A 56,182-nucleotide genomic window follows, 5' to 3' on the forward strand; every position below is an offset into this window, starting at 1 on the left:
TGCCAACAACCATCCCGCCGTTCATGATCTTGATCTTTGCCATTTGATTCTCCTTGGCCGCGTTTCTTCCTGCGGCCTTTGCCTACTTATTCGCCGCGAAGACCACCGCTCTTGCAAAAAGGAGCATCGGATCAGCAAAAAAAATGAAAAAAAAGGAAGGAAATGGCCGCCACCCTTCATTTTTGATGCGGAAACCGGCGGGGGAAACAATGCGGCAAAGCCACATTTAATCAAAATTGACCGAAATCATCGTTTCGATCGCAAAACGCGGAAACGATCCAAAAACGCAAAAACGGTCGAATTTTGCAAAATTCGGCCATTTTCACTCCATGCGGATCCAAGGATCTTTTAAAAGATTTGTCAGATATGGGCCCAATAAAGGAAATTAAAGAGTTGTCATCAACCCCTCACGCAACCCCCGAAAAAAGCGGCCGCGGATAAACCATAAACCCACGGCCGACTTGATCAGTGACAACTCTGTTCCCCGCGGACAATCTCTATCCCCGCCGCCTCCAACTCCTCTGCGCTGTAGTATTCGGCTGCCGCCTCGAGATCTTCTTCCGTGACGACCTGGCGCACAGCCCTGACGCCGCCGCCCTCGTCAACAGCCGACCGTCGAATATCGCCGCGGACAGGATACGGGCAGTCGCGGAGCATATCGTACCGCCAGAGGTTGTCCTCCACCGTATCGAGCATCTGCGTGATCAGCCGGTTAGCGTATTGTCTAGAACACCGCCTCCAATACACGACGTAATCGACCGCCCCAGGCCGCCGTCCGCCGTCCTCGTCTTCGGGATATGTCCGGACGCACTCGCAATCAAGATACACGTCGAGTATCTTGCGCATCATCCGGTCCATGCCATCATCCATGATCATCTCCAGGTCGCGTCGCGTGTGGATCCGGTCTTCCGCCGACGGCCCGAACACGTCCCCGTCCGGAGTAAGCCCGAGTTCCCCGTCTGCAACACATCTCCCAGTCACTGACCCGACGGTCCCCGCCGTGTCACGCGCCGCAATAAGCCATTTCAGCGCATCCTCTGCCGATCGGAATTTCTTATCGTGTGTCATACCCACTTATTCGCCTTATCCACCGCCACTCTTGCAAAAATCGCCTCCACACCCCCGGAAAAACCGTCCCGGCCGCCACGCAACTAAAAGATGAAAAAAGAATAAAAAAGAATGGTTATAGCACAAGAAAGTGGAGAAATCTCTGGGCTCCTGCGCTGAATCGAGCGATATGGAAGGCGGAGAGGCAAAAGAAAAAAGGGGAACGAAATGGGAATCGTGATTGCGATTGTCGGTGCGGTGGTGCTGTTCGGTGCTCTTGTCAGCAACGGCGGCGACGGCGGGACTGCGAGTTGGTCGGCCGGAGAGGATGGGGACGGGGACGGGTGGCAGTCGATGTTCGGCGATGATGGGATCGGGATCAGGTCTTCGGACGATATGTTCAATGATGATGACGCTGATTTGCTCTACAATGACGACATTTACTACTCGCCTATCTACAGTCACCTTCCCTGCAATATCCACTATGATTCGTCGTCTGATTTTTTGTCGTCCGATGACGATTTTATGTCGTCGTCATCGGCGTTCGACGACGACTGGCCGAGTTCCTCTATCGACGATGATTTTTGCGGCACGTCGTCTATTGGGATTGATGATGACATTTGTGGGTGCGGGTGTTCGTCGTTTGATGATGATTTTGGCTGCGGGTGTGGAATCGGGTGCGGGTTGGACGATTGATGGCCGATGAAAAGGGAAGGAAATGAAGAAAGAAGAAGCCCCCTGGCGGGGGCTTTCTTGTGGTCTGTGGTCGGTGGTAGGCGAGGTGGGGATTGGTGGTGCGGTTAGCCCTGGGTTGCGGCGACCCACTCCATGAGGCGGTCGTAGTCTAGGCCGTCCTGTTCGCAGTACCCCCTGATCGCCTCGTCGCCGTCGTTGCAGAAGAACTTCCACAGCCTAGAGAAGGTAGATATTTCATCAGCTGTGAATCCGTCCGCCACGCCCGAAGCCTTTGCTTCTTTACGCAACTCTTTCGCAAACAAACAGATATCCTTGTTCTTTGCAATTCCGTTAAGGAACTGCGGGAATCCTTTCCTATTGCGCTTGCGCACGTAGTTGATGACGGCGATTGCGTCGTCGACAGACAGGCCGGACAGGTGGGAAGCTACCCCGCGGTCCTGGCGGACGGACTCCGGGAGGGCTTCGATGACCGATGGGTCAAGCGATCCGTTGCGCTTCTGTGTCGCCTTCGGAGCCTTGGGCTTCGGAGTATCAACGGCGGTCTTGTTAGATCCTTCTCCTTTTGCAACGTCGAATGCGTTCGGCACCGCGGCTGTATCGAAAACGTACATGGCTTTGTCTGCTCTGCCGACCTTTGTTGCCGTTATTTCCCACCCTGTCTTTTCCTTGATCTCCGCAAGGCGAGGTTTGACGTATGCCGAAAATGCACGGCTGACAGGTATTTCGTTTCCCCGTTCCTCGCCGAGCCACATCCGGCAGAACGTGCGTGACCGTATCTTAAGTTGCCCGTGAAAGAGGAACGACTGCATCAGCGCATACAGCGACGTTGCAAGGCCTCCGAGCGGAAGGATATGGCGAAGAGCGAGGTAGTGCGTCTTTGTTGTGTCGTTTTCGATCTCGTCGATATAATCTTGGGAGAAGTCGAGGCGGTACGAAGCCTTGCCTACCGGGCTGTATCCAAACAGCCGGAACTCCGTTTCCTCTGCTTGGCCCGGGCGCAAAATGCCTATGTTGAGACGGCCGTACCTTCGGATTGCCGCTCGGACTCCCTCGTAGCTGCTCTTCGCCCTTGTCAACCCTATACCGTCAACTATGTCCCTGACGTTCACGACTACGATCCTGGTTGACGGGTCGTCCATACGAGCCTTCTGCAATACACCGAGTACGTAATAGTAAACAGGGGCATCTGTCGGGAGCGGAAGCTTGTCGTCGACTGTCCGGTGTGTATACCGAGTGTCGTCGCGAAAAAACGTCTGGAGTTCGAGGTCGCCGGATGACATGGCGTTGTTGCTATTTGGGTGCAGCTCGGCGAGATACCGAAGCTCTTTTACGACGACCTTTGCTGGGTCGATCTGGAGGCTGGTTGATGTGGATTCTTCATTCTTCATCTTTGATACTCCGTTTGTTTTTCTGTGTGCCTCCTGCTTCACTTCTATCACCGCAAAATGAACAGAGTCAAGGGGCAGTTTGACATCGTGACCACATTTTTTCAATATTTTATGTGGTTCAATGCAAAAAACCAGGTATTTTATGTGGTTCAATGCAAAATTTATGTGGTTCAATGCAAAATAACCCAAGTTTTTATGTGGTTCAATGCAAAACTTTGGCTGAAACCCCTTGGGGCGCAACGGTTTCCGCACCCCTTACAAACTCTTAATTTACAACCAATTTACACAACGACGAGAAGCGGTCGTCGTTGTGGTTTGCATTGCTAATGAAAGGAAGAAGTGGCGATGCGCAACTCTGAATAGTTCATCAACGCCGTCAAATCGTCCAAAAAACAGGCCGCCACGGACATTTGGCGGTTCATCGTGAACACGTCCCCATAAAAACAACAAAGAACCCGTCAGAATGGAAACCATGCCCAATTCTCGAAAAAACCGAAGCGCCCACATTCCTTTTTCATCAGCCACCCAAAAAAATCTAAGTCAGCCTCGAAATCGTCAATCCAGTTCCCCCTTCGGGGGAACCACTGTTTTAGAGTGGGGGCGGCGCGGCGGCGGCCCCGGCGGCGCGATTTCGTCCATTTTAGCCGTAATATCTCGATATTTCTCGCATTTCACGGCCAAAAAAGTTGCAATCCGATTTTCCGGCGTCGTAGACTCCGAGTGTGGGCGGCAAACAAAAAGGACGCAGGAGTTGATATGGCTGACAAGATCGGAGTGGAACTTGATTGGGGATTGCTCGAGCCGACGATTGCCGTCGCTGTCAGGAGGACAAGGGCGACGATGCTTGAAAAATGCGGATCAGCGCAGGACGGAGACGAGATCGCCGCAGATTTTATGGAATTCCTCTGGCTTAACCGCCACAAATACGATGCGAAAATTGCCGCGCAGAATACCTGGGCGGATGCCTTTCTTCGCAACCGGTCCATGCAACTCGTCGATGAATACCGCCGCGACGCAAACCGCTACGTGTCGCTCGACTCGATGTCCGCCGGCGGGGGCGATACGGAATACGAGGTTCCGGACGATACCGCAGATACCCACGCCGCCGCCATGGCCTCCGCAGAGATCGAGGCCGCATTGGGCGACATGGTGCGCCGGCTAAACGGTGATCCCGTCGCCCAGCTTGTCCTCGTCGAACTCGCCGCCCCGTCGCCGGAGGTACGTGCTGCAACATCAGCATACGAGGCGCAACACAGCATCAGCGTGTCGATGACACCATGCGACGTGATCTGCGCTGTTTACAACCTGCGCCCCTTGATCGTGTCGATCGCCATGGCTCGTGTCCGCGCTGTCTTGTCCGGCCAGTCACCTGCTTCCGCCAAGTCTTCTTCCTCCGCCAATCTCCGCACCGCCCCGATCACCGTCACCAACCACATGGAGGTCTGCCGTGCCGCATAGCTACAATCACAATCACAACAACAACCGCCCCGGCTGTTTCGCCTCGGCGATCTGCAACGCCAACAACGCAATCTGCGCACGATGCGCCCATCTCAAGCCGTGCCGCCGGTCGATGCCGACACCGAAATCGGCTGTCGACGGGTTCGAGGAGCTGGTCATCCCGCTTGGCGGTATCAAGACCGGTCCTGCCGAATATGAGCGGATTGCGAAAGCCGACAAGACCGCTTCCGGCCGACGTGGCCAAGAAATCTCGAGTCCGCGCCAGGCTTCGCTTTTCTGACCGCCGCCGAATTCCTTGGCGGCAAAAGGCAAAGGAACACCGCCCATTTGGGGGCGGCGAAAGGATATAAAAAAATAAAGGAAATCAAATGAAAAGGAAATAAAAGGGAAAATAAAAAAGCTTGCATACGCAGGAAATGCCGGGGGCTTGTCGCCCCCGGAAAGGCAAAGGAACATGCGAATTAACTCCAGGAGGCACTGGAAAAGTGATAGTTGAAACAAGTAGAAGAAGGGCATGTTTTGGCCCTGGACGTGGCTCTGAAAAATCTCGGATGGTGCGTGTTCGACGGTGACGAGATCGTTGCTTGTGGGACCGTGCAAACCAAGCCGCCGAAGGGCGCTGCAAAGTACATCTCCCTGGAGGCAGCCGCCCGTGAGTTGTCGTCCGAACTCCTTTCCCTCATCAGCAGATTTTCTCCGACGGAGGTAGTCGCCGAGATGCCATTGGAAGGGTCAAAAAGCATGAACGCCGTCCAGGCTATGAGATTGGCTGCCGGGGCCGTGATCGGGACATGTGCCGGGGCGGGGCTGACGCTACACACGACCAGGCCGAGGGACGGCAAAATCGCATTTCTCGGTGCGGGAAAAGGCGAAAAAGACGAGATGATGGATGCGGCGAGGAAGCGGTGGCCAAGCGCACCGTGGCCGAATGCAAAATGTAGGATGGAACACGCCGCAGATGCCGCCGCCGCATATCTTGCTTGGGCCTCTAGCTCGTCTGCGATTTGCAAGAAGTGATTGATTTAAGTGTGTTGAATATTTGATTGACATCATGTCCTTGACGTGAGCATACCTGTCAAAAGACAAAATCTGGAGATGTGATGGCAAACGGAGTTGCTGTTGATATTGATGGTGGGCAATCCGCAAAACCCATCTTGAAGTGGGCTGGTGGGAAGTCGCAGATGCTGGACATCCTCGTCCCGCTTGTTCCCCCTGCATATGGAAAATACATCGAGCCTTTTTTCGGTGGTGGTGCCTTGTTCTTTTCAATGGCCCCGGCCAACGCTGTGATAGCCGACTCCAATCCCGAGTTGGTCAACCTGTATCGTGTTGTTGCCGATCAGGTTGACGAGCTGATCTTGGCCCTGAGGCCGTTCAAGAACAGCAAGACTCTGTTTTACGAAACAAGGGCGCAGGACTGGCGGTTGCTCACCCCAGTCCAGGCGGCGGCAAGAACGGTTTTCTTGAACCGCACCTGCTACAACGGCCTTTACAGGGTCAACAAGAAAGGCGGGTTCAACGTCCCATTTGGCAACTACGCCAATCCGAACATTTGCGACGTGGCCAGTCTTCGCCAAGCCTCCATTGTTCTTCGTGGGAAGACGATCGTGTGTGGAGACTACAAGGATGTTTTGCGGGAGAATGCGAAGAGGGGAGACTTTGTTTTTCTGGATCCCCCTTATCTGCCCATTTCCGAATATAGCGATTTCAAGCGCTACACGAAAGAACAGTTTTACGAAGAGGACCATCGGGAATTGGCCGAGGAGGTTGGCCGTCTCCGTGACTTGGGGTGCCATGTCGTGCTGACCAACTCCAACCACCCGCTGGTCCACGACCTTTATGGGAAATATAAAGTCGACGTGTTTCAAACAAGACGAAATATCAGTAGCAAAGGAAGGAAGAGAACCGGGGAAGACGTGGTTGTGACGGTGAAGCCACGGAGGAGGTTCTCCCTGCATTCGGTCCCGAAGCCGGTCTCCGGCCAAGCGGAGATGTATCCGACAACAAGATATATGGGGTCGAAGACGAAACTCCTGCCCCATATCCGGGATATCATCAGACAGTTTGACTGCAAGACAGTCCTCGACCTGTTTTCGGGATCCGGGGTTGTCAGCTACATGATGAAGGCTGAAGGGAAGCAGGTCGTTAGCAACGACTATATGGCGTTGTGCTCTACCTACACAAAGGCCTTGGTCGAGAACAACTCGGTGACGTTGCCCGAAGACGTGGCCATTTCGCTTCTTGTTCCAAACGGTAAAAGCGACAGCTTCGTCCAGGACACATTCCATGGGCTGTATTTCACGGACAAAGAAAACGAGCTGATCGACAACATCAGGGCAAATATCAAGGGGGTGAGAAACCCCTATCAACGCTCCATCGCCACCGCCGCACTTTGCCGTGCGTGTTTCAAGAAGAGGCCAAGGGGGATTTTCACGTATGTCGGATACCGGCATGACGACGGCAGGAAAGACCTCCGAATGAGTTTTGAGGACCAGTTTCTTGAGGCTGTCCAGGCCTATAATGATGCAGTCTTCGACAACGGCCAGGAAAACAGGGCTGTCCGTGGCGATGCAATGATGGTTCGCAACAAGCCAGACCTTGTTTACATGGATCCACCATATTTCAGCCAGCATTCCGACAACGAATACGTCCGGCGCTACCATTTTGCAGAAGGCATTGCCTGTGATTGGCAAGACGTTGAAATGCAGTGGCATACAAAAACGAAGAAGTTCAAAAGCTACCCGACCCCATTTTCTACAAGGAATGGGGCATATGATGCCTTTGATAAGCTTTTCAAGAAGTTCAGGGACAGCATCCAAGTTGTTTCGTATTCGTCAAACTCGCTTCCAACACTGGACGAGATGGTCGAGCTTATGTCCAAGTATAAGCGTCATGTCGAAGTGATAGCTGTTGACTACAAGTATTCTTTTGGGACACAGGGACACAAGGTCGGAGACAACAACAACACGGTTAAAGAGTATATTTTCGTTGGGTACTAGCTATGGGACTTTGGCATTTCGGAAACACCAGCGTTCGGAGTCCGTTTCGTCTTCGTGATGGGTTGATCGCATTGGCCTCATCGCCGTTGCAGGGAAACCTATACGGAAAAGAACAGGAGATCGCATTCAGGGATCTCCTTGGCGAATGCGGCGTTGTTCGGCTTGGGAAGGACGAGACATATAGCGCAAGTAGGAAGTGGAGAAGCGCCCTTGACAAGCTTGGGTTCATCTATCCGAAGTTGAAGGGTGACGAGGAAGTCCTCCAAGACCAGCTTGGTACTCCCGGGATGATCACGGAGAACGGAAGACGCTTGGTCGAAACCGAAAGCGTTGCCGGTTGGCAGGAATGCTACCTGCGTTCCCTGGCGGCCATGTACATTGCCGATGGCGATAGGCTTTTTTCCCCTCTCCGCCACACCGTGGCTATTATGGCCGAACTTGACAAGGCTGTTGGAGACAGTTCCCTGAGCTTCATCGAAGTTGCCTTGTTCATTCAGCTCCTCCCTGGCGGTAAAACGCCATCAGAAATCGCCAGCGAGATCATCGAGTTCAGAAAGAAGCGGGATGCGGCAGAAAGAAAAAAGGATTTTTACAGGGAGCAAACCGAAGCTCTGTCGAAGCGGTTTGGCAAGAAATATGGCACGTTCGCCGATTATGCCGACACCAACATCCGCTACCTGAAGGCGACTGGACTGGTCAATCGGAAGGGGCGTGGAATAGTTCTCGTCCCTGATAAGCGGGTCTTGGTTGATAGGCTTATCCAGTATACAGCCATTCCCGAAAGTCCGCTTGATCGGTACAAGACTCTTTGCGCCGGCGCACCGCTTCCGATCGACGAGAAAGACAGCGCCTTGGCAGTGCTCTACGATCTCGTGGAAAGGCTGAAGGAGAAGGGTGTCGCTTTCGACCTTGCGGCCAAATCCCTTGATACACCACAGGACATTGCCGTCGTCAGGCACGAGATCGAAGACGCTTTGGCAAGGATACGGGAAGAGGAATACGCTGCCGCCCAAGCGATCATGGGCGAGGAGATTTCCGAGTACATAGGGCTTTTGGTCGGCAAGAAGAAGACGAAGACGCTGAGCAGTGGCGACACGATCTCTATTCCGAACGGTGAAGCTCCGGCATATTTCGAGTGGATAATCTGGCGTGTCTTCCTTGCAATCGACTCCTTGGTCAACAAACCATGGGATGCCCGTCGGTTCAAGATTGACCAAGATTTTCTCCCTGTCGGCACTGCTCCTGGAAACGGGCCGGATATCGTCTTCGAGTTTGACGACATGGTTGTCGTGGTCGAGGTCACCCTTACGTCTTCTTCCAGGCAAGAGGCCGCCGAGGGAGAACCTGTCAGAAGGCATGTGGCAAAATATGCGGAAGACTTTGACGGATCCAAACTTGTCTTCGGTTTGTTCCTCGCCGTCAACATTGACACCAACACTGCCAACTCTTTCCGGCTTGGTGAGTGGTATTTGAAGGACGACAGGAAAATCGGGCTACAGATCGTGCCGATGACCCTCGACGATTTCAAGGCTATATGGGATGCGGCTTCCGACAGGCCGTCTGTCATCCTGCCAAAGCTTAAAGACCTGATGCGAGACTGCCGAATGTACAGCAACGACTCTGCTCCGCAATGGAAGAAAAAGGTGTCGGACCTGGCCTCGAAGACGGCCTTATCCCTCAAGCAATAGCTATTCAATCCGTTTCCCCCGCCCGGAAGCCGCACACGAGAGAAGGGGGCGGCTTCTTTTCTTTCTTTTTTCCTTTCCTCTCCTTTTCACCAGCCGATCCACCATGTCTATGATCGCCGACGTCGGGCATGTGAATAATCTTGTTTCCCCCCACGCCCTCAAGTGACGGGTGAATAAGAAAACCGAGTGAAGGGGGGCCGATCCTTTGGCCTCCTTTTCTTCTTTTTTTCTTTTTTTAAAGTTCCTTTTTCGCCGGAAAATCGGCTCTGCGAGTGGCGATCTGCCTTCCCTGGATGGTATGATTCCAGGAAAAGAAGGATAGGTTTGTACCTGCCGGAGGAGGCATGACATCGACGTGCGCATAACGGAGCACGCTCGTGATCGCATGGCGGAGCGGAACATCACCGTCCCCATTGCGCTTGCTTGCGTTGCGTGTGGCAACGCGGCATTATTTGATGGGCTTCACGGCCGTCACAGTGCCGTATTTCGATACAAAGAAAATCGTCACGGTCTACAATGGAAGACCGTACGAGTACATCGGGCGCACCACGGAGCCGCGTCACACACGCGACCCGACCTGCTCCGTGATTTGATCGGGCGGAAGTTCCGCCCAGGATCCCCGCGTGGCTCGGGGCGTCCGAACCAACGTTGCTCACAAGCGGGAACACCACCCGTCAGGGAACACCACCCGAGAGCGAGGCATATCTCGATTTTTGGCCCCCTGATGGGGGCCTTTTTCTTCTCTTTCATCAGCCAAAAAGTGCTTGGAATCAGTAAAATGCCATGGCGCTCACTGGTTTTTCTAAATCAAGAAAATATTGCTTTGGGCGCCATAAAAACTTGACTTTTGTGTTGGCAGTGTGAAATATTCACACTATCAACGGCGGCGATGACCGCCTTCAAAACAAGGAGAATGAGAATGAGGAACGAGATTAACGGAACGGAAATCATTGCAGAAGAGCTTGTCAAGGCAATCGTCGAAAAGATCAATCACGAACCTGGTGATCGTGCGTATGCCGGAAACAATTACGGACAGATACACTTTCACGAACAGTATCTTTACTTCAACCTCGCCGACGGCACAGTTGAACTTTTGAGCGCACCGCAGGGATGCGTCCCGGGAAACTGCGACGAGCACTTTCATGTCGCGTGTGTCAACGATCCTGTCATCGAGTCAGACCTCGATGAAATCGACAGCGAGGATCTCGAGGAGATGAAGGAAGCCTGGGCGGACGACCGCGACGGCAAAGCACGCGACATCGCATGGCGTATCGGCAAAGAAGTGTGCGAATATGCGTTGTGCAACAACGAATGCTGGGACGCTGAGAGCATCACCGAGATCGCTCCCGACTTCGACAGTCTTGACCCGGCTTCCCCGACCTTCGTCGATGATGCGGCAGCAATGATAAACGCCGCCGTCGAATTTCGGCACGAGCTTGCGAACACCGCGGAGAATATTGGTGGCTTGGTTGAGGACTGGATCAACGACAAGATCGACGACTAGCCACACCACCCAGTCGGCACCAGAGCCGACGAATGAAGGCCCCTCCGGGGGCCTTTTCTATTGCCCGTGGCCCGTGTCGGCCACAACCCGCACCTGACCGCCTCCGTCCATCCTCACACCTCCCAGGCCCATTTCCCGCCTCTGCCCCGTCGCCGACATCATCGCCTCCGCATCGCCGCCCCAGCCCCCGCACCAACCTCCACCTCCCTCCCCCCCAATTTTCATCTTTTTCAACTTTTTTTGTCCCGCAAGTTTCTCGAACCTGCCGCCGAGGCGAATAAGTAAGTATGGGGCTCGGGGAAATCGCCCCGGCGAAATGCCCCCAAAAAGGCTCACGGAAGCCATTGTTGCTTCCTTTTTTTCTTTTATTTCAATCGCATGGGAAACGGATGTGAACAGATGGCAAAGCAGAACGGAGCCGGTCGCAAACAGACCGACTGGACGGAGATCAGGACGAAATACGTCCTCGGTGTCGCCGGTTCTGAAGGCACGGCCATCTCGTATCCCTCGTACGCCACCCTTGCGGCTGAATATGGCCTGAGTACCTCGACGATCAGTCGTCGGGCAAGGGACGAAGGCTGGAAGAAAGACAGGGAAGCTGCGCAAAGGGCGGTGACGGAAAGGGTGATGGAGGCGGTCATCGCCGACACGGCCGAGTTCTGTGTCAGGGTGCGAAACAGCGCCCTGCGGACGATCGAGAAGGTCGCCCAGGACAACGAGAACACGGTCATGGCCGAAGGGCCGCAAATGTCGGTCGGGCAACGTTCTGTTGTCGTTACAACGGCCAAGGAAATCCTGGAAATCGTCAACGCCATGGGCGGCGGGAACGACGACGAAAGCTATCGTCGCACGATCAACGCCATCAGGATTTCCGCGCAAAACGGGGAAGTCGCCCTCCTGCTCGACGACGTGGAGGTCGTCGAAGGCGAGAACACGGTGATAGAATGACCGGGCCGAAGGCAATCCTGCCGGCAAGTGTCACTGTCGACCGGTTCTCCCCGAAACAACTGGTCCTGCAGAACTGGTGGACGACGGAAAAGCTCCGCTGGCACAAGTACATCTTGGCAGTTGGCGCTATCAGGACCGGGAAGTCTTTGGGGCTGTCTATAGGGTATACGTCCTGGGTCATGGAGACGTTCCGTGGTTCGAAGACGAACCATATCGTCGCCGCCCAGACCAAGGGGGCGCTCGAGCAGAACGTCCTTCCTTACCTCGCTTACGGGCTGAAACTTCTCGGTTACAGGGCGACGTACAACCAGTCCAAAGGCCTCCTGACGGCGGCCGATCAGGTATTTCGGTGCCTCGGCGCACCGCATGAACGAAGCCAGGACGTTCTCCAGGGCTTCACTGCCGCATCGACGTTTCTCGACGAGGCGGCGCTTCTTCCGAAGAACTTCGTGGACCAGGCAATAGGCAGGTGCATAATGGAACCTCGGGCGAGGCACTGGCTGAACTGCAACCCTGGAGCGCCGTCGAACTTCATCAAGAAGGAGTTCGTCGACCAAGCGATCAACGCCCTGGAAGTCAGGTTCCGGTTGGAAGACAATCCCGGTCTGCCAGAGTCCGAGATCCTGGCCATCAAAAGGAAATACCCGTCCGGCGTGTTCCGGAAACGGTACGTGGACGGGTTGTGGGCATTGGCCGAGGGGCTGGTCTACAGCACTTTCGACGAGGACGTTCATGTCGTCGACATGGACCGCATCGTCAAACAGCGTCTGGCCGACAAGCCGAACAGGCAGCCGTTCCGCTACTATGCGGTCGGATGCGACTACGCCGGCGGCGACGACGCATTGGTGTTCACGCTTTACGGCTACGATCATCACGACCACAGGAAAACGTCGTTTTACTGCCTCCGGGAGTTCTACTTCAGGCCGGACCCGGAGAACGGGATCAAGCGCAAAACGCATTCGGACATGGCCGACGAGATGGTCAAGTTCTTGGCCGGTATCCGGCCACGGTTTATCGCCGTGGACCCGGGCGGCGGCGGCACGGCCTTTATCACTGAACTTCAACGCCGTGGCCTTCCGGCCAAAGCGGCGGCGAAGGGGCCTGACAGTATCCTGGCCGGTATCGAGTTCGTCTCGGATCTGCACACGCAGAACCAGATCTACTACGACAAGCGCCGTTGCCCGAACATGATACGCGAGAAACTGGCGTATTCGTGGGACGACAAGAAGTTGACCCCGGTTCCGATCGGCGGTGACGACCACTGCCTTGATGCGGAACGCTACTTCTTCTCGACCGGCTTCGGCTCGAACAAGCGTGCGGCGATCGTCGGCGCATCCGGCACGGCCGTCGCATAACGAACCAATGCCACCAGGCCGCTTCTTTTAGCGGCTTTCCTTTTTCATCTTTTTCAATCATTTGGAGACCAATCATGGACTACCTCATCATAGCCCTCGTGGCCATTGCCCTGGTCGTCGGCGTCGCTTTCTTCGTGTTCACGGAGCGCGACAAGATCGCCGAAACCGTCGCCGACGCTGTTGACGACGTTGCGACCGGCGCATCCAATGCGATTTCCCACGCCGCTAAAGAAGCGGCGGAAGAGCTGGACAAGCTCCGGAAATAATCACTCTGACCGGCCGGACCTGATCACCCGGCCAACTTTTCCCCGCCACAGCCAGAGCCTCCTGGGCTCGGCGGGGTGACCGCAGCGGCTTACCGACCGCAATCCACCGTCTCCTCCCCGGAGACCGGGGACACCACCACATCCTTGTCTCCTTGACACAGTGTCCCCCACCGGGGGCGGCGCCACTCCTCGCCGCCCCCGCACTTTTCGTCTTAGAGGCAAAAGAAAAAAAGGAAGGAAGCCGCATGAGCGACTTGAAAAATATCATCGACCGCCGCCATCCGGACTACCTGCTCACGGCTCCGAGGTGGGAGTTCCTGCACTCGGCCGTGTTCGACGACTCGAAGGTCTTTGCGATGGACGTTCTCGAGAAGCTCGTCGGCGAAAGCGACGAGACGTACGCCGTCCGAAAGAGGCTGGTTTGGCGTGACAACCTGTGCCGGATCCTGTTGGATACGGTTTGGGGATACTTGAAGCAGGACGGTCCGGCGAGGGAAGACAAAGGGGTGCCGGAAGTCGTGAAGCGGTTCGTGAAAAGCGCAGACCTGGACGGCCAGGACCTGACCAGTTTTCTCTTGTCGGCCGGGTACAAGGCGGCGGTGATGGGCGTCTCGTACATCATCGTCGATCAGGCGAAAAACTTGAAGGGTCACTACGACCCCGACCTCCGGACTTATGCTTATGTCGTCTCGCCGCTCGACGTTGTTGACGTCGCATACGACGAAGCCGGCACGATGTTGTGGGCCATGATCCGGGAATATTACCGTGACGTTGGCGACCCGCTGACCGCCACTGGCGACACGAACGTCCGCTACCGGCTATGGACGAAAGACGCATGGATGCTGTTCGACGACCAGGGCGAACGCATGGCCGACGAGAGCGGCATGGATATGTCAGGCAAACACAAAGCCGGTCGTGTCCCTGTCGTCCCAGTATTCCACGGCGGTACCAGGGTCACGCCGTACAAGGGGCTGTCACTGCTCGACGGCGTTGCCGACAAAGATGCGGCGATCGTGAACTTGTGGTCGCAACTGATGAGATCTATCGCAGCCACTGCGATGCCCATCCCGACGATCCCGGCAACTGACGTCGCCGCAAACCTCGTCGTCGCCGACCCGACCGATACAGAGCTGGTCAACGAGGTCGACGCAAGGCTCCGGAGCTACTTGCAACTGTCCCAGGAATCGGCATTCATTTACGATGCCCAGGCCTCCGACGGCCCCCGCTACTTGGTGTGGGACGCCGCCAATATCGGCCCGATCAGGGAAGTCCTGGAAAGCCTCCGCAAGTCCGTCTTCTCGAACCTCGGCCTCGGCGGCCAGGCCACGGAAAAGGCCGGTGTCGAGTCCGGCGTCGCCAAGGCCTACGACTTCCATGCGGCCAACAAGCGTTGCGCCGCAATCGCCGACACGCTCGAAGTCGCCGAAAAAACGATCATCGAGATCGTCGGCAACTACAACGGCGTGTCGACCGCCAACTATGCAACCGATTGGCCCGAGGATTTCGACGTTCAGACCATGGCCGCCCGTATCGACGAGTACACCGAACTCCTGCTCCTGGTCGAATCCAAGAGCTTCCGGGCCGCCCTGCAGAAAAAGCTGATGGCCGACGCATTGCCCAAGGCCGACCGCTCCGCAATGGAAGCCGAGGTCGAGGCCGCAACATCCGCCGAAATGCCGGAAATCGAATAAAAAAGGGAAAAAAGAATGAAAAATATCAGGTTCATGTGCGATAGCGCACGGATGCCGCTGCCGGGCTTGAACCGGGGCAACAAGATCGACAACCTGACTCTGGCTGCCGGTGTTGAAAGTGTCGTGTCGGTCCCCGACGGTGCGAAATCCGTCGTCCTTGGCGGCAAAAATATCGACGTGTGGGTCAACGTTGATGCCACGGCAACCGCTTCCGGCGACGTTGCCGACGGCACCGGGTCCACTTACAACGACTATATCGTCGACGTTTCCGGGGCCGACGAGCTGAACCTGATCTCCGAGACCGGGTGCCGGATCAGCCTCGACTGGAGGAAGTAGGATGATCGGTTTCAACTATCCTTCACCGGCAACCGCTTCTTCCGGCGGCGGCGACGCCGTGGCTGACGGGCAGGGTGCTGTCTTGTCCGTCAATCTTGCCGCCGGCGCTGTCACGCTAACAGAGGCTCAACTCGAGGGTATCGGGACGATCAGGTGCTACGGGACCGTGGCGAACACCGTCGTGACCGTCCCACATCTCGAGGGCCGGACTTTCCTCGTCGACAACGACGCTGACCACAGGGTCACCGTATCCGACGGCCTCGCCGTGGCGGCAGTGATGGACGGCGGAAATAGCCTCGTCTACCTCGGCCCGGAGGGTATTTCGGTTGTCGCGAGTTCCAACGCTGGGCGCACGAAAACACTGAACGTCGCTTACGAAAGCGGCCCGGTGACGCTGACCGACGACTACCTCGACGGCGTTGAGATGTTGATCATTCAGACGTACGACTGGGATGACCCCGAATACGTTCAGCCGACAGACGAGATAGTAATAGTCGTTCCTGCGACAATTCGGAAGTTCGCAGCGATGGACATTGATTTTGGCAGCAGAACGGTCAAGTTTTCGCGTACCGGAGACGATGCAGAATGGGCATCCAGGCTGCCGTCTACAGATTCGATCGGGACGGTATTCGTACACGCCGTCGGCCTGACTGTATCGCCATACGTGTCTACACCTGCCATCGACGAGGCAGACGCGTTCGTCTCCGGAAGCCCGGTAGCCGGACAGGTGCTCGCAATAGCAGAGACGTGGACAAGAGAGTCAATCTACGTACAAGCAGATGTGTTTGCGGTGGGCGCACCGACTGGTACTGTTACGATGCAGCTCCAGGACGAGCTTGGAAACGTCCTCGCTTCCGACGACGGAAGCATGATGGGGACGCCAGGAGTGTGGGGTATCTATCCTGCTGACGCCATCACGGTCGATTTCAACGATCATCCCGACGGGATGCGATTGAAAGTCGTTGCTGTCAACTCTGATGCGACACTGTCTGACATCCGGACCAAAATAGCCGTCTATGACGCGGCGGCAATCTAGTCCAACAACAAGACCAACAAGGCCACCTGGCCTTCCAATATTTGCCCAGGAGCTGACGAGTTCCGGGGCTTTTTTGTCATTTGTTTCCTTTTCGGCCTCTTTTTTCACCGGGTGCGAGACGCACCGGGTGGCAGGGAGGTCAAAACCCTGGGGCTGATCGCGAGATGCCGGATGCCCCGCGGCGAGATGCCGCGAACCCCCTCTACAGGAGAAAACTGATATGAAGCTGTTCCTCGAAAATCTTGACGGCCTCGACGAGAAGAACGCCGCCTACTACGACCAGAAAGAGACCGGCGGCTACGAGCTGAACCTCGACAGGTACACCTCGAACCTCAAGTCGGCCCTGAACGCCGCGAGAGGTGAACGTGACGAGATCAAGGCCAAGTTCAAGGGAATCGACCCCGAGAAGTTCCAGTCCCTGGTGACCGAGAACAAGGACCTCCAGACCAAGATCGCCGCCGGCGTGGCCGACGAAAGCGAGGCGGTCAGGTCCCTGCAAACGCAGATCGAGACCCTGACGGCGGAGAAGTCCGAGATCGAGTCCAGGAGCGAGATGCTCCAGAAGGGATGGGACAACGACCTGCTCGGAAGCGCATTCACCGAGGTGTTGGCGAAGGCCGAGCCGATCAACAACGATATCCGGACCTTGATGTTCTACTGCATGCAGAATGCTCAGGTCCGCGAGGTCAAGAACGCCGACGGCTCCATCAGCCGTGTCCCTGTGCAAGTCGGGAAGGACGGCAAAGTCCGTTTGAACGACCAGGGGCAGCCGATGACCCCGGAAGATCTCGTCGTCGAACTCAAGACCAAGACCGTCCCGCACCTGTTCGCACCGAACGACGGCGGCGGCAACAGCAACACCAACCAGTTTTCCGGCACCCCCGCCCCCGCGAACATGACCGAGGCGCAGAAAATTGCCATCGAGCGCAACCAGCGTTTCGGCCGGTAAGCACAAACAAAAACAGAACAAAAAGGATTTAAAAGATGGCCCAAGCCACTACCTACAGTGTCGTCAACTACGACGGCCGCATTTTCAAGCTCCTGCGCAAGAACCTCGCCCTCTTGAAGGCGATCGGCGCTCTGCGCAACGGCACCATCGTCCCCGTCTCGTCCCCGTTTTTCGAGAACACCATCTACGACAACTCCGCGGCCGCCGCGCAGAAGTCCAACCTCGAAGGACAGGACGCTAACAAGAACACCCTGACTACCCGCGACAACGTGGTCAACGTCCTCGAGATCTTCCACGAAGACGTGAACGTCAGCTACACCAAGTCCGCCGCCGTCGGCCAGATGGCATCCGACTCTGTGGGCAACCGTTCCAGCGTCGGCGCTGAACTCCCGTTCCAGCTCATGGGCGCTGTCGACGGCTTTATGGAGCAGGTCTCCAAGGCCTTCCTGTACGGCGAATACGCCGTTGGTTCCGACTCCACTCCCCGTCGCACCCGCGGCCTCCTGCCGAGCATCACGACCAACGTCGTTGTCGCCGACGCCGGTTCCGGCGCCGCTGACAGCTTCTCCAGGGACTACTTCGAGGAAATGGTCCTCGCCTGGTTCGCCAATGGCGGTTCCCTGACCGGTAACGCCGTGATCCTGACCTCCGGCCTCCAGAAGCTCTGGATCGACCGCATCTACGGGAAGCCAGAGGAAAACCGTACCATCGCTGGTACCAACCTGCAGGTCGTGTCCACCCCCTTGGGTGACTTCCCGATCATGATCGACCATCACATGCCGACCGACGTGATCTCCATCGCGAACCTCGACATGTTGCAGGTCAAGGGCCTGTACATCCCGAAGAGGGGCATCATCTTCGAGGAGGAACTGGCAAAGACCGGCGCTTCCGACAAGACCCAGCTCTACGGGGAACTCGGCCTGGACTCCGGTGACGAGACCGCTCACGCGAAGCTCACGAACCTGGTCACGACCCGTCCCACCGACTAGCAGTCGAACCGAACCACGGTGAAGTAGCGGGGGCCTAGCGCCCCCGCGTCATATTTCAATAAAGGAGAGAAACAATGAAGTTCACCTGCAAGAGATACCCGAAGCTCCACATCGGGCTTCGCATCGCTTTCGACGGCGGTGTGTACGAGACCGCCGACGAGGCTGAAATCGCCTCCATCCTGGCTTTTTCGGCCAAGTACGGCATCGAATACGATGCAGCCGAAGCCGAGTCCCTGGACTCCCTTTTCACCGGCCTGAAATCTTCCGCTGACACCACCGACACAACCGCATCCGAGCCTGAAAAGGTTGAAAAGGATGAAAATGAAGAAGGGGAAGAAGGAAAGGAAGAGGGAGCTGGTGATGCCGGGGAAGTCGCCGAAGGCGACGACCAGGGCGACCAGGATGGCGGTGCCGACAGCAACGCCTTCACTCGCGAAGAGTTGGCGGCCATGACCGTCCCGGTCATCAAGAACCATGCGGCCGTCAAGGGCATCTTGCTCGACGGCACGAAGAAAGACGAACTGATCGACAGCTTCATTGCGAAGCAGGGAGAATAGAAAATGACCAACTATTTCGAATACGCAATACCCGGCACCGACGTGACCGGCAAGGTCAAGGTCGACATGACCATGAACGGCGAAAACGGAGTCATCCTCAATATCGATACCTCCGACTTCCGGGACAATATCGGAATGTGTCTCCAGCGTCTCCAGCGTCTTCGCAACAGCGTGGAGTAGCCCATGGCATCCGCATCCGAACTCCTGAACGCCGTTCGCGGCGACTCCGGGCAGAACAGCTTCCTGAGTATCTCGGACGCTGATGCCAAAGCCGTGTTCGATCTGAGCGACGACTGGGACGACCTGACCGATGACGAGAAGGCGAAATACTTGGTCCAGGCGACCCGCCTGATCAACGACCCGCTCCTGTTCCCCGGCCTCGTTCTCGGGGTCGAAGAGGAATACGACGCGGCATACGCCGCCGCACGGGATGCCTGTTACCTCCAGGCCGTCTACCTCGTCCGGAACATCGACGATATAAGGGACGCGGAGAACGCCGGCGCTGTCGGTGCCAAAGCCATCAGCTCCCCGGTCGGGAGCGTCGGCATCACCGGCTACAGCCGGTTCAATAGCAGGTCGCCCGAGGCAATGGCCGTCATGCGGCCGTATTGCGATTTCGGCCCTCCGCGAATCCTCCGGTAGCCGGCATGGTCATCCGCATCCGCGCAGTCGGCGTCCGCCACTCTTACAAGTGGACCGGCCGCCGCTTCGTCGTCACCAGCCGCTGACATTCGCAAAACCATATCACCGTCGTCTAACTGGCCTAGGACACCAGACTTTCAATCTGGGCAATGCGGGTTCGAATCCCGTCGGTGATGCCAAAAAAATGGGAGAGAAAATGAAGTGCCAGAAGTGCGGCGAGACACTGCCCGGACCATCGCAGCGCCACAGGGCCAATCCCTTTTGTCAGCAATGCCTGGATACGGCTTTTTACGCTCTTCCGCCCAATCCCGCTGAGCCGTCAAAGTCATTCATGTCTCCTCGGTCAATCAAGCAACTTGAAGAGGTCGGAATCACAAAATTGCCGGAAGACGACTCGTGGCGCCCTGACAACACGAGATACCTGTTGCCTGTTGCGGAGGATTCGTTCCCGTATGACCAGGACGAGCTGATTGATTTCCTCCAAAATGGTGCCAAAGCGCAGACAACAACAATGACATTCTCGGTTGATGGCATTGACGAGCGGCACAAGGAAATCGCCGCAATGATCGCCAGGCAAATGCCAAAAAAAGAAGAAAAACGATGAAAAGGAGCCACCATGCCCACAAGCAAAGAAGCCCCCTGGCAAAAGGCTGTCGATACCGGCGTCAGGCTGGTTTTGTCGGCATACGAAGATGGCTCCGGGAGGCTCCTGAAAGTCCTGTCAAAGCACCGCAAGGATACAGGCCGGTGGGCGAAGTCCAGGATTGATCGCACCATGAAGCTGGTCAACAAGGAGTTGGCAACCATGGAGGAGCGCATCATCCTTGGGCTTGAAAGCGGGGCAGAGATTGCGGTCGGGTCGATCAACGGCAAGTGGCTCGGTATTCCGTCCGACATCGCAAGGACAAAGGCGCAGACAGCCAGAATGGCCGCCCAGATCCAGGAGCAGTTGACACTGGAAGCCCGGGAGGTCGTCCGTCAATCAACGCTTCTCGACACGACGAAAAAGGACTCGGCCAAGCAGTTGTCAGACAAGCACGTCTCCCGCGGCCTGACCACGAATTTCGCCGACAAGTCCGGGAAGAAGTGGAAGTCAGACACATATTTCGAGGTGTTGGCCTACGCGGCTGTCGGAAACGCCGCAAGAAACGCCCAAATCGACAAAATCGCCGAGGACGGCAGTAACCTGGTCCTTGTTGCCGGTCCTGCCGGCGGATGCCCGAAATGCGCACCATGGATCGGCCTTGTCCTGTCCCTTGTCGGCGACACTGACGAATACCAGACCGTCGACGAGGCCATGAACTCCGGCCTGTTTCACCCTCGGTGCCGCCACTATCCCATCCCCTATCAGCCCGAAAAAGAGAAAAAAAAGAAGGAATAGACCATGGCCAGAAAAATGCAAATCGCCGTGAAGACGGTCACGAGGTCTGGAGACGCGAACGCTTCTCCGACCACGACCATCGTGTCTCCGGCGCTGTCGGCCGTGGTCAAGAAGGCGGCATCCGGCATCCGCAGGGCCGAAGAGGCCAGGTATATCGAGGCGGACATGATCCTGTACGTGCGCTACAAGCGCAACCCGGCCATGGAAACGCTTCTCGCCGGCGGGGACATCCTGGTCGAGGTCGATGGGACCGACTTCGAGATCATCAAGACGGTCGAACTCACACCGCCGAAGATCAAATGGGTCGGATTGTACCTGTTGGAGGCCGGTAATGGCTAAAATCACACCGCTTGATTTTGTCATGGTGGCGATGCGGAAGAAACACGGGATACGGAAGGCTGCCGAGGCGGCCGGAAAATTTGCCCGTGACGAAGCCGTCAAACGCGCCCCGGTCGACAAGGGGAAGCTTGAAGAGTCGATCATGTACGAGGTCACCGGCGACGACAACTCGGTGAATGTCTCGATCCGCATCAAAAAAGGGCGAAAGGCGAATGCCTACGCCACGAAAATGCACGAAGACCACTACAACCTGGGGCCAAGGTCGCAGGAGAAAAACAGCAAATCAGACGTGGTTGTCGGGCGCAAATACCTGGAGCGGGCTTTCGACGAAAATGTTGACGAAATCCTCCGGATCGTCGGCGGAAAGTTGCGGGAGGAGTTCAAATGATTTTGGATCCGATCACCAACGCGGTGGCGTCGACAGATTCGTCTCTGATCGTCGGCAAAAACTGCATGTATGGGGACACTCCTCCGCAGAAAATCGGCAACGTGTTCGCATTCATCAGCGAAACATCGCACACGCCACACGCGACTATAACGCCTCTTCGAAAGTCCAGTGTGCAGGTGTACGCCAACGGTTTTTCGTTCAAGGGCGCGGAGGCCATGGCCGCCGCCGTGGAAGCGTTGTCCGGCTCATACGACGTTGACGGCATCACGTACCGCATCGTCTCAATCAAGAGAAAAAACGGCCCTGTCAGGATACCTGGCGGGGCCTTTTCAATGAACTTCACCGTGAACTTCACCATATAACAATCAATCGAACCCTGGAGGGTTAAATGTCTTACGGAACAAAAGAAAATGTCCGCATGGGCGCCGGGAAGCTCTACGTCGGCGACACCTACGACGACGCCAACGCGCTCGGCTACACCCTGGAAAAGATCGAGTTCAGCTACACGGTCGACACAAAGGAAATCAAGGTCCAGCAGGAAGCCACCCCCATCGACTACATCGTCATGGCCAAGGAAGCGTCGATCACGACCACCCTGGCCGAGTTCGACCACGCGATGATGGTCAACAAGAACCTGATCGCCGACGCGTCCCTTGTCACCGACGGCGTGACCTCGCGTGTCGAGATCTCCAGCTCTGTCGGCCAGTCCCTTGGACAGACAGCGCAGAAGGTCTGGGTCGTACCCGACGACGGCGATGTTGACTACATCATCTGCTTCCCGTCGGCCGTCATCAAGACCGAGCTGTCCTTTGCCTTCGATGCCGAAGACGTGACCGGCTACCCGATCACCATCACCGCCATTCCCGACGGCAACGGCAGCCCCCTGGTCACCATCGGCGACCCCGATGTCGTCCAGTCCTAACCACCAATAGCCATCCCGGCGGCCGTGCCGCCTTGGATATAGCTCCCGGCAGGGTTCTCTCCTTACCTGCCGGGAGCTTCATATTTTTTAGCCAAAAAAGGGGAGAAAAAGGAGAGAAAATGAAAACTTACGATGGAAACATGATCCGCCGGCAGTCCGGGTTCGTGTGGGACGGGACAAAATACAAGGTCACCGTCATGTCGGTGAAGAAGTGGTTCGAATACGACCTCAAATCCAAGCTGGATGCCGCAATCACAGCCGACACAGACCAGGAAAAGCGGGTTGTCACCGAGCAGATCAACTTCATCGAAGCCTCCTCCGACATTCCGGTGAAAGCGCTCTGGGAGATGGACGCAACGACCATCAATTTCCTTTTCAAGCTTTCCAAGGGAGAGGACCCGGAGAACGTAGAACCGATCAAGGACGACGCGGGAAAAAACTAGGTCCGGCCATCTCCTACATTGATCTCCCCTACGTGATCGGGGATTTCATGCGGTTCTACGGCCAATCCTTCAAGGCCACCATGGCCATGCCGTTCCCCGCTTTCTACGCCTTGTACGCCCGGATGGAGGCGATCAGGGCCAAGGAAATGGTCGCTGACCACGACACCATCGCACACGGCACCAACACCGCGAACGGCGGAGAACCGAAGCTCCGCAACGCCCTTACAGGCGTGGAGAAACAGTTCATCCGGACCGAGGCCGCCACGAAAAACGGGGCGGATCCGAACTGGAAGAAGAAGATGGACAGTCTCCGCGGCGTCACCGCCACCCAAAAGAAGAAAAAGAGGTAAAAAATGAACGTCGGCACCCTTTCCGCGACCCTGTCGCTCGACAGCCGCGCCTTCATGACCGGTCTCTCGGCCGCCACGAAAGGCTCGAACAAACTGCAGGGTGCAATGGACTTCCTCTCTTCGTCTGCCGGCAGGACTGCCCTGGCCATTGGCGGTGTCGGACTTGCCGCCACTTTGATGGCCAAGGCAATCGCGAAATCCACCGAGGTCGGTGCCAAATTCGAAAACGAGATGAGGAAGGTCCAGGCAGTCAGCCGGGCCACTGAAGCGCAATACGAAGCCATGTCCGAAGCGGCCCTGGATGCCGCCAAGGTCACCATGTGGACGGCAACCCAGTCCGCTTCCGCAATGAAGTTCCTCGCAATGGCCGGTTTCGATGCTAACCAGGCCATGGAAGCTCTCCCATCAGTCCTGCAACTGGCAACAGCCGGGATGCTCGACGTCGCCTCGGCGGCCGACATCACAACCAACATCATGTCCGGTTTCGGGATGACGGTCGACGACTTGCAAAGGGCAAACAACGTCATCGTCGCAACGGCCACCAGCTCAAACACGTCGGTCGAGGAACTTGGCGAGGCGATGAAGTACGCCGCCCCTGTCGCCCACGCGCTCGGATATTCGATCGAGGACACGGCGGCCATGATGTCAATCTTGGCGAATGCCGGCATCAAGGGGTCCATGGCCGGTACGAACATGGCCCAGTCCCTCTTGAAAGCGGAGAAGGCCGCCAAGGCCTTCGGCATCGAAGGTGGAGACGTGCTGGCTGTCATCAGCAAGATGAAGGACGAAAGCGCGACCGTCATCGACTACCAGAAGACATTCGGGCTGATTCCGCTCAAGACGGTCCTGGTAATGCGGGACAACATCGATGCGATCAAGCTCCAGACCCTGGCTATCAAGAAGGCCAACCTCGACGGCGTGGCCGCCAAGACGGCCAACACAATGGAGAAGGGGGTTATTCCCGCCTGGCAACGCCTGATGTCAGCCGGCGAAAATCTTGGCGTTAACGTGTTCGGAACGTTTTCCGACGAACTCGCGTCGGCGCTTGACGAAATCGCGTCTGCGATCAACACCGTCGAACCGCTTATAACCGGCCTCGTCGAGTCGATGATCAAGCTGATGAAGGTCGGGCATGACCCGATCGGTGAGCTGTTTCCCAAAGAGACCGCCGACAGGATCAAAGAGATCATGTTCGTTGTGTCGCTTGGAACTGTTTACACGTCAGACGGTTATGATCTCATCAGCGATCGTATCGCCAAGAAAAACGCCGAAGACTACGTTGATCCGATGGGCAAAAAGCCCGTCTACAACGACGGCGTGAAAGACGACGACCGCCTCAAGTACCTGCAGAAGGTCAAGGAGGAGTACCTGGAGTTCCAGAAATACTACAAGGACGGCCGACTCGGTGCAGAAGACCCCGGAGACTGGGTCTCGTATTGGGAGGTGCGTGATCCATCAAAAAACATGACGCCTGTCACGACAGACGCTGTGTCTGACCAGATCATGGACCTGCTCGAAAAGCAACAGAAGCTCGAGGAGTCCGCGAAGGACTACAAGAAGGCCGTCGAAGAAGGGTGGACGACCACATACGAGCGCAAGATCGGCAAGATCAACACCGAACTCGACGCCCTGAAAGGCAAGGAAGACGACTTGTCGTCGGCAAAGCGCGCGGCTCTCGAGTCGGAGCGCGACGACCTGAACGCCCAGAACGATTACGCGTCGTTCGTCGAGCTGGACAAGCTGAAACGGGAATCGGACTTGTCAGGCCTTGAAGGGACGAAGCGCAAGCGCAAGGAGGCCGAACTCGAACTCGACGCCGTCATGCGAAACACGGCGGCGACTTTGGACCAGAAGTCGATCGCAAACGAGATATACGATCTCAAGATCAAAGAGATCGAAAAAGAAGAAAGGCTGACAGAGCAGAAAAAAGCACAACTCCTCTTGAAGGAGCAGGAAGGTCGCCTCGAATCGTCAGACAACGCGGTAGTCGCCGCACATCGACAAGCAGAACTCGCAAGCATCAAGCTCGACCTGGACAAACAGCTCAAGCAGAACTTGTGGGATCGTGTAGACGCTGTTGTCGAATACAACCAGTTGCTCGAAGACGGGAAGATAACCCAGACCCAGTACAACAGGCTCGTCAGAGACGCGAAGAAGATCGAGCAGGATCGCAACACCGTGGCTATCGCCACCGACGCTGACAGGCGGGATGATTTGTTCAAGGCGAAGATGAAGTCTTTGTCCGGGAGAATCAAGTCGGCGAACGACCAGTCAGCTCTTGACGGAGCAGACACGGAATACCAGCGCGATATCGTCAGGACGCAACAGGAATACAGAGATATCCTGGCCGAAATCGACGGCCTCGAGGTCGACGACAGCCAGCGCCAGGCATTGATCGCCAAGGCCGATGCATGGAAACAGGTTGCTGATGCCGCATCCCTTGCAAAAGAGCAGGAGCGGCAGTCGGCGGCCGACTTGGCCATGGTCACCAGTTCAATACAGTCAATGTCCGGGGCGGTCGAGGGGCCGCTTGCAGACTCGTTCGAGTCGCTCGCTGCCGGCAGTCTACCGGACCTGACAGATATGGCCGGGGCGATGATGAAAGAACTACAGCTCACGATCGCTAAGCTGGCGGCGGAGCTGACGGCCCAGGGCCTGTTCCACTCCGTCATGAGCTTCGTTGACCAGGCAAACACGGCGTATCACGCTGCGGCGGCCGCCAGGGCGTATTCCGGAGCGGCCGTCATGGCGACGATCACGGCAGGGTCATTCCTCGGGTCCCAGTTCCATGCCGGCGTGACCGAGCTCGGCGAGGACCTGGACAACGTAAGCCTGATCAAGGGCGAACGTGTTGTCGACGCTGACACCAACCAAGATCTCAAGTCGTTCCTGGCCGGGAAGTCGTCGTCCAGCCAGTCCGTGTCCGTTTCCGTTACCCAGCAGTTCCCCGCTGGAACCAACTACGGCGAGATAGCGCAACATGCCGCGTTCATCAAGGAACAGGCGAAACAGGGCGTGATGGAAGGCATCGCCAACCTCGAGCCTATCGCCGATTCGATCGCGTCAGTTTCCGGCAGATAGTCAACCTGGAGGCCCCCGCAATGGGGCCTTCTTCTTTTCCCATTTTCATCTTTTTCATCAGCCACAAGGAGAGACACCGTGGACAACTACCTCCCGCTCGACCCGCACTGGGTCGACTCTTGCGACGTGTCCGACAACTTTTCCGAACACCGGTTTGCCGGTGGCAGGAAGCAGTTCATCAGGACGGCCCCGAAGCCGACCAGGACGTACAAGTTGCGCTGGAACGTCATCGATCTTGAGACGACCAATGCACTCCGCGAATTCCACGACGACCACGGCCCGGCCATCCCCTGGCTGATAAACCTGTGGGGCTATGACGAGGCCGTTCTTGTCCGGTTCGTGCGCGACACATTCAAGGAGACGTGGGGAAGCGGATCCAGCGATTTCTGGTGCGACGTCGAATGCCGCATCGAGACAGTGGTGTAGCCATGGACAGACGAGAATACCTTACCGGCGACAGCATCAGCACTTACTACCTCTACGACATCCTCTTCTCCGAGGACGACGATGTGGAACAGCCTCCGTACTTCTTAACCAACAACCCCAACGGCGCACGGATGACGCTGATGATGGCGGACGGGTCCACCGAGGAGCGGTGGTACATGCCGTTCGGAGTCAGCCACGGGGCAATCAGCCAGACAACGGACGGGGCAAAGAACCCTGTCGACCTGACACTGGACAACAGCGAAGGGTTCGTGGAGCCGCTCTTCGAGAGGTCAACCATGGACTACTGCACGGTCATCATCCGGCAGGTCCTTGGTGACGACACCGAGATCTACCCGACCCTGGGGGTTCTCGGCCGCTACCAGATCGTCGGCTACGAGATCGCCGGTGACTTCGCCAAAGTCCGCCTCTCCCTCGGCCTTGGCCTCGTTAAATGCACCCTGGGTCGCCCTGCGTTTCGGACATGCTCCTGGCAGTTCGGTGACGAGCTGTGCGGCCTGACTCCTGGCGACGGGGAGCGGTGCGACAAGACCGTCGATTCCTGCCGCAAAAGGGGCAACCTGCACCGCTTCGGCGGCTTTCCTGGTCTTTGCCACAACGGGATGAAGGGGCTGTGATGTTCATAGACCACCAAGCCATCAAGTGGCTGGGGGTCCCGTTTCAGGAAGGCGGAAAAGCGAAAGACGGCGCCGATTGCGGCGGACTGGTCCAGCTTTGGTACCTGCACGAGCTTGGTATCGACATCAGCGACCACGGCTTCGACCGGTCAGCGCCACATTCCGTCCTTTTCAACGGCCAATCCCCGCTCGTGTCCGTCCTTGAAGACGATTTCGAACCGCTTCGGAAAATCCCTGACGGGAGGCCAATGCGGCACGACATTCTCCTCTTCCGGCACCGCCGCAAGGAACCCGACCATGTCGGCATCGTCCTTTCACCGACCCGCTTTCTCCATGTCTTGGAGGGCGGGTCTTCTCATGCGGCCGAGATCGCTTCCTGGCGGTCCCGACTGGTCGAGATCTACCGGCACAAATCGCTTTTGAAAAAAGACTGAAAAAGGAAAAAAAGATGAGGATTGTTCGCATAGACAACAGGTTCGAAAAAGGAACCTGGACCCACGACATTTTCCGCCAAGAGCAGAACAGCACCGTTGCGGAAATCGTCAACCTCATCTGGCCCGACATCAACCGGGACGACTACGAGGTCGTTGCGTCCGACTCCCTGGCCGGTATCGTCGGTTGGGGATACGTCCCCAAGCCGCACGAGGAAGTTCGGGTCAGGGCGAAAGTCGGAGCCGCCGGGGGCATGGCCCTGATCGGCGGCGTGATGTCCATGGTGTCCAGTGGCTCGATGTGGGGCTTCCTTGGGCAGTTGGCTGCCGGCATCATCATCGGCTACATCAGCAACAAGTTCGCTCCGACCGGAAGCGCGTCCATCGACGACAGCTACGCCGGCTCCCAGACGTATTCCTTCTCGGCCGACACTAACCCGGCGACTCCTGGCACGATGCTCCACATCGTGCAGGGAACGCACGTCACCGGAGGTACGATCATCCACCAGTGGATGGGCGGCGAGAAAAAGTCCGGCATCCTGACCCGCGAGACAATGCACTGGATCATCGCTGTCAGCGAGGGGCCGGTCAAATCAATCTCCGATATCACCCTGGACGGGCAGCCGATCACAAACTTCGACGGCGTGACGTACGACGTTCGCCTCGGCACCGCTGACCAGACCCCGTTCGAGGGGATTACCCAGATCGGCTACCACTTCAAGCCGTCCGGTCGGGTGACGCTCAAGTCCGGGAAGCCGTATGTTTTCAACTCCAGAAAGAGCCTGGACGACATGCGCATCGTCTTGTCGATCCCGTCCCTGTTCTCGGTTTCCGACGACGGAGACATCCAGTCCAACTCGGTCCAGATCAAGGTCCGTTGGGCCGAGGAAGGCGAGGCGTTCACGGACGAAAACAGCGAGATCCACACGATCTCGGCAGAAACCAAGTCCGAGACCCTGTACTCGATCTACAAGGAGTTCGACACAAAAGCCAAGCGGCGTTTCGAGCTGACCCGCATCACGGCTGACTTCGATCAGACCTCCCGCCGCGAAGGCACTACTTACCTGAAATACTGGGAAGAGTTGCAGGACGGGACCTTGAACTACCCGCATGTCGCGTTGATCCACGTTTGCGCCGAAGCATCCGACCAGCTCTCCGGGGCTTTGCCGGAAACGAAATGCAAGTGCGAAGGCATCATCATCCCGGACATCGTAGAAGACCCTACGACCGGAGGGTGCCTCCTGTCGAAGACGGACACGGTGTGGACGGACAATCCGGCATATCATGTCGTCTACATGCTGACCGAGCGCAAGCGACACGGTGCTGGACGCGACCCCAGGCTGATCAACTACGCCGCATGGCGCAAGTTCGCGGACTGGTGCGAGGACGTGATCGACGTTCGCCGCTGGGACGAGGCCACGGACTCGGTGATCGAAGAAACCCAGGGCCGCTTCAAATGGAACTACGTCCTGGACACCCGCCAGAAGGCCCAGGCGTACGTCGAAAAGGTCTGCAACACCTGCGAAACGGCCCTGGCCATCGCCGGTGGCCAGATCTTCTTCGTGCCGGAGGCGCCGTTCGACGGCATCCCGGCCATGGTCGTCCACGAGAACAACATCCTGGTCGACGGCAACGGCGTATCGACCATGAAGAAGGTGGCAGACAAGCCGGAAGATATCCCGAACCGGGTCAACGCCCAGTTCGTCGACGAAAACACCTGGGAACGCGTAGAACTTCCGTTCGACGACCCTGCCAGGGAGCACGAGACTGTCAGGAACCCGGAGACGGTCAACTTCTTCGGCATCACCGACCCCCGCGTCATCCAGCGCATGGTCTACCGCATGTTCCGCCAGGCCCAGGCCGTGAATGGCGTGTACCAGTGGGAAATGGGGATCGAGGCGCTCGACGCGAAAGTCGGCGACTACGTTCTTGTCGCCGCCAACAGGAAGATGGGATGGGGCGGAACCGCCAAGCTTGAAAAGCGCTACGACGGTGCTTCATTCGACCACGTTGCGGCCGTCCTTGGCCGTTCCGTCTACCTGGAAGCCGGTCGGGAATACACGGTCAAAGTCTACGAGGCGGGGGCCGCCACAGCGACGCTGGAAAGCGCGTTCACGCCTACGGAAGACGGCTATGTTACCGAGATCGAGGTTTCAGGCAACTCTTCCGATACCGAGCTGGTAAACCCGGCCTGGACCCTGTCGACCCAAGGCGGAACACCTGTCCCGATGCAGGTCCGCAAGATCGAGAAGGCCACGGACCAGAGGGTCAAGATCACGGCCCTGGAATACTCCGAGGACGTTCACAACTACGACGAGACCCTGATCGCCCCAAGGCGGCACTATGACCAGCCGGCGTTCGCCGCGGCAAGGACCGCCGAAGACAGCAACGCCTCCGAGCCGTACCGGTTCCCGGCGTTTACCAGATACGACACGCCCGAGGTTCCTCCGTTCGTGACGGAAGTCACGGTCACCGAGGACACCAGGGCTGTTTACAACACGATCTCCACCGATCTCCTTGTCGGTTTCACCGCGGTTGCGATGCCGGAAGGGTCGCAGACCTCCATCGTGCGTTACGATGTCTGGTTCCGCGAACAAGCGAAAGAAGGAGAAAAAAGAAGGAAATGGACGCAATCGGGGCCGGTCCGGGAAGGGCGCACGTACCGCATTCGCGGCGTTGACCCTGGCACGACCTACGAGGTCGTTGTATGCCCGGTCACCGACCTGCATAGGTCCGTCACTCCGGACGATGCGTTCGCGGTCATGTGCGGGACGCTCACGCCGACCGGCGAGTTGCCGAAAATCCAAGCGCCTACAGGCGTTGTGGTCGAGCATCTCAATGACGGAAGGATGAAGGTTGCCTGGGACAAGTGCGATGGCGAATCCGTCCGTGAATACCATCTCTACCTCGACGGAGAGGTGGTGGCCAACGTCATGCACCCGGTTGGAACCACCATCCTTGATGGGAAGCTGGAGAAGGGAAACCACATCCTGCACATCTACCCGGCCGACCTGACCGGTCGCCTTGGGTATCCGGCCGAGGTTGCCGTGCCGGTGACAGGCCCGGCTGCTCCGGCTGTGTCGGTGTCGTTTTCCGGCGGCAACGCCGTGTTCGCGGTCACTCCCGGGAACGCTTCGACATACCGCACTGTGCGGTGGATCGTGGCAACGCAGGGCGGCGAGGAACTGACCAGGAGCTACGGAACAACCCTGACCATCCCGGCAGACTGGTCCGGGAAGCGGAGCCTTGTCGTGTATGGCCAGGACGTAGCCGGCAACGACGGCGACAGGACGACGACCGTTGTCGAAATCGTGCCTCCAGGCGCGGTGACAAACATCACTGTGGCCAGTGATGGCATCAGGTGGGATCCGGCGGAAGCCGGAACCTTGCCCACGACCCACTACGACATCATTGATGCCGTGACCGGGGAAACGGTTGGGCAGACGGTCGGCACGTATCATCCGCTCCCGGACTACGACGGCACGTTCTACGTCATCGCTGTTGCCGGTGTTAACCTGAAGGGTGCAGTCAAAGCGGTGTCAGTGTCGCGTCCGGCCGGGTTCTCCCTTGTGACCAGTTACCGGTCCAAGTTCGCAACCGGGACGGCCACCGATGCCTATGCTGACGCCGGCGGAACCCTGTTCCTGCCGGTATACGCCAACAAGGACTGGACGGACTGGTTCGACGGCAACGGAGCCGCTACTGTCGACGACCTGGCGCTCCTTGCGGATCTCGCTGGGCGGCCAGGACCGGCGAATGGCTCCTACCAAGAGACGGTCGACCTTGGCATCCTGTATCAACGGGACGACGCGACCGAATACCAGATCCTTGTCGGGTGGCAGTGTGTCGGTGCTGACGGCACAACACCGGATGGGTTGGTGACCGTGGAGCATAGCGCCGACGGACTGTACTGGACGACAGGCACGACGGCAGCGCTTGGCGCATTGTCGTCGAGCGTCACGTTGTCCATCGCCCATTCAGACGATATCCGGCACGTCCGGGTCACGCTTAAAGCGTCGTCGCCAAGCGACGAGCTGTGGGCGTTCACCGAGCTTGGCGTCGACGTTCTCCGTGCCGAGGAGAACGTAGTCACCGGGACGGTGACGATATCAAACGCGGAAAACGGATACTACGTCGCGTTGCACCAGGCCGTGGACATCAAGGATGTGGAGCTGAAGATGATCTACAAGACATCGACGGTTCCGACCATCGCCCGTCTGTTCCCGGTCGAAGCCTACGATGACATAGAGAACCCCGGAGGGGTCCAACTCTACATCCTTGACTACACCGGGACAAAGACCGTCGGCCGCGTCCGGTACACGATCACCTACTATTAGCCCCGAAAAAAGAACAAAAAAGAATGAATGGCCCCCGAAAGGGGGCTTTTTCATGGGAGATAAACCATGGCCGATTTCACGAAGCCGGACCTGTCCAGCCTGTACACCTACACGTTCGACGAGCAGAAGGACAAGGAAACCAGCCTTGCCCTTCTTTTTGACGGCACCTCCGACACAGGGTTGCCGGTGGGGACGATCAGGTGGACATCCACCAACAATCGTTTCGAAAGATGGGACGGGGCATCGTGGGCGGAGCTGACCGGCCAGTATGCGATCAACGTCGAGACGCTCGGCGGGGAGACGCTGGACGAGATCAAAGCGGAACTGGCCGCCCAGGGGCATGTCCACGACGGCATGATCACCATTGACGACCTGGCAACCTATTATACGGCCGCCCAGGTAGACGTGCTGATAGCGGCGATCCCGCTCGGGTCCGACGGCACCGACCACACCCACGACGACATGGTGACGACCGGGACGCTGACCAGCTACGCCACCATCGTCTACGTCGACGGCCATGTCGAAGCGCTGGACACCCGTGTAACGGCTCTGGAAGCCAAGAACTTCGACGACAGATATTACACAAAGACCGAGGCGGACGGGAAGTTCCAGCCCCTGGGCGACTACCTGACGACAGATGACGCGGTGACGCAAGACCAAGTCTACCTCAAGGGCGAGATCGACACTAAATTCCTCGACAAAGAGGAGACCATGACCACGGCCATGGCCGACAAGATGGACGCTGATGCCGGCTTGGCTGACCTGTCCGACGTAACCGGGACAGCCAACACGGTTCTCGGTTTTGACGGCGACGGAGCCGCAATCGAGCGCCCTGTCGCTGACGTTTCCGGGGCAAAAACGCTGACAGAGCTGACCGACGCCCCGGACACCTACACCGACAACGCCGGCAAGATCGTCGTCGTCAACGACGCGGAGGATGGAATCGAGTTCGCCTCTATCGAGGCGGATTGGACCGAAATCACGGACGAGCAACAGTTTTACAGCACTTCCTGGAATCTCAACGGCGGCACATGGGGATGGAGGCTCCAGGACGGCCAGTATCAATTCCGTGGTGCCGTTTCACGCCCTAACACAACGTCGGGTTGGTGGCAGTTGACGACCACCGGCAACGTCTCAATCCCCGAGGCAACCGGCCAGGTCGTTCCGATCGTCGCTTACAAAGTCGACGGGATCCCGGTCGCAAGTGCCGCCAAGTTCGTCTCTGCGACCCGCATTGACTTGTACATCCCTGACGATTCCGCAGCCGAGTGGTGGTTTGACTTCACCGGCGCCGTCTTGAACGCATAGCCGCAAAAAAAAGAACAAAAAGACCAAAAAGAAAGGCCCCCATTCAGGGGGCCGCCGGTCGCTCGATCCTGCCAGATTTTCGACCTTTCTCGCTTTGAACATACCACCGCCGAACGCTCAGGCGCAACGCCGGTGGCCACGACTTCACCGTCCATTTCTGTCCCCCGGCTGATCGCCGGGCTTTTTTACATTCACCATTTTCCAAGCGAGATTTTCAGATGAGCGAAAACGAAAAAAACGGCAACGGAACCGACGATTGCGTCGTCTCCCAGGCCGAAATCACTGCAATCCGGGAGGCGGTCAGAGCCGAACTCCACGAGTTTTTCGGGGATCAGGACGGGTATGGGCATCGCCGGGACCATGAGTGGATCTCGACGACCAGGGAGACCCTCTCCAACACCCGCTCCACAGTCTGGACATGGGTTATCAGGGCCGTCGTCGTGTTCCTGATCGCCATTTTCGGCAAAGGGTTGGCGGCGGCCATCATCGCCGCCGTGGCGGCAGGAGGAGGGCATTAAGTCATGGAAAATGCGTATCTTATAAGGATGCGCACGGGAAACGAGGGGACCTTCGGGTCCCTTTTTTTTGGCGGCAAACGGCTTTACACGGCCGAGCTTCCTTGGCGGGACAACCGCTCGAACCTGTCCTGCATTCCCTGCGGCACCTACATCGTCGTCCCGCACCTGTCTCGGCGTTTCGGGCGTGTCTACCACGTCCTGGACGTTCCGGGCCGGAGCGCGATCCTGCTCCATTCCGGCAACTATGCCGGCAACTCGGAGATGGGTCTCAAAACACATAGCCACGGCTGTATCCTGCCAGGTCTCCACCTCGGGAGCCTTGGCGGCCAAGCGGCCGTCTTGTCGTCCCGTCCGGCGATCACCGCCCTTGTCGCTCACTTTGGCGACAACCATTTCAACCTCACAATCGAAGGAGTATAGCCATGTTCGGCCTTTCTTCCATCCTCTCCGGCGGAGTCCTCGGAGTGATCGGCTCCGTAATCACCAACATCACCGACACGATCAAGCGCAAGCAAGAATTCTCCCAGGCCATCGAGATGAGAAAACTGGATATCCAGGTCATGGACAAGGAATGGGAATACAAAGACAGGGCGGCGACCCGGGAGCAGGAAGTGGCCCAGGAAATCTCGGCCGACGACCTGCGCGAGGCTTCTTACGCAAACGACAAGCAGGAGTATTCGACCAACGTCAAGACAGGCCCGTTCACCGGATTCCTGCTCGTCCTCGTCGACGTGGTTCGTGGCCTCATCCGCCCCGGCCTGACGATATTCCTCATCTGGGCAGTCTGGGACACCAGAGCAGAGGTCAGGGGTATCATGGATGCCGTCAACCTGTCGGGGATGACTGCCTCACAAGCTCTCGGGATCTACGGCACGATCGTCGACATGATCCTGTTCCTCGGCTCCACGGCAGTGACATGGTGGTTCGGGACCCGTCCGAAAAAGGACAAAAAGTAGAAAAAACCGACAAGCCCCCTGGACCACGGTCCGGGGGGCCTTTTTGCGCTCATTTTTCGCCGGAAATGGTAACCGCCGCGAAAGTTGCGCAACAAATCACAACAAACAGGCCGCTGAACACGCTTCCCTGGGTGATCGCCCACGCTCCGACCGCAATTCCGTAGGTCGCCATGCAGACGGTCGCTATCACGACCAAAATCCTGAACAACTTCTTCAAAGTCATTTTTTCTCTCCCTATTCTTCCTTTGCTATCGTTGCTCGTGTATCACCGGCATTGCGGCGAACATGATGCCGAACATCACCAGTACCGAACCCATATACAGGCCGCCGTTGACCAGCGAGAACGCCCCGATCGCACAGCACCCGAACGCGAGAACACCACACGCTATTGTCGTAATCTTCTTGATCATTTTCTTCTCCTTTTTTCATTCTTTTTTTGTGGCCCCCGGCGATGGCCAGGGGCCTGTTATTTCATTGTCGGCCGACTAGCCCCACAGGTCGTCCAGGTCGTTTTTCGCAACCTTGGCGGAGTGTTCGAGATCGCGCAGCCGGTCGCCGATGCCCAAGGTGTCCAGGATCGCGTCCTGCGCCTTCTTTTCGCCGTCGATGATGCCGAGTTCGCGTCCGTGACTGAAAGCGTCCTGGAGGGCCGGGAAGACGGCCAGGACCGTTGCCAGCGTGAGGTCGCCTGGGAGCCTGGCGGACCGGAGGAGGGTCTTGTCGATCCTCCTGAGCCCGGTGCGCTCGATCTTCCACGAAGCCGGCGCCTTATAGAACGAGAAATGCTTTACGCTCTCTTCGATCGTCACCTTCGGACATGCGGTGATTGCGATATCCGGCAGGTAGCAAATCGTGATCCTGACCGGAGTGCCATCCGCACCTCCGTATGCCACGGCAGCCGTTTCCGCGTCGTATCCGAACACGTCGCTGTCCCTGTTCTCGACCTCGAGTTCGTGGACCCTGTCCGTTGCTCCTGTCGCCAAAATGCTGTTTCCGTTTTCCTTATTCATCTTCATCTTTTTCTCCTTTTTTGCTGTTTTGGTTTCGGTTGTGGCCCCCGTTGCCGGGGGCCGGTTGATCCTCTTTGCCTCTGCCTAGAACGCGCTCCCCATCGCTTCGATTGCCTTCATGACAACCTTCAGGGGCAGCCGCCCGTCGAAGTTCGCCACGATTTCGCCGTCCCTGAACGATGCCGACCACTCTCCGCTCCAGTCGACGACCCAGGCGATTCCGGCGTCGAACGAATACCTCTTGTTTCCGAACAGTGCGTTGAACTCCTTCGCGTTCAGTTCCGCACGCGCCTCGTTGAAGGCGTCAATCCTCTGTTGCCTGATGTCGAAATGCTTCTTCATTCCCATTCTCCGTTTTTTACTTTTTCCGCCCATCCGTCTGAATAAGTTGTTTCACATCTTATTGAGCGATTTCAACTTTTTAGCCAAACTTTTCACAATCAGAAAAACGCCTGGGCCTCACCGGTTTTTGCCATCAAAGACCACGCCGAACGGCCTGACACGAAAGTTTTTTTCGTGCTACTTTTGACAATCGCTTGAGAGAAGTGAGCAATGAAGGAAGGAAGGAAGGAAGGAAGGAAGGAATGGGAAAGGCCCAAGGCGACGGCCAGGGGCCTGTTCCGACTACGCACCGGCCCCGGAAACGAAATCCAGGACACGCCTTACATGCTCCTCACCGTGGACCTTAACCTCTTCCCTGAGGTTGCTTATCAACCGCGCATCCTCCGGAGACAGCTGCACGACCCCATCGATCTCTATCGTCGCCGAATGCGTGACGCTCTCCGACGTTTTGACAGCGACATCCGGCGGCCATGCGCCAACGACACCGAACCCGTCGTCTGCGAGGTCAGGCTCCGGCTCCGGCACGATTCCGACGACCGCCGTCACAGTCCGAAAACCATTGCGCAACACGATCGAGATACCGGCCTGTATGATCGTGCCCGGAGCCAGGCGCACGGTCTGCGCCCCGGTCGCCAGATCCCCTTCATCGCACGTGTCGTTGACCAGCGGCCTGGAACGGCCGGACAGGACGACGTTGTTGTGCTTGCTCACGTAGCACTGGCCATGAACGACACAGGCCCAGGTTTTGACCTCATCGACGTCTGGCAACCAGTCCTTCTCTCGGCCTCGGCCGTCAACGAACCGAACATCAGGCCTTACCGTGACCGGCACGAGCCTATCCTGCGCGGCGGCGGCGGAGGCATCCGGACCACCAAAAATCCCCTTGATCATTTCCCTGCTCAATTCCATCTTTTTTCTCTCCGTTTTTCTTTGTGGCCCCCAGCCTCCTTTGGGGGCCTGTTGAACTATCCGCGGTTCTCGCTTTCGATGAGCCCCTCTTCAATCCACCTATTCAATCCCTTGCTGAAAACACCTTTTACCGCCGGTCGATTGTTGAACCGCTTGGTCTTCATCCATCCAAGCTCTCCGTGGCGGTCAGACGTGTATGCCCCGGAAAGCGTGGACCCGATGACGAACACCACACTGTCAGTGTAGTCCCCGTATAATTCCAGGGCGTTGATATCGAGTCCGTAAATGCTGACGTCGATTTTCCCGGCTCCGCAGTTGTCGATGCAGTGGCTAAAGCAATCGTTGTGCTCGCGCAGACTCACTCCGCCATAGATAATGTCCTTGATGTAAGTGCTGGACGAATAGCCGTTGGGATGGTGAAACCGCATGTCCATGGTGTCCCATTCCTCGTCATAGCCAAGTCCCTGAAAATCTCCATTGATGCGCCGATCCATTTCTTCATCTCCTTGTTTCATGGGGTTTTCCCCGCCCCATGCCTAAGTTATTTCACATCAAAACGAGCAATTTCAACTGTTTACAATAATATTTTTTACGCTATAACCCAAACACAAAACACCCTGGCGCTGACCGGTTTTTGTTGATTTGGAAACGACAAAAAGCGGTAACACGAAAAAAAAGATTTTATGCGCTTGAAAAAGTGGTGGGGAATTGGGGAAATGGGAAAGGACAAGGAAAATGAAAAGAAAAAGGCCCCCGGAAAGGGGGCCTGAAGGAGGGCGCGACGGCTTGACGGGGATCAGTCGTCGGCCGGGGGGGACGTGGGAGACTTGTGGTCGGGGTCGCGAACGTGGCGGACGATCAGGAAATCGAAAAACTTGCTGCCGTGACCGTCGAGGCGATATTGTCCGGCGAGGAGGCGGAGGTGATGGCAGCGTGGCGATGTGTCGACCTCGTAATGCGGCTCACGGCCGCGAAGATACCCGCGAACTTTGACCGGATTTCCGCAGTAAATACAACGGGTTTTGATCGTTGCCGGGCCGTCGTTTGGGATTACTTTGCGGACCTCGGTCAGGTCGGGGAGGGCTTCAAAGCCGGTCATCTCGAAGCCGGCTTTGTAGACGGTCGCCGGCGTTACAATCGGCGATCGGAGGCATTTTTTTGCGAGTGCTTCATAGTGCTCGATCGCGTCGATTGATGCGACGCGACCGGTATATTTAGCGATATGACGGCCGTGAACGGTGTCGTCGAGGAGGCAGGTGGCAGAGGCGTCGGTCGTCAGGACGGCCGGGTGGCCAATATCATATCCAGGGAGGTCGTGAAAATGGACAGTGCCGTGGAGCTGGAGGATGCGAAGTTTTTGCATCAGGTCGACGATATTTTGGCCGTCCCAGAGGAGGTTTTGTGGGCGGATTCCGCCTGGGATCAGTCCCTGGCTTTTGAGATAGTTGACGGCGCATCCGAACTCGTTGACCGGCATCCCATGGGTTGAGATTGCAAGGTATCCTGACCGGATATTGATCTCTGCTGCGAGGTCTTCCGGGACGGAGAACAGTTCTGGCCATGAGCAATAGATCTCCTGCTGATAAGCGTCATGCTTGTCGATTTCCCCGTTTTCCAGCGCCCCTGGGCGGCGTGATTTTCGTATTAGTTTTTCCATAATTCCTTCCTCCTTTCTAAAAGTCGTCGACAGCCGCCCGGAGCATGTCGCCAAGATTTTTTTCTCGTTTCCGACCAGACAGCATTGCGCCGCTAAAAATATCGAAAACCAAGGCCCGTTTTTCAGAACGCTGAACAGCGTCGTTATGCGCTTTGACGATATACGCCGGAGCACCGTCGGCTGGTTCCCAAAGTTCAACTGGAAACGTGACGTAATGAAGTGAGCCACGGTCTGGCAGGAATTCGGCGACAATATCTCCGCTATCTTCGAGATAAAGTCGAATCCCCGAAAACAGTTCTGACATTGAATACCTTGCGGTGACACCGGCCCTGACCAACTCGGCGAAGATCGTCTCGTCGAGAACAACGTGTTTCCTGCTTATTTCGCACATAGTTAGCACTCCATGTTGGCAACTATTTCAAGAAGAGCGTCTTGGTTGTCGAACACCTCGTCACGAGACAGCGCGATCTCCTCCTGGACCTGCGGATCAGTGGTGATCAAAGCCGAAGTCGTATCGAACCAGGTAAACACCCGGCCAACATGCCTCCCACTCATGGGATCAAACGAAATCTGGAGATGGTAAAAGACGGCCCCAGGAACGGCGACCAACGTCTCGCTGATGACGAGATCGTCAACCGTCGGAAGCGCCGCAATCAGCGATCTGCGATCTTCTGCGGCGGCAATCCGCTCAACTTCAGCTTCCAAAAAATCTGATATCCGCATCAAACCCCCGTCGTTTGCGGTTACCGGCCAGGACTGGCCGACGAAGCCAAAGCATAGCTCGATTTCGTCGGGCGTCAACGAGAGAAAAGAAATAAAAAGAGGGAGTTAGACTCTTGTTAATCGGTGCGGGTGGTTATGATATTTGGCGGTGGCCAGGGGGTGGCACGGAGAGTGGAGGACGCTTCAGGTCTGGCCACCGAGAATGGCGGTTACACGATGGTTACACTGTTGTGCTTGTGTAACCGGCATGTGTAACCAAAGAAAAGGGCACTTACAACTTTATGCTGTAAGTGCCCGTAATCTCTGGTCGGGATGACTGGATTCGAACCAGCGATCTCTGCGTCCCGAACGCAGCGCTCTACCAGACTGAGCCACATCCCGATGCACGTGAGGAGAGGTGTTTAGCGTAGCCCTGATGAAAAGGCAAGGGAAAATTTCAATCAAAGTTAAGGTTGTGGACAAAGAGGCAAAAGCCACTTAAGGTCGGAAATTGAAAGACAAAATGACATCCTGCCGAGCCTGAATCGGTTGCTGGCGTACGTTTGCGGGGGATTTTCCGCAGTCCCGGGGGCTCCCCCGGGGGGTGGAAATTCGCAATATGCCGTTTTCCAAGGAGTTGCATACGTGATTAAAGTTCTCGTCGTTGATGATTCCGCATTCATGCGCAAGGCCATCAGCACGATGCTCGACAAGGACCCCGACATCTCCGTGGTGGGGGTGGCCCGCAATGGGCGGGAAGGGCTGGACATGGTGCGTCGGCTCGACCCGGATGTCGTGACCATGGACATCGAGATGCCCGAGATGGACGGTCTGACCGCCCTGCGGCACATAATGATGGAATCACCCCGGCCCGTGCTCATGGTCAGCTCCCTGACCACCGAAGGTGCGGAGTCCACCCTGAAGGCCATGGAGCTCGGCGCCGTGGACTTCATTCCCAAGCAGCTTTCCAAGGTGTCCCTCGACATCATCAAGATCGAGCGGGATCTCATCGAGAGGGTCAAGACCGTGGCCGCCAGGAAAATGCGCCACACCGCCGCTCGATCCGCCCGCAGGACGCCTCGGCCCGTGGCCGCGCCCCGGGTGGGCGGGCGTCCCCAGCGCGACGTGGTGGCCATCGGCGTTTCCACCGGCGGTCCGCCCGTGGTCCAGAAAATTCTTTCTTCGCTGCCCGCTGATTTCCCGGCCGGCATCGTTATCGCCCAGCACATGCCCGCTGCCTTTACCGGCCCGTTCGCGGCCCGACTCGACGGGGTAAGCAAAATCAAGGTCAAGGAAGCCGAGAGCGGCGACATCCTCAGGCCCGGCCACGCGTTTGTGGCTCCCGGCGGCAGGCATATCGTCCTCGATCAGAAGATCAGCCGCATTGAGATCGTGGTCACGGACGAGCCCGCCGAAGCCCTTTACAAACCCTCCGCCAACGTGCTTATCAGCTCGGTGGCCGAGGCTGTGGGGCGACGCGGGCTCGGCGTCATCCTGACCGGCATGGGCAACGACGGGTGCGAAGGCGTCCGCGATCTCAAGGCGAAGGGCGGGCGGGCCCTGGCCCAAAGCGATTCCACCTGCGTGGTCTACGGTATGCCGAAGGCCGTGGTGGAGGAGAACCTGGCGGACGAAATAGTGGATCTCGACGACATGGCCGAGTCCATTCTGGCTAATCTTTACAAGTAACAAACGACCCGCGAACCGGAAGGGGGGAGGTCTGACGTCATGGCGGATTGTACCGAATATTTGGCCTTGCTGAGCAGCGACAACAAGGAGATTGTCCGGGAGAGCGCCTTCAGGGCAGGCGAGGACAACTGTGTCGAGGCCGTGCCCAGGCTGGCCGAGCTGCTCAAGACCCATCATTTGGGCATCCAGGAGGCCGTGGACAGCTCCCTGCGCAAGATCGGCGGCCGGGAGACCGTGGGAGCGGTCATACCGCTGCTGCGCTCCGACGAGGCCTCCGTGCGCAATCTGGCCATGGACATCCTTCGCGAGGTGGGCAACCAGGACATGCCGTCGCTTATTGATCTGACCCTGGACGACGACCCGGACATCCGTATTTTCGTGGCCGATATTCTCGGCTCCACCGGGAGTCTCCTGGCGGTTCAGCCTCTTTGCGAGGCCCTGCTTGGCGATCCCGAGGTCAACGTTCGCTATCAGGCCGCCGTGAGCTTGGGCGAACTCGGCATGGAGGACGCCATTCCATGTTTGAATCAAGCCATCAATGACGAGGAGTGGGTTCAGTACTCCGTGATCGAGGCTCTGACCAAGATCGGGCATACCAGCTCGGTGGATGCCCTGGTCAAGGCCCTGGACGGCGCCTCCGATCTGGTCGCTTCCATGATAATCGATTCTCTTGGCGAGATGGGCAACGTCAAGGCCGTGACCATGCTCCTCAGGCGGATTGCCGATTCCCCCACGGCTCTGCGCAACAAGATCGTCAAAGCCATCGTCAAGATTCTCGGCGGCAAGTCCCTGACCCTGCTCAGCGATGAGGAACGGGAGCGGTTCAGGCAATACCTGCTGGTGGCTTTGCAGGATGAGGACGAGGAGATTCAGGACGCGGCCATTCAGGGACTGGCCTACGTGGGCGGCGAGGACGCTTCCGCAGGCATCCTCAGTATCGCCGGAAAGTTGGATCAGGATCGCGACCACGACCGGCTGGAGCTGATTATCGGTTTTCTGGCCCAGATCGGCCTGACCGAGGCGCTCAAGACCGTGCTGCTCGGCGAGGACCAGGACGAGGCCCGCGTGGCCGTGCAGGTTCTTTCCCATATCGCTCCGAATGCCTGCACCCTGGACAACTGTGTCTGCCAGGTGCTCATGGAGGCATTCTGGAAGGCCTCTCTGCCCGTGCAGCGGCAGATCGTCGGCGTAGTGGCCGCCAAGGGCGAGGAGCAGACAAAGGATTTCTTCATCAAGGTTCTCAACGAGCATCAGGACGGCACCGTGCTGAAGAGCGCGGTCTATCTGCTTGGCGAGAAGCTCAGGCTGCCCGAGGTGGTGGACCGGATTTTTCCGCTCATGGAGCATCAGTACGACGATGTGAAGGAGGCCGCGCTGGATGCGTGCATCGCCATCGGCGGCCCCGATGTTCAGGCCCATTTCCAGGAAATGTTCGGAAGTTCCGAGTCGATCAATCGGCTCATGGCCGCTTACGCCCTGGGCAAGCTCGGGCCCATGGAGAATCTTGATATCCTGACCCAAGCTGCGGAGGACGAGGTCCCGGACATCCGCAAGGTGGCCGTGGAGGCCCTGGCCGCTTCCGGCGGCGACGACGCGGTCTGGCGGCCCTTGGTCCTGCACCGGCTGTTTGACGAGAGCAAGGACGTTCGTTTGACGGTCGTTGAGATCATGGGACGCCACTATGACCGGGATATGGTCCCCCATCTTCTGGATGCCCTGAACGACGAGGACGACTGGGTCAAGATTCGGGCCATGGACGCCCTGGGCGAGCACGCCACTGTCGAGGCCGTCCCGCTCATGATCGACATGCTGGACAACTCCAATCGGTTCGTGGTCATGAAGGCTGTCGAAGCCCTTGGTAACATCGGCGGCAGCGAGGCCTTCGCGGCCTTGTTGGAAGTAACCAACCGCGACGAGTACGAACTGGTCAGCGCGGCCGAAGAAGCCATCTCCAAGATTCAGGAAATGTAGGAGCACTTCACAGGAATGTCGTCTCTCTTTTCGAAAACCATATCCCTCGGCAAGGAACTCAAGATCACGGATCAGGAGTTCTCCAATCTGCGGGATTTCATTTATGCCGAATGCGGCATCTATATCGCGGACAATCGCAAGTATCTGTTGGAAAACCGACTTGGGAACCGGCTCAAGAAGCTCAACCTGAAGAATTTCGACGAATACTACAATCTGCTTCGGTTCGACCCGGCCAAGGGTGCGGAGATGAAAAAGCTGTTCGAGGTCATCACCACCAACGAAACCAGCTTTTACCGCAACCCGCCCCAGTTGAAGGTCTTTCAGGAAGAGGTGCTGCCTCACGTCCTCGACTCTTGCCGGAAGAAGGGCAGGAGGCTTCGGTTGTGGTCGGCCGGTTGCTCGACCGGCGAGGAGCCCTATACCATCTCCATCATTCTTCGCGAGATGCTCAAGGCGGAACTCGCTTCCTGGGACATTCGCATCACCGCCAACGACCTTTCCGAACGGGTGTTGGAGTCGGCCCGGCGGGGAGTGTACAACGACTATACCCTGCGGACCGCGCCGGAGGAGATCGTCGCACGCTACTTCGACCGCGACAACGGACAGAACAAGATCAAGCCCGAGGTCAAGCGGCTCGTTAGCTTCGGGCAGATCAACCTCAAGGACCGGATGCAGCTCAGGCGTGTCGAACGTTCGCAGATAGTTTTCTGCCGGAATGTCATTATTTATTTCGATGACGAGATGAAAAAGCGGGTTATCAACGCCTTTTACGACAACCTGCTTCCGGGCGGTTATCTGGTCATCGGCCATTCCGAGTCGCTGCACAACATTACCCGTGCGTTCAAGCCCATTCACTATCCTGGTGCCATCATTTATCAGAAGGAGGAGTAGGACGTGTTCCGTGAAGGATTTGATGTGGTGACGCCTGCCGTGCTAATAAGGGGGAGTTATGCCTAAACATATTCTGATAGTGGACGATTCAAAAACCGTTAGGAACCTTGTGGCCTTCATCATGAAGAAGGAAGGTTTCAAGGTGACCACGGCCGAGGACGGACTGGACGGCCTGGAGAAGTTGTACAGCCTGTCCGAGGTGGATTTGATCGTGTCGGACGTGAACATGCCCCGCATGGACGGGCTGACATTCATCAAGACCGTCAGGGAACAGGCCGCGTACAGGGATATCCCCATCGTGGTGCTGTCCACCGAGGGCCAGGACAAGGATATCCAGACCGGATTGACCGTGGGCGCGAATCTGTACATGATCAAACCCGCCCAGCCGGAGAAACTTGTTCGAAACGTCAAGATGCTGCTGGGGTAGCCGTTTGTTTTTCAACGGCGTGACAATGCAATCGATGCGGCGGGCGAAAGGCCGAACGGCCGCACTGCCGCAAAAGGAATCTCGATGAGCCAGGACTTTCTCGATCCGGAAATCTTGTCCGATTTTTTCGCTGAAGCTAAAGAGCATTTGGAGACCATCGAGCCCAATCTGCTCGAACTGGAGAAGAGCCCGGACAACCTCGGCCTTCTCAACGAGATATTTCGGCCCATGCATTCCCTCAAGGGGGCGTCGGGCTTTCTCGGCCTGAACAAGATAAACGGGCTGGCCCACAAGGCCGAAAACATTCTGGATGAATTGCGCCAGGGCTCCATGCGGGTGACCGGTTCCATCATGGACCTGATCCTCTCGGCGACGGACGCCTTGCGGACCATGGTGGACAACCTGGAGACCAGCGGCGTCGAAGGGGATGTGGACACCGCGCCCATCATCGCGCGGATCGAGGCGGCGCTGCTTGGCGAGCTTCCGGAAGAGGGCGGCGTTGCGCCGGTCGAAGCCGGGGGCGAACCTGTCGTCGAAGCGCCTGTCATCGAGGCCGCCGCCAACCCAGAACCCGTACACCTTGAACCGGAACCCGTCATGACGGGCGAAGCCGGAGATGCCGATATGACCGCTTTTAATCCGCAGCCCGATCCTGATTTCGATCCTTCTCCCTATTCGCTGACAACCGTGGGCGAGGGGCATCTGGCCGACTTTCTTGAAGAGGCGCACGAGATCGTCGAGAATCTGAACCGATGCCTTCTGGCTTTGGAGGGCGATCCGGGCGGCAACGACGAACTTATCAACGATACATTCCGCTATTTCCACAACCTCAAGGGCAACAGCGGCATCATCGGGTTCAAGGAACTCAACTCCCTGACGCACGAAGCCGAAACCTTGTTGAACCGGGTTCGCAAAGGCGAGATCGCCTCCGGCCAGGGGCTTATCGATCTGCTCCTGGCGACCGTGGACCTCATCGAGGCTTTGGTGGGCAAGGTCGACTTGGAGAATGGTCGGGTGGAGCCGCTTGATACAAGCGTCATGGTTCAGGTCCTTCGGAAGGTTACCGAGGACGGCAGCGTGGACGCAGTGGCCGGAGCCGTGCCTGTGGGCAGGCAAGCCGGCGAGGCGGTTGCCGAATCTGCCGGGGAAGCCGGGGCCTCGAAGTCAGCCCCTGTCGCCGAGTACGATCCCGAGGATGTGACCCTGTTCATCCAGACCATCGAGCAGCAGTTCGAAGCCGTGACGGTCGCCTTCCGGCTTCTTCGTGAGGATTCCGGGCAGAAGGATATCATCGACGGCCTGTACAGGGCTTTTCAGACCATCCAGAATTCCACGGGTTACATGGGATTCGACGAGATCAAGGAATACGCGGCCCGGACGGTGGGGCTGGTGGATCAGGCCCGCAACTCGGACATGGATTTTTCACTGATGCTCGACATCCTGGAGCAAGAGTACGCCATCCTTCGGGTATGATTATGGCGGCCATCAAAACTTTGCCCGGCGACCCCGAGATTGAAGCCTCGCAGGAGCCTGTTTCCGGGACCGAGCCCAAGCCTGTCGAGGCCGTTGTTTCGGCTTCGGAACCTGCCATAGCGGCGGAATCCGCACCGGTGCGGACTTCCGAGCCCCGTGCCGAGGCCAAGCCCGCTCCGGTCGAGCGGCCCACGGCCAAGTCGCAAGGCGAGCCCGTTCCCGCGGCAAGGAACGCCGCGTCCATGGTTCCGGCCAAGAATGGCGGTGCTCAGCCTCCGGTCAAGCCCAAGGCGTCAAGCACGATCCGCGTGGACCATCACAAGCTGGATCACCTCATGAACGTCATCGGCGAGCTCATCATCAACCGCAACCGCTACGCCATGCTTGCCCGCGCTTTGGAAGAAGGGCAGGAGGACGTGCACGTGGTGGCGCAGCAGCTCACCGAGACCACATACGCCATGGCCCGCATTTCCGACGACCTGCAGGATACGATCATGAAGGTCCGTATGGTGCCGGTGCAGACCGTCTTTTCCCGCTTCCCCCGTCTGGTTAGGGACTTGAGCCGCAAGTCCGGCAAGCAGGTGGAATTGATAATGGAAGGCGAGGAGACCGAGTTCGACAAGTCCGTGGTGGAGGAAATCGGCGATCCGCTGGTTCACCTGGTCCGCAACGCTGTCGACCATGGCCTTGAGGACGAGGAGACCCGTATCGCGGCGGGCAAGAAGCCCAAGGGCCACGTTTGGCTCCGCGCCTACCACAAGGGCAATTCCGTGGCCATTGAAGTGGAGGACGACGGCAGGGGCATGGACCCGGAAAAGCTCCGCCAGGTGGCTGTGCGCAAGGGGGTCATCACCCCGGAAGAGGCCAATGCCATGGATGACCGCGAGGCGCTGGACCTCATCTTCGCGCCGGGCTTCTCCTCCGCCGAGAAGGTCACCGACATTTCGGGGCGCGGCGTGGGCATGGATGTGGTCAAGACCAATATCAAGAACCTCAAGGGCAGCGTGAACACCCAGTCCGAGGTGGGCAAGGGCAGCAAGCTGACCCTGACCCTGCCGCTGACTCTGGCCATCATCGACGCGCTTATGGTTCAGGTGGCGGGCGACACCTTCGCCATTCCCTTGGACGCCGTGTCCGAGACCACCAAGATCGAGGTGGAAAAGCTCTCCGACATCAACAATCGCAAGGCCGTCACCCTGCGGGGCGAGGTCCTCGGTATCGTCGAGCTGGCTGAACTGCTCGACATGCCCCGGTCCATGGACGAGCGCGATGTTCTGCCCATGGTCGTCATCCAGGATAACGACCGGCGGCTCGGCTTGGTCGTTGACCGGCTCCTCGAAAGGCAGGAGATCGTCATCAAGCCGCTTGGCCAGTATCTTAACAATTTCAATCTCAAGGGGCTGTCCGGCGCGACCATCATGGGCGACGGCTCGGTAGTCCTCATTCTCGATCCGCACGAAATCTACAGCCTCTCCACACAACTCGGCCGCAGGGAGCCGCTTGTCGTGGCCGGGGCCGTTTCGGGCCGTTAAAAAGAACCTCCTGCTGCAGGAGGACGGAAGAGGGAAAGCCCGCAAGGGGTTTTCCCTCTTTTCTTTTTGGGATTATGGCCATGCATATCCGGCGTTGGAAGCGTCGGTATTATGGAGTCTCAACGGTTTCGGCTGTCGGTCGGAGCGCATGAAAAAAGGCCGGGGAGTGATCGCTCCCCGGCCTTCTTGTCGTCTTGCGCCGTTCGGTTACATCATGGTCACGAAGTTGATGAACAGGGTGACGTTGAGGGCGTGCATGACCCAGAACAGGGCTACCGCCAGGAAGGCCAGACCCTTGAGGCGCAGAGGGGATTCGCTACGGCCCATGAACAGCCAGATGAAGGCGCAGATCGCGCCGATGGCGACCAGCGCGACCCAGACGAAGGCGAGCGGGGTCCCCAAGACAAGGGTTTTGACGTCTTCGGGCAGCCTGGAAAAGAGCCAGCCCTGGCAGGCCAGGAAACCGATCATGGGCAGCAGAGACCAGCGGGCGGCGATGCGCAGGGCGAAATTGTAGTAGTCGCGTCCGAAGTCGTCCTTTTTCCTGCGGACGATGACGTAGGCGAGGCTCAGCGCGGCGGCGGCCGACAGGAGGAGCAGGGCGTACATGGCCGACATGGGCAGGGCGAGGATGGTCGTGCTGGACAGGGCGTCCACGGCGGGTTCGGCCTGTGAGAAATTGATGGCCAGCTTGGCCGGGAGGATGATGGCCAGCCCGATGAAGGCGCCCAGAGAGGCCAGTATTCCAAGAGCGATGTGGGCCGCCTTGGCGTTGCGCAGCTTTTTCCAGGTCAGGAAATAGATTAGTCCGGCGACCACGAACACACCCAGGGCGGTCAGGCCGTTGAAGAAGGGCGAACCGGGAGTTATGTAGGCGGCGTAGAGTTCAGGGAACCTGGTTATGGTGATGCCCATGGAGGCCCCGCAGATGAGAATCAGGGCAATGGTCAGGATAAGGCCCATACCTGCGGTTTGTTGGCCGTATTTGTCGAAGAAGACCTTTTTCCGGGTCTTGGCGGTGAGTTCCGCCAGGAGGGCGATGGCCGGGCTGCCAAGAGCGGCCATGCAGAGTAGGCTGAAAAAGGCGGGGGCCAGCATGTAGCCGACGAGAACCAGGGTTTCTTGGGTGTTCATTATCGATGGACTCCGGTAGGGTTGCCGAGGCGAGACCGTGCCCCGTGGGCGTTTTTTTGCCTGAAAAACGTGTTGCGCGCAAGGGCGCATTTTCCGGGCTAAATGGACGTGGCCTATCTGATTCCTTGCAAAAAATCAGTGTATCGCCTATTGCCTATGAAACGTCCAAACAAGACTGCGCGGAGATTCCTGCTGATGAAATGCCTGAAACTTCTTCTGGTTGCTTTGACCTGTCTGCCGTTGGTCGCCTGCGCCGCTACCGGCAAAAACGCCGGGACCGAGGCGGCGAGCACGGAGTGGCGCATTCAGAGTCTTGAAGAGAGCTTCCTCAATTTCCGCGAGCAACAGCGAAAGATGGCCGACGAGGACGCCTTGGAACGTCGAAAGCTCGAAGAGCGCATTGCCGCCGCCGAGGTCGAATTGGCCACACTGCGCACAGGTCAAGCCGGGAGCGTTGCCGCATCGGCCGAAGACACATCCGGCGATGCCCCTTGGGCCGAGGATCTCAAGCCCGATGAAAACGGTTGGGTGGAAGGCGTCAAGCCCGTGGAGGAGGGAACGTCCGCTGTGAAAAGCGACGCGGAGCAGCCGTGGGCCAAGGTGCCCGGACCTGCCCAGACATCGCCCGAATCCGAGACAAAGGCTTCCGTCCCGGCCAAAGCGGCGTCCAAGGCCGCTTCGAAACCGACTCCCAAGCCCGCGCCTGCATCGGATCCAAAGACTCTTTATGAGCGGGGATATGCCCGGTACAATGCCGGCGACTATGCCGGGGCGCGGACCGTTTTTGATGATTTCGTGGCCCGGTACCCGAACGACAAGCTCGCGGCCAATGCTTTGTACTGGAAGGGGGAGACCTACTATTCCGAACGGAATTATCCCCAGGCCATCCTGGCTTTCAAGGAAGTCACGGGCAAGTTCCCCAAACACGACAAGGCCGCTGCGGCTTTGCTCAAGATCGGCATGTCTTATGACCGGGTGGGCGACCCGGACAACGCGATTTTCTACCTGCGCGCGCTGGTAGAGGACTTCCCCAAGTCCTCTGCCGCCGGGCTTGGCCGCAAGGAGTTGGCCAGGCTGGGCGGCTAATCCGCCGTCCCGCCCAGGCGTGTCCGAGGGCCGGTTTCCCTGTCCGGGAACCGGCCTTGTCGTTTCCGAAGAGGTTTGGCTGGGTTTATGGACCTGCAACGAGAATTCTTCGCCTGTCTGGCTCTCAAGCACACCCCGGGGGTAGGGGCCAAGGTCTGGCGCGAGCTTTTTACCGTCTATCCGAGCGCGTACGACGCCGTGCAGGACGCGGCCTCCTGGCATGACCGGGAGTTGTCGTCTCGTGCCCAGGCCAGGGCCTGTGCACGGGAAGTTTGGCGCGAGAAGGCCGAGACGGAGTTTCGGGAGGCCCGGCGGCTGGATATGGACGTGGTCACCTGGTTCGATCCCCGGTTTCCCGCTTCCCTCAAGGAAATTCCCGATCCCCCGGCCCTGCTTTACGTGCGCGGAGACACGACCCTGCTGGGCAATCCCGGCGTGGCCGTGGTCGGAGCCAGGGAGTGTACCCGCCTCGGCCTGGAAACCGCCGGGAAGATCAGCGCGCAGCTTTCTAGGATAGGCATTACGGTTATTTCCGGCCTGGCGCTCGGCATTGACAGGCAGGCCCACCTGGGCGGCCTCAAGGGTGTCGGGTCCTCCATAGCGGTGCTCGGCTGCGGCCTGGATGTGGACTATCCCCAGGGCAACCGTGATGTGCGCCGCGAACTTTACGGCAAAGGCCTTGTCGTCAGCGAGTTCGCTCCGGGGATGGAGCCGCGCGGCAGGCATTTCCCGGTGCGCAACCGGCTTATCAGCGGGTTGTCGCTCGGCGTGTTGGTGGCGGAAGCCGCCCATAACAGCGGTAGTTTGATTACCGCCCGGTTGGCAGGCGAGCAGGGCAAGGACGTCTTCGCTGTTCCGGGGCCCCTCGGCCAACCGACTTTTACGGGTTGCCATAGGCTTATCAAGCAGGGAGCGGCGCTTGTGGAATCCGCTTCGGATATCGTCGAGATTTTGCGTTTCGATTTCGCCCGCGAGTTGGCCGAAGTCCCTGATCCCGATCCCGATGCCGAGGACACGGGGGTTGACGTGGCCCGTGCCGTGGTCAAAAAGAAGAAAGCGTCCGCTGTGCCGGATGGCGGCGGGGAGCGGAAGCCTCGGAAGCGGCCGCCCTTGGCGGAACGGGAGGCGATGGTTTTGAGTGCGGAGGAGAGTCGGATCATGGATCTTCTCAATGCCGCCGACAAGATGCACATAGATGCCCTGGGGCGGGAGCTTGGCTGGGATTCGGCCACGGTCAGCCGCGTGCTTCTTATATTGGAAATGCGCGGTGCGGTGAGTCAACTGCCCGGTATGTGGTATCTTGCCCGTGAAGAATAATTATTTGGGGATAGTATGGATTGGAAATTACTCGCAACCACCTTTGGCACGCTGTTCGTGGCCGAGCTCGGAGACAAGACGCAGCTTGCCTGTATGCTCATGACGGCCAAGACCCAGAAACCCTGGACCGTGTTTCTCGGCTCGTCCCTGGCGCTGGTCCTGGTCAGTTTTCTCGGAGTCATGTTCGCACAGTTCGTCTGCCAGTATATTCCGCCCGAGATCATCAAGAAGATTGCCGCCGTGGCTTTTGTGGTCATGGGTTGTTTGATTTTCTTTGATAAGATTTGATTAAGCGGGGTTGTGGGACGCGCGGCCGCAGTGTATTTGGATTATCGAGGCCGCAGTCCTCGCAATGAGTCGCCATGCAGAAAATACCCATCAATCTCGCAGCACCCGGCATGAAGCTGGCCAAGCCCGTCACCAAGGAGGGGGGCATGACCATCATGGCCGAAGGTATGGAACTGACCGAAAGCCTCATTTCACGGCTTGAGGCCATGAAAATCGAGCGTATTACCGTGCAGGGCCATCCCGTGGAAATGGGCGGGGCCGGTGCCGGAACGCGCTGGGGCGAGCGGCGGGATCGTCTGGACCACCTTTTCAGGCGGTATTCTGGCGATAAGTGGATGACGCGGGTCAAGGAGCGTATGCGTCAGTATTTCCAGATCAAGGCCGCCGCTCAGGAAGCGAAGATAAAGACTGCGCAACAGCCGGACGTTGCCGGGGAAGGGGAGTCTTCCGAAAAAGGCGGAGAGGGCGCATGAGCATGGACGACGATCTCAAAACCCGGATCAAGGGCGAGATATTGCAGGTCAAGGATCTGCCGACCCTGCCGCAGGTGCTGGACAAGGTAACTCGGCTGGTGGAGGACCCCGACGCATCGAGCGAAGCCATCGCCAAGGTCATCGCCACAGACCAGGTCCTTTCCGCCAAGGTCCTCAAGATGGTTAACTCGCCCATCTACGGTTTCCCCGGACGTATCAGTTCCATTCAGCACGCCCTGGTGCTGCTCGGTTTCAACGTCGTGCGTGGCATCATTATTTCCACCTCGGTCTTCGACATGATGGTTCAGGCCATGAAGGGGCTGTGGGAGCACTCCCTCGGCTGCGCCACGGCCTGCAACATCATTGCCCGCCGGGCCGGTTTCGAGGACCCGGAGGAGTATGCCGTTGCCGGGTTGCTTCACGATTTGGGCAAGGTGGTCACCGCCGTGCAGCTTCCGGACACCCATGCGGCCATTCTGAAGGCGGTCGAAGCCAAAAATCTGAATTACTTTCAGGCCGAGAAGGACGTGCTCGGCTTCGGTCACGACCGCATCAACGCCTGGCTTGCCCGCCATTGGGGGCTGCCGCCGAATATTCGCGAGGCCATGACCCGCCATCATGCCCCGCAACTGGCCGAGTTCTACAAGCCCATGTCCTGCGTGGTCCATATCGGTGATTTCCTCGTTCGGCTTCTGGAGTTCGGCAACGCCGGGGACGACCAGACCGCCTACCTTCGTCCCGAGGCCCTTATCGAACTCAAATTCCGCATGAGCGACCTGGACAAGGTCATGGACGAGATGGCCGGACAGCTCCTCGAAGTCTCGGACCTGACCTTCTGATACAGCCCCGGGCATGTAACTGCGAGTCGCCTCTTGCACGGTTCGCATTCCCTCGGTTTGCGTCTCCCGGAACAGATTATTCCCGTTCCGAAACCAACATCCATTCCGTCTGCTGGTCGGCGGATTTCCGCCGATACATCTTTGTAGGTACGTAAAGAACGCATCATTTCCGTCTCGAAATGCCGTCTATTTTCGACGGAACAGGCGTGGTTTTTTTCGTGGATTACAATCGTTGAGGACATATTGGTTGAGTGGTCAATCAATCATGGCGGGCAGTTGTGAAAGGCCGTGTTTGCGATAGGGCGGGAGTTTTTTATGTCGAGGCGGCCCATACGTGTCGACTGTGTCGGCCATTGGCGTTTTGTCGCCGAGGTCTTTTTCGAATCGGCTGATTTCAGCCGACTAAAAAAGCTGTCATCCCGGCTGGTTCCAAATGATCCCGGTTTTTCCCTTTGATGACGGGCATGGCATGTCTGTTGCTCTCGGCTTTGTGGTTTCAGGTGTCAAAAGGGGCATGAAACCGACTGCGCGGCATGGTGCGGGTTCCCTGAACCCGTTGTTGGGGCAAGCGTATCCCTGATGCGTCGGCGCGCATGGCGGCCGCCTCTTTCCCCTTCGGGGGAGTTCAAGATGAGCGTAAACCGCGAGCGAGGAGCAATGAGTAGCAAGTTGAATAGCGGCGATAGGGCGGCTTACATCGGTTTTTTCGTAGGTCCGTTGGTTTTTGTGAGCATGTTGTTGCTGCCTCCGCCTTCGGGATTGAATATTCAAGCCTGGCGCGTGGCGGCGGTAACGGCCTTGATGGCCATTTGGTGGGTGACGGAGTCCATTCCGATTCCGGCCACCTCCCTGCTTCCCATTGCGCTTTTCCCGCTGCTCGGGATCATGAAGTCGAGCGCGGCAACATCGCCGTACGGCAACCATTTAATCTATCTTTTCATGGGCGGTTTCTTTCTGGCCGTGACCATGGAACGCTGGAACCTGCATAAGCGGGTCGCCATCCATACCATACGGCTGGTGGGAGCCAGTCCGGGGCGAATGGTGCTCGGATTCATGATCGCAACGGGCTTTTTGTCCATGTGGGTATCCAACACGGCCACCACCATGCTCATGATTCCCATCGGCCTGGCCGTCATCAAGCAGGCCACCGGCTTTGACGCGGGCATGATAAAGGCTTGTTCCTCCACCGGGCCGGAATCCAATTTCGGCAAATGTCTGATGCTCGGCATTGCCTATTCCGCTTCCATGGGCGGCGTCGCCACGATCATCGGCACCCCGGCCAATACCGTCATGGTGGGCATGATGGAGAAAATGTACGGCGTCCAGATCGGCTTCGGCCAGTGGATGCTGTTCGGGCTTCCGTTGGGCGTGAGCATGATGGCCGTCGCCTGGGTTTTGATGACCCGCGTGTTGTTTCCCATGGACGGCCTCGTCCTGACCGGCAGCGAGGAGATCATTGAAAGCGAGCTCCGCGCGCTCGGGCCGATGAAGCCTGAGGAAAAGCGGATCATCGCGGTCAGTTCCTTTGTCGCCATTTGCTGGCTCAGCCGCGGGTTTCTGGAAAAACTTTCGTTTATCAACGATTTTTTCCCGGATTTCAGTTTTGTGCATGACACCACCATCGGCATTATCGGCGCCTTGCTGATGTTCGCCATCCCAACCAACCTGCGCAAGAAGCAGTTCCTTCTGGACTGGCAGACCGCCGTTAAGATTCCCTGGAACGTGATCCTGCTTTTCGGCGGCGGGTTGGCCATCGCCAATGGATTCGCGAAAACCGGGCTGGCCGCCTACATCGCGTCGCTGTTGACCGGCCTGGACGGGTTGAACCTGATGCTGTTCGTGGCGATTGTGGTCTGGCTGACCACCCTGTTGACGGAAAGCACCTCCAATACCGCCACGGCCACGCTCCTGGTGCCTATCATGGGGGCTGCTGCTATCGCCCTTGGCGTGCACCCGTACGCCACCATAGTGGGCGCGGCCGTGGCGGCCTCCTTTGCCTTCATGCTGCCGGTGGCGACACCGCCCAACGCCGTGGTCTTCGGCAGCGGTTGTATCTCCGTCGGCCAGATGGTCAGGACGGGCATATGGTTGAATATGATCGGTACGGTCATGATTACGCTGTTCGTCCTTTATTTCCTGCCCATCGTATGGGGTATCGACCTCCACACCCTGCCGGAGTGGGCGGTAATCATAAAATAAGGATTCGCCTTCGGGGAAGTGAGCAGCTCCGGAGGAAGCCAATCAGGCGCGCCCCCTCTGCCCAACGGCGGAGGGGGTTTGTTTTGACCTCCCAGGCGGGTGGTGCTAGGTTCTCCATATGACCAATACCCTTGGAGATTCGCTGTTTCAACGCAAACAGACCGCCTTTCTGCTTTCTCCCGACAAGTCCCTGTCCGAGCTGTTGCAACGGCTCTGGTCACCGGATGTTTTGGAGTTTCGGGTTTTCGACAGGGGGGCGAGGGCCATTGAGCTCATGTTTACCGATCCGCCGGACCTGTTGGTGGTGGATGATAGGCTGACGGATATCTCCGGCCGCCAGGTCGCCAATCTGGTCAAGAGCGAGAATGTTTACCGTCAGCTCCCTGTTGTCCTGTGTCTGGACGCCGTCGAAGGAGAGGAGCCCTGGAACTGGAATCAGCTTGAGGTGGACGATTTTCTGGTGCGTCCTCTCGATCCCGCCGAGGTGCGCAATCGCATCAACCTGACCCTTTGCCGGGCCATGCGCGCACTGGACGCCAATCCCCTGTCCAAGCTGCCGGGCAACACCTCCATTATTCAGCGCATCCAGCAGCTCATCGACTCCGGCGACGACTTTGCCCTGGCCTATTGCGATCTCGACTATTTCAAGTCCTACAACGACAAGTACGGCTTTTCGCGCGGCGACGAGGTGCTCATGATGGCCGCGCGGGTCATCGTCAACACCATCCGCAGCTACCAGGGCGTGTCGAGTTTTGTCGGGCACGTGGGCGGCGACGACTTCGTGTTCATTCTGCCCTCGGACAAGGCCGAGGACGCCTGTAAACGGATTATCAAGGCATTTGACCAGATCGTTCCGCATTTTTACGATCCCGAGGACCGCAAGCGCGGCAATATCACTTCCGTTGACCGCGAGGGCAAGACCAAGGTATTTCCGCTTATGGCCATCTCACTGGCCGTGGTGGTCAACACCGGCGGACGTATCGGGCATTACGGCGAGGTCTCGTCCATCGCCGTGGAATTAAAGAAAAAGGCCAAGGAAGTCCCGGAGAGCAGCTATGTCATCGACCGGCGCAAATCCTGACGCTCGCGGCGAATTCGTTCGTGGATTCCTCGCCTACCTCGAAGTGGAGAAGGGCTATTCCCCGGCGACCATCCGTTCGTACGCCACCGACCTGGACC

At 57.8% G+C, this 56,182-nt stretch carries 61 protein-coding genes, 2 tRNA genes and 1 pseudogene (2 of these 64 running past the window's edge); 48 read left to right on the forward strand and 16 right to left on the reverse strand.

Annotated features, from left to right (window positions below):
- A protein-coding gene (locus LF599_RS07405) for a hypothetical protein (protein ID WP_269943062.1) crosses the window boundary here: on the reverse strand, positions 1-43 show its start. The gene continues 170 nt to the left of window position 1, outside the view; only the first 43 of its 213 coding nucleotides appear in the window; the start codon lies at positions 41-43; the stop codon falls past the left edge of the window.
- A 422-nt stretch (positions 44-465) separates the two neighbouring features.
- Complete coding sequence (locus LF599_RS07410) at positions 466-1,068, reverse strand: hypothetical protein (protein ID WP_269943064.1); 603 nt, start codon at positions 1,066-1,068, stop codon at positions 466-468.
- A gap of 207 nt (positions 1,069-1,275) precedes the next feature.
- Here LF599_RS07410 and LF599_RS07415 point away from each other — a divergent pair, with 207 nt between their 5' ends.
- A complete protein-coding gene (locus tag LF599_RS07415) occupies positions 1,276-1,743 on the forward strand; it encodes a hypothetical protein (RefSeq protein WP_269943065.1) in 468 nt (155 codons plus the stop codon).
- Positions 1,744-1,847: 104 nt separating this feature from the next.
- On the opposite strand, the gene LF599_RS07420 is transcribed toward LF599_RS07415, so the two are convergent.
- Together LF599_RS07420 and LF599_RS07425 are read right to left on the reverse strand one after the other, a co-directional pair.
- Positions 1,848-3,131, reverse strand: coding sequence for a hypothetical protein (locus LF599_RS07420; protein ID WP_279522850.1), 1,284 nt, complete (start codon positions 3,129-3,131; stop codon positions 1,848-1,850).
- Positions 3,132-3,401: 270 nt separating this feature from the next.
- Positions 3,402-3,605: a hypothetical protein gene (locus LF599_RS07425; protein ID WP_279522851.1), complete on the reverse strand. Its 204-nt coding sequence runs from the start codon at positions 3,603-3,605 to the stop codon at positions 3,402-3,404.
- A 282-nt stretch (positions 3,606-3,887) separates the two neighbouring features.
- On the opposite strand from LF599_RS07425, the gene LF599_RS07430 reads away from it, so the two are divergent.
- A complete protein-coding gene (locus LF599_RS07430; RefSeq protein ID WP_279522852.1) occupies positions 3,888-4,589 on the forward strand; it encodes a hypothetical protein in 702 nt (233 codons plus the stop codon).
- A gap of 12 nt (positions 4,590-4,601) precedes the next feature.
- On the opposite strand, the gene LF599_RS07435 is transcribed toward LF599_RS07430, so the two are convergent.
- A complete protein-coding gene (locus LF599_RS07435; protein WP_279522853.1) occupies positions 4,602-5,045 on the reverse strand; it encodes a hypothetical protein in 444 nt (147 codons plus the stop codon).
- A 36-nt stretch (positions 5,046-5,081) separates the two neighbouring features.
- On the opposite strand from LF599_RS07435, the gene LF599_RS07440 reads away from it, so the two are divergent.
- From LF599_RS07440 to LF599_RS07600, 33 genes are all read left to right on the forward strand, one after another.
- A complete protein-coding gene (locus tag LF599_RS07440; RefSeq protein ID WP_279522854.1) occupies positions 5,082-5,606 on the forward strand; it encodes a RuvC family protein in 525 nt (174 codons plus the stop codon).
- 83 nt (positions 5,607-5,689) lie between these two features.
- On the forward strand, positions 5,690-7,588 hold the full coding sequence (locus LF599_RS07445; protein ID WP_279522855.1) for a Dam family site-specific DNA-(adenine-N6)-methyltransferase: 1,899 nt from the start codon (positions 5,690-5,692) through the stop codon (positions 7,586-7,588).
- 62 nt (positions 7,589-7,650) lie between these two features.
- Positions 7,651-9,276: an AlwI family type II restriction endonuclease gene (locus tag LF599_RS07450; RefSeq protein WP_279522856.1), complete on the forward strand. Its 1,626-nt coding sequence runs from the start codon at positions 7,651-7,653 to the stop codon at positions 9,274-9,276.
- A gap of 919 nt (positions 9,277-10,195) precedes the next feature.
- Complete coding sequence (locus LF599_RS07455; protein ID WP_279522857.1) at positions 10,196-10,780, forward strand: hypothetical protein; 585 nt, start codon at positions 10,196-10,198, stop codon at positions 10,778-10,780.
- 399 nt (positions 10,781-11,179) lie between these two features.
- Positions 11,180-11,728, forward strand: coding sequence for a hypothetical protein (locus LF599_RS07460; RefSeq protein ID WP_279522858.1), 549 nt, complete (start codon positions 11,180-11,182; stop codon positions 11,726-11,728).
- A complete protein-coding gene (locus tag LF599_RS07465) occupies positions 11,725-13,083 on the forward strand; it encodes a PBSX family phage terminase large subunit (protein WP_279522859.1) in 1,359 nt (452 codons plus the stop codon). Before LF599_RS07460 ends, LF599_RS07465 begins: the two co-directional genes overlap by 4 nt.
- Positions 13,084-13,157: 74 nt before the next feature.
- A complete protein-coding gene (locus LF599_RS07470) occupies positions 13,158-13,349 on the forward strand; it encodes a hypothetical protein (RefSeq protein WP_269943083.1) in 192 nt (63 codons plus the stop codon).
- A gap of 245 nt (positions 13,350-13,594) precedes the next feature.
- Positions 13,595-15,040, forward strand: a complete 1,446-nt coding sequence (locus LF599_RS07475; RefSeq protein WP_279522860.1) for a phage portal protein — start codon at positions 13,595-13,597, stop codon at positions 15,038-15,040.
- 15 nt (positions 15,041-15,055) lie between these two features.
- Positions 15,056-15,376 (forward strand): hypothetical protein, encoded by a 321-nt coding sequence (locus LF599_RS07480; protein ID WP_269943086.1) that lies wholly within the window; start codon positions 15,056-15,058, stop codon positions 15,374-15,376.
- Position 15,377: 1 nt separating this feature from the next.
- Positions 15,378-16,412, forward strand: a complete 1,035-nt coding sequence (locus tag LF599_RS07485; RefSeq protein WP_269943087.1) for a hypothetical protein — start codon at positions 15,378-15,380, stop codon at positions 16,410-16,412.
- 220 nt (positions 16,413-16,632) lie between these two features.
- The gene (locus LF599_RS07490; RefSeq protein WP_279522861.1) at positions 16,633-17,361 is read left to right on the forward strand and encodes a hypothetical protein; all 729 of its coding nucleotides are present in this window, start codon (positions 16,633-16,635) and stop codon (positions 17,359-17,361) included.
- Positions 17,362-17,396: 35 nt separating this feature from the next.
- Positions 17,397-18,350: an SU10 major capsid protein gene (locus LF599_RS07495; RefSeq protein WP_269943089.1), complete on the forward strand. Its 954-nt coding sequence runs from the start codon at positions 17,397-17,399 to the stop codon at positions 18,348-18,350.
- A gap of 74 nt (positions 18,351-18,424) precedes the next feature.
- Positions 18,425-18,907 carry a hypothetical protein gene (locus LF599_RS07500; RefSeq protein WP_269943090.1) on the forward strand — a complete coding sequence of 161 codons (483 nt, stop codon included), beginning with the start codon at positions 18,425-18,427 and terminating at the stop codon, positions 18,905-18,907.
- A 3-nt stretch (positions 18,908-18,910) separates the two neighbouring features.
- The gene (locus LF599_RS07505; protein ID WP_269943091.1) at positions 18,911-19,087 is read left to right on the forward strand and encodes a hypothetical protein; all 177 of its coding nucleotides are present in this window, start codon (positions 18,911-18,913) and stop codon (positions 19,085-19,087) included.
- Between the two features lie 3 nt (positions 19,088-19,090).
- Positions 19,091-19,549, forward strand: coding sequence for a hypothetical protein (locus LF599_RS07510; RefSeq protein WP_269943092.1), 459 nt, complete (start codon positions 19,091-19,093; stop codon positions 19,547-19,549).
- 101 nt (positions 19,550-19,650) lie between these two features.
- A tRNA-Glu gene (locus tag LF599_RS07515) sits at positions 19,651-19,728 on the forward strand.
- 17 nt (positions 19,729-19,745) lie between these two features.
- Entirely contained in the window at positions 19,746-20,153 is a 408-nt protein-coding gene (locus tag LF599_RS07520) for an LIM domain-containing protein (protein ID WP_279522862.1), read from the forward strand.
- Positions 20,154-20,165: 12 nt separating this feature from the next.
- The gene (locus LF599_RS07525; protein WP_279522863.1) at positions 20,166-20,930 is read left to right on the forward strand and encodes a phage minor capsid protein; all 765 of its coding nucleotides are present in this window, start codon (positions 20,166-20,168) and stop codon (positions 20,928-20,930) included.
- 3 nt (positions 20,931-20,933) lie between these two features.
- Complete coding sequence (locus LF599_RS07530; RefSeq protein ID WP_269943094.1) at positions 20,934-21,269, forward strand: hypothetical protein; 336 nt, start codon at positions 20,934-20,936, stop codon at positions 21,267-21,269.
- Complete coding sequence (locus LF599_RS07535; RefSeq protein WP_269943095.1) at positions 21,262-21,657, forward strand: HK97 gp10 family phage protein; 396 nt, start codon at positions 21,262-21,264, stop codon at positions 21,655-21,657. Before LF599_RS07530 ends, LF599_RS07535 begins: the two co-directional genes overlap by 8 nt.
- A complete protein-coding gene (locus tag LF599_RS07540; RefSeq protein WP_279522865.1) occupies positions 21,654-22,019 on the forward strand; it encodes a hypothetical protein in 366 nt (121 codons plus the stop codon). The genes LF599_RS07535 and LF599_RS07540 overlap by 4 nt, the downstream gene beginning before the upstream one ends.
- A 26-nt stretch (positions 22,020-22,045) precedes the next feature.
- Positions 22,046-22,579, forward strand: coding sequence for a hypothetical protein (locus tag LF599_RS07545; protein ID WP_279522866.1), 534 nt, complete (start codon positions 22,046-22,048; stop codon positions 22,577-22,579).
- Between the two features lie 119 nt (positions 22,580-22,698).
- Positions 22,699-23,022: a hypothetical protein gene (locus LF599_RS07550; RefSeq protein WP_269943098.1), complete on the forward strand. Its 324-nt coding sequence runs from the start codon at positions 22,699-22,701 to the stop codon at positions 23,020-23,022.
- 47 nt (positions 23,023-23,069) lie between these two features.
- Complete coding sequence (locus LF599_RS07555) at positions 23,070-23,372, forward strand: hypothetical protein (RefSeq protein ID WP_279522867.1); 303 nt, start codon at positions 23,070-23,072, stop codon at positions 23,370-23,372.
- A gap of 3 nt (positions 23,373-23,375) precedes the next feature.
- Positions 23,376-26,453: a phage tail tape measure protein gene (locus LF599_RS07560; protein WP_279522868.1), complete on the forward strand. Its 3,078-nt coding sequence runs from the start codon at positions 23,376-23,378 to the stop codon at positions 26,451-26,453.
- A gap of 78 nt (positions 26,454-26,531) precedes the next feature.
- Positions 26,532-26,879, forward strand: a complete 348-nt coding sequence (locus LF599_RS07565; RefSeq protein ID WP_269943105.1) for a hypothetical protein — start codon at positions 26,532-26,534, stop codon at positions 26,877-26,879.
- A 2-nt stretch (positions 26,880-26,881) separates the two neighbouring features.
- Positions 26,882-27,514, forward strand: a complete 633-nt coding sequence (locus LF599_RS07570) for a hypothetical protein (RefSeq protein ID WP_279522869.1) — start codon at positions 26,882-26,884, stop codon at positions 27,512-27,514.
- The gene (locus LF599_RS07575) at positions 27,514-27,948 is read left to right on the forward strand and encodes a C40 family peptidase (RefSeq protein ID WP_279522870.1); all 435 of its coding nucleotides are present in this window, start codon (positions 27,514-27,516) and stop codon (positions 27,946-27,948) included. Before LF599_RS07570 ends, LF599_RS07575 begins: the two co-directional genes overlap by 1 nt.
- Before the next feature lie 14 nt (positions 27,949-27,962).
- The gene (locus LF599_RS07580) at positions 27,963-32,282 is read left to right on the forward strand and encodes a phage tail protein (RefSeq protein ID WP_279522871.1); all 4,320 of its coding nucleotides are present in this window, start codon (positions 27,963-27,965) and stop codon (positions 32,280-32,282) included.
- Between the two features lie 66 nt (positions 32,283-32,348).
- On the forward strand, positions 32,349-33,590 hold the full coding sequence (locus tag LF599_RS07585) for a hypothetical protein (RefSeq protein ID WP_269943111.1): 1,242 nt from the start codon (positions 32,349-32,351) through the stop codon (positions 33,588-33,590).
- A 218-nt stretch (positions 33,591-33,808) separates the two neighbouring features.
- A complete protein-coding gene (locus tag LF599_RS07590; protein ID WP_279522872.1) occupies positions 33,809-34,108 on the forward strand; it encodes a hypothetical protein in 300 nt (99 codons plus the stop codon).
- A gap of 3 nt (positions 34,109-34,111) precedes the next feature.
- Positions 34,112-34,528, forward strand: coding sequence for a DUF5675 family protein (locus tag LF599_RS07595; RefSeq protein ID WP_279522873.1), 417 nt, complete (start codon positions 34,112-34,114; stop codon positions 34,526-34,528).
- Positions 34,529-34,530: 2 nt separating this feature from the next.
- On the forward strand, positions 34,531-35,064 hold the full coding sequence (locus LF599_RS07600; protein WP_269943114.1) for a hypothetical protein: 534 nt from the start codon (positions 34,531-34,533) through the stop codon (positions 35,062-35,064).
- A gap of 49 nt (positions 35,065-35,113) precedes the next feature.
- Here the strand turns inward: LF599_RS07600 and LF599_RS07605 are convergent, their stop codons facing one another.
- The 10 genes from LF599_RS07605 to LF599_RS07650 form a co-directional block, all read right to left on the reverse strand.
- Positions 35,114-35,287: a hypothetical protein gene (locus tag LF599_RS07605; RefSeq protein WP_269943115.1), complete on the reverse strand. Its 174-nt coding sequence runs from the start codon at positions 35,285-35,287 to the stop codon at positions 35,114-35,116.
- Between the two features lie 25 nt (positions 35,288-35,312).
- A complete protein-coding gene (locus LF599_RS07610) occupies positions 35,313-35,474 on the reverse strand; it encodes a hypothetical protein (protein ID WP_269943116.1) in 162 nt (53 codons plus the stop codon).
- 75 nt (positions 35,475-35,549) lie between these two features.
- Entirely contained in the window at positions 35,550-36,080 is a 531-nt protein-coding gene (locus tag LF599_RS07615; protein ID WP_279522874.1) for a hypothetical protein, read from the reverse strand.
- 78 nt (positions 36,081-36,158) lie between these two features.
- Positions 36,159-36,416: a hypothetical protein gene (locus LF599_RS07620; RefSeq protein WP_269943118.1), complete on the reverse strand. Its 258-nt coding sequence runs from the start codon at positions 36,414-36,416 to the stop codon at positions 36,159-36,161.
- 282 nt (positions 36,417-36,698) lie between these two features.
- Positions 36,699-37,325 carry a hypothetical protein gene (locus LF599_RS07625; RefSeq protein WP_269943119.1) on the reverse strand — a complete coding sequence of 209 codons (627 nt, stop codon included), beginning with the start codon at positions 37,323-37,325 and terminating at the stop codon, positions 36,699-36,701.
- 56 nt (positions 37,326-37,381) lie between these two features.
- Positions 37,382-37,840 (reverse strand): hypothetical protein, encoded by a 459-nt coding sequence (locus tag LF599_RS07630; protein ID WP_269943120.1) that lies wholly within the window; start codon positions 37,838-37,840, stop codon positions 37,382-37,384.
- A gap of 281 nt (positions 37,841-38,121) precedes the next feature.
- On the reverse strand, positions 38,122-38,982 hold the full coding sequence (locus LF599_RS07635; protein ID WP_279522875.1) for a hypothetical protein: 861 nt from the start codon (positions 38,980-38,982) through the stop codon (positions 38,122-38,124).
- Between the two features lie 16 nt (positions 38,983-38,998).
- Complete coding sequence (locus LF599_RS07640; RefSeq protein WP_279522876.1) at positions 38,999-39,373, reverse strand: hypothetical protein; 375 nt, start codon at positions 39,371-39,373, stop codon at positions 38,999-39,001.
- 2 nt (positions 39,374-39,375) lie between these two features.
- The gene (locus LF599_RS07645; RefSeq protein ID WP_279522877.1) at positions 39,376-39,705 is read right to left on the reverse strand and encodes a hypothetical protein; all 330 of its coding nucleotides are present in this window, start codon (positions 39,703-39,705) and stop codon (positions 39,376-39,378) included.
- A gap of 304 nt (positions 39,706-40,009) precedes the next feature.
- Positions 40,010-40,086, reverse strand: a tRNA-Pro gene (locus LF599_RS07650).
- A gap of 243 nt (positions 40,087-40,329) precedes the next feature.
- Here LF599_RS07650 and LF599_RS07655 point away from each other — a divergent pair.
- The 5 genes and pseudogenes from LF599_RS07655 to LF599_RS07675 all read left to right on the forward strand — a co-directional run bounded on the left by LF599_RS07655 (position 40,330) and on the right by LF599_RS07675 (position 47,667).
- Positions 40,330-41,373, forward strand: a complete 1,044-nt coding sequence (locus LF599_RS07655; protein WP_279522878.1) for a protein-glutamate methylesterase/protein-glutamine glutaminase — start codon at positions 40,330-40,332, stop codon at positions 41,371-41,373.
- 39 nt (positions 41,374-41,412) lie between these two features.
- Entirely contained in the window at positions 41,413-43,344 is a 1,932-nt protein-coding gene (locus tag LF599_RS07660; RefSeq protein WP_279522879.1) for a HEAT repeat domain-containing protein, read from the forward strand.
- Between the two features lie 15 nt (positions 43,345-43,359).
- Positions 43,360-44,235 (forward strand): CheR family methyltransferase, encoded by an 876-nt coding sequence (locus LF599_RS07665; RefSeq protein WP_279522880.1) that lies wholly within the window; start codon positions 43,360-43,362, stop codon positions 44,233-44,235.
- Positions 44,236-44,293: 58 nt separating this feature from the next.
- Positions 44,294-44,662 carry a response regulator gene (locus LF599_RS07670; RefSeq protein WP_071546983.1) on the forward strand — a complete coding sequence of 123 codons (369 nt, stop codon included), beginning with the start codon at positions 44,294-44,296 and terminating at the stop codon, positions 44,660-44,662.
- An 84-nt stretch (positions 44,663-44,746) separates the two neighbouring features.
- Positions 44,747-47,667, forward strand: a pseudogene (locus tag LF599_RS07675) (Hpt domain-containing protein).
- A gap of 207 nt (positions 47,668-47,874) precedes the next feature.
- On the opposite strand, the gene LF599_RS07680 reads toward LF599_RS07675, so the two are convergent.
- On the reverse strand, positions 47,875-48,801 hold the full coding sequence (locus LF599_RS07680) for a hypothetical protein (protein ID WP_279522881.1): 927 nt from the start codon (positions 48,799-48,801) through the stop codon (positions 47,875-47,877).
- Positions 48,802-48,996: 195 nt separating this feature from the next.
- Here LF599_RS07680 and ybgF point away from each other — a divergent pair, with 195 nt between their 5' ends.
- The 8 genes from ybgF to xerC all read left to right on the forward strand — a co-directional run.
- Complete coding sequence (gene ybgF, locus LF599_RS07685) at positions 48,997-49,887, forward strand: tol-pal system protein YbgF (RefSeq protein ID WP_279522882.1); 891 nt, start codon at positions 48,997-48,999, stop codon at positions 49,885-49,887.
- 87 nt (positions 49,888-49,974) lie between these two features.
- Positions 49,975-51,204, forward strand: coding sequence for a DNA-processing protein DprA (gene dprA, locus LF599_RS07690; protein WP_279522883.1), 1,230 nt, complete (start codon positions 49,975-49,977; stop codon positions 51,202-51,204).
- Positions 51,205-51,219: 15 nt separating this feature from the next.
- Complete coding sequence (locus tag LF599_RS07695) at positions 51,220-51,492, forward strand: TMEM165/GDT1 family protein (RefSeq protein WP_269943131.1); 273 nt, start codon at positions 51,220-51,222, stop codon at positions 51,490-51,492.
- Between the two features lie 74 nt (positions 51,493-51,566).
- On the forward strand, positions 51,567-51,965 hold the full coding sequence (locus LF599_RS07700; protein ID WP_279522884.1) for a hypothetical protein: 399 nt from the start codon (positions 51,567-51,569) through the stop codon (positions 51,963-51,965).
- Between the two features lie 2 nt (positions 51,966-51,967).
- On the forward strand, positions 51,968-52,804 hold the full coding sequence (locus LF599_RS07705) for an HDOD domain-containing protein (protein ID WP_279523087.1): 837 nt from the start codon (positions 51,968-51,970) through the stop codon (positions 52,802-52,804).
- Positions 52,805-53,461: 657 nt separating this feature from the next.
- Positions 53,462-55,003, forward strand: coding sequence for an SLC13 family permease (locus LF599_RS07710; protein WP_279522885.1), 1,542 nt, complete (start codon positions 53,462-53,464; stop codon positions 55,001-55,003).
- 118 nt (positions 55,004-55,121) lie between these two features.
- Positions 55,122-56,084 (forward strand): GGDEF domain-containing protein, encoded by a 963-nt coding sequence (locus tag LF599_RS07715; RefSeq protein ID WP_279522886.1) that lies wholly within the window; start codon positions 55,122-55,124, stop codon positions 56,082-56,084.
- Positions 56,059-56,182, forward strand: partial view of a tyrosine recombinase XerC gene (xerC, locus tag LF599_RS07720; RefSeq protein ID WP_269943134.1) — the 5' end (the start) only. It continues 827 nt past the right edge of the window; only the first 124 of its 951 coding nucleotides appear in the window; it begins with the start codon at positions 56,059-56,061; the stop codon falls past the right edge of the window. Before LF599_RS07715 ends, xerC begins: the two co-directional genes overlap by 26 nt.

This window comes from Pseudodesulfovibrio thermohalotolerans (genome assembly GCF_021353295.2).
GTDB classification, from domain to species: domain Bacteria; phylum Desulfobacterota; class Desulfovibrionia; order Desulfovibrionales; family Desulfovibrionaceae; genus Pseudodesulfovibrio; species Pseudodesulfovibrio thermohalotolerans.

Bases quoted from the DNA above. Each gene is read 5' to 3' on its own strand.
- LF599_RS07410 (WP_269943064.1), bottom strand. From the start codon at position 1,068: ATGACACACGATAAGAAATTCCGATCGGCAGAGGATGCGCTGAAATGG.
- LF599_RS07415 (WP_269943065.1), top strand. From the start codon at position 1,276: ATGGGAATCGTGATTGCGATTGTCGGTGCGGTGGTGCTGTTCGGTGCT.
- LF599_RS07420 (WP_279522850.1), bottom strand. From the start codon at position 3,131: ATGAAGAATGAAGAATCCACATCAACCAGCCTCCAGATCGACCCAGCA.
- LF599_RS07425 (WP_279522851.1), bottom strand. From the start codon at position 3,605: ATGGTTTCCATTCTGACGGGTTCTTTGTTGTTTTTATGGGGACGTGTT.
- LF599_RS07430 (WP_279522852.1), top strand. From the start codon at position 3,888: ATGGCTGACAAGATCGGAGTGGAACTTGATTGGGGATTGCTCGAGCCG.
- LF599_RS07435 (WP_279522853.1), bottom strand. From the start codon at position 5,045: ATGTTCCTTTGCCTTTCCGGGGGCGACAAGCCCCCGGCATTTCCTGCG.
- LF599_RS07445 (WP_279522855.1), top strand. From the start codon at position 5,690: ATGGCAAACGGAGTTGCTGTTGATATTGATGGTGGGCAATCCGCAAAA.
- LF599_RS07455 (WP_279522857.1), top strand. From the start codon at position 10,196: ATGAGGAACGAGATTAACGGAACGGAAATCATTGCAGAAGAGCTTGTC.
- LF599_RS07460 (WP_279522858.1), top strand. From the start codon at position 11,180: ATGGCAAAGCAGAACGGAGCCGGTCGCAAACAGACCGACTGGACGGAG.
- LF599_RS07465 (WP_279522859.1), top strand. From the start codon at position 11,725: ATGACCGGGCCGAAGGCAATCCTGCCGGCAAGTGTCACTGTCGACCGG.
- LF599_RS07470 (WP_269943083.1), top strand. From the start codon at position 13,158: ATGGACTACCTCATCATAGCCCTCGTGGCCATTGCCCTGGTCGTCGGC.
- LF599_RS07475 (WP_279522860.1), top strand. From the start codon at position 13,595: ATGAGCGACTTGAAAAATATCATCGACCGCCGCCATCCGGACTACCTG.
- LF599_RS07480 (WP_269943086.1), top strand. From the start codon at position 15,056: ATGAAAAATATCAGGTTCATGTGCGATAGCGCACGGATGCCGCTGCCG.
- LF599_RS07485 (WP_269943087.1), top strand. From the start codon at position 15,378: ATGATCGGTTTCAACTATCCTTCACCGGCAACCGCTTCTTCCGGCGGC.
- LF599_RS07490 (WP_279522861.1), top strand. From the start codon at position 16,633: ATGAAGCTGTTCCTCGAAAATCTTGACGGCCTCGACGAGAAGAACGCC.
- LF599_RS07495 (WP_269943089.1), top strand. From the start codon at position 17,397: ATGGCCCAAGCCACTACCTACAGTGTCGTCAACTACGACGGCCGCATT.
- LF599_RS07500 (WP_269943090.1), top strand. From the start codon at position 18,425: ATGAAGTTCACCTGCAAGAGATACCCGAAGCTCCACATCGGGCTTCGC.
- LF599_RS07505 (WP_269943091.1), top strand. From the start codon at position 18,911: ATGACCAACTATTTCGAATACGCAATACCCGGCACCGACGTGACCGGC.
- LF599_RS07510 (WP_269943092.1), top strand. From the start codon at position 19,091: ATGGCATCCGCATCCGAACTCCTGAACGCCGTTCGCGGCGACTCCGGG.
- LF599_RS07520 (WP_279522862.1), top strand. From the start codon at position 19,746: ATGAAGTGCCAGAAGTGCGGCGAGACACTGCCCGGACCATCGCAGCGC.
- LF599_RS07525 (WP_279522863.1), top strand. From the start codon at position 20,166: ATGCCCACAAGCAAAGAAGCCCCCTGGCAAAAGGCTGTCGATACCGGC.
- LF599_RS07530 (WP_269943094.1), top strand. From the start codon at position 20,934: ATGGCCAGAAAAATGCAAATCGCCGTGAAGACGGTCACGAGGTCTGGA.
- LF599_RS07535 (WP_269943095.1), top strand. From the start codon at position 21,262: ATGGCTAAAATCACACCGCTTGATTTTGTCATGGTGGCGATGCGGAAG.
- LF599_RS07540 (WP_279522865.1), top strand. From the start codon at position 21,654: ATGATTTTGGATCCGATCACCAACGCGGTGGCGTCGACAGATTCGTCT.
- LF599_RS07545 (WP_279522866.1), top strand. From the start codon at position 22,046: ATGTCTTACGGAACAAAAGAAAATGTCCGCATGGGCGCCGGGAAGCTC.
- LF599_RS07550 (WP_269943098.1), top strand. From the start codon at position 22,699: ATGAAAACTTACGATGGAAACATGATCCGCCGGCAGTCCGGGTTCGTG.
- LF599_RS07555 (WP_279522867.1), top strand. From the start codon at position 23,070: ATGCGGTTCTACGGCCAATCCTTCAAGGCCACCATGGCCATGCCGTTC.
- LF599_RS07560 (WP_279522868.1), top strand. From the start codon at position 23,376: ATGAACGTCGGCACCCTTTCCGCGACCCTGTCGCTCGACAGCCGCGCC.
- LF599_RS07570 (WP_279522869.1), top strand. From the start codon at position 26,882: ATGGACAGACGAGAATACCTTACCGGCGACAGCATCAGCACTTACTAC.
- LF599_RS07575 (WP_279522870.1), top strand. From the start codon at position 27,514: ATGTTCATAGACCACCAAGCCATCAAGTGGCTGGGGGTCCCGTTTCAG.
- LF599_RS07580 (WP_279522871.1), top strand. From the start codon at position 27,963: ATGAGGATTGTTCGCATAGACAACAGGTTCGAAAAAGGAACCTGGACC.
- LF599_RS07585 (WP_269943111.1), top strand. From the start codon at position 32,349: ATGGCCGATTTCACGAAGCCGGACCTGTCCAGCCTGTACACCTACACG.
- LF599_RS07590 (WP_279522872.1), top strand. From the start codon at position 33,809: ATGAGCGAAAACGAAAAAAACGGCAACGGAACCGACGATTGCGTCGTC.
- LF599_RS07595 (WP_279522873.1), top strand. From the start codon at position 34,112: ATGGAAAATGCGTATCTTATAAGGATGCGCACGGGAAACGAGGGGACC.
- LF599_RS07600 (WP_269943114.1), top strand. From the start codon at position 34,531: ATGTTCGGCCTTTCTTCCATCCTCTCCGGCGGAGTCCTCGGAGTGATC.
- LF599_RS07605 (WP_269943115.1), bottom strand. From the start codon at position 35,287: ATGACTTTGAAGAAGTTGTTCAGGATTTTGGTCGTGATAGCGACCGTC.
- LF599_RS07610 (WP_269943116.1), bottom strand. From the start codon at position 35,474: ATGATCAAGAAGATTACGACAATAGCGTGTGGTGTTCTCGCGTTCGGG.
- LF599_RS07615 (WP_279522874.1), bottom strand. From the start codon at position 36,080: ATGAAGATGAATAAGGAAAACGGAAACAGCATTTTGGCGACAGGAGCA.
- LF599_RS07620 (WP_269943118.1), bottom strand. From the start codon at position 36,416: ATGAAGAAGCATTTCGACATCAGGCAACAGAGGATTGACGCCTTCAAC.
- LF599_RS07625 (WP_269943119.1), bottom strand. From the start codon at position 37,325: ATGGAATTGAGCAGGGAAATGATCAAGGGGATTTTTGGTGGTCCGGAT.
- LF599_RS07630 (WP_269943120.1), bottom strand. From the start codon at position 37,840: ATGAAACAAGGAGATGAAGAAATGGATCGGCGCATCAATGGAGATTTT.
- LF599_RS07635 (WP_279522875.1), bottom strand. From the start codon at position 38,982: ATGGAAAAACTAATACGAAAATCACGCCGCCCAGGGGCGCTGGAAAAC.
- LF599_RS07640 (WP_279522876.1), bottom strand. From the start codon at position 39,373: ATGTGCGAAATAAGCAGGAAACACGTTGTTCTCGACGAGACGATCTTC.
- LF599_RS07645 (WP_279522877.1), bottom strand. From the start codon at position 39,705: ATGCGGATATCAGATTTTTTGGAAGCTGAAGTTGAGCGGATTGCCGCC.
- LF599_RS07660 (WP_279522879.1), top strand. From the start codon at position 41,413: ATGGCGGATTGTACCGAATATTTGGCCTTGCTGAGCAGCGACAACAAG.
- LF599_RS07665 (WP_279522880.1), top strand. From the start codon at position 43,360: ATGTCGTCTCTCTTTTCGAAAACCATATCCCTCGGCAAGGAACTCAAG.
- LF599_RS07670 (WP_071546983.1), top strand. From the start codon at position 44,294: ATGCCTAAACATATTCTGATAGTGGACGATTCAAAAACCGTTAGGAAC.
- LF599_RS07680 (WP_279522881.1), bottom strand. From the start codon at position 48,801: ATGAACACCCAAGAAACCCTGGTTCTCGTCGGCTACATGCTGGCCCCC.
- ybgF (WP_279522882.1), top strand. From the start codon at position 48,997: ATGAAATGCCTGAAACTTCTTCTGGTTGCTTTGACCTGTCTGCCGTTG.
- dprA (WP_279522883.1), top strand. From the start codon at position 49,975: ATGGACCTGCAACGAGAATTCTTCGCCTGTCTGGCTCTCAAGCACACC.
- LF599_RS07695 (WP_269943131.1), top strand. From the start codon at position 51,220: ATGGATTGGAAATTACTCGCAACCACCTTTGGCACGCTGTTCGTGGCC.
- LF599_RS07700 (WP_279522884.1), top strand. From the start codon at position 51,567: ATGCAGAAAATACCCATCAATCTCGCAGCACCCGGCATGAAGCTGGCC.
- LF599_RS07705 (WP_279523087.1), top strand. From the start codon at position 51,968: ATGGACGACGATCTCAAAACCCGGATCAAGGGCGAGATATTGCAGGTC.
- LF599_RS07710 (WP_279522885.1), top strand. From the start codon at position 53,462: ATGAGTAGCAAGTTGAATAGCGGCGATAGGGCGGCTTACATCGGTTTT.
- LF599_RS07715 (WP_279522886.1), top strand. From the start codon at position 55,122: ATGACCAATACCCTTGGAGATTCGCTGTTTCAACGCAAACAGACCGCC.